We start from the raw sequence: 57671 nt of genomic DNA on the forward strand, positions 1-57671 counted from the left end.
TTCTAACTCTCTGACTACTTTTTGCTTAAAGCTAATACTATACCGGATCACCGTTTGGACATCTCTTGTCATGGTATTACAGATTTTTTTGTTCTTAAATCTGTCTACTTATGCTAGGACAAGACATGCTGTTGGGATCCAAAAAGCCTGCAACTCATAACCTGCAACCATTTATAAAAATATCCCCCGAAGCCGCAAACGCTGCTGAAAGCTGATCGCTGATAGCTAAATGCTGATACCTCAATCTATATCTCCCCTTGCCTGCACATTTGCCCCATTAAGCACTTTCACATAATACCCCTTTTGCCCCACCAGGTCGGTGTATTTTATGGGTAGATTAGAGCCACTGCTCATTACAGGACTGGTTACCAATGAGCCTGTATTACCGTTTACCAAACCTAAGTTCGAGAAAACCAACTCATTACCTGATGCATCTTCCTTATTTATTACTGCCTCAAAAGTAGCATTTGACTGCCGGAAAGGCTGGCTTATGGAAATAGTGATTTTTGCATTACCGTTTGCCAGTTGGTCTATGCGGAAACTCCCTGCGTCTACAGGGCTGCCACTGGAGGAATTATAGAGGCTATATTCTTTATAACCAATACTTGGATTCTCGTCTTTATCTTTTTTACAGGCCAAAAACACATTAACAGCTACGATAATTACAGCGCAAAGCAATGCGGTGTTAAACATTCTTTTTGTCATAGTCAAAGTCATTTGACTATACCATATAGAATATCATACCAGTATGAGATATCAGGTTTCAGGCAGGTATCAGGTTGTTATGCTGACAGCCGACTGCTGATGGCTGGCGGCTGATCGCTAATATCTAAATGCTTAATAACCAACCATGTGTATCTGCCACTTTTCTTTCTTTAATGGCATCCATATTCGCTTTTACCTTTGAGCTTAACGCCCAGTTGGCTTCATTAAATTCCATCACATAATCTTTATACTTCAATTTCTGTATCATGGCAATGGTGGCCGCAGTGCCTGTTCCAAATACTTCCTGTAATTTCCCCTCAATATGGGCATTTACCACCTCATCAATATGAATACGGCGCTCTTCCACTTTTACACCCATTTCCTGTAATATTGTTATCACGCTGTTTCTTGTAACACCATGCAGGATAGTTTCCTCTTCTAAAGAAGGTGTAAGCGCTACATTATCTATTACAAAAAACACATTCATCATACCTACTTCCTGTAGCCATTTATGTTCAAAAGCATCCGTCCATAGTACCTGGTCGTAGCCCTGCTGTTGTGCCTTTGTAGCCGCCAGCATACTTCCGCCATAATTACCCGCGTTTTTTGCAAAACCAACACCACCAGGAGCGGCGCGGGTGTATCTTTCTTCCACCAGTATATTCATTGGTTTGGGAAAATACGGCCCGGTTGGGCTTAAAATGATCAAAAACTTATACGTTTCAGAAGGGCGAACACCCAGTATCTGATCCGTTGCAAACATAAACGGACGGATGTACAGCGAGTGATCTTTTTTATTGGGTATCCAGTTTTTATCCAGGGCAATGAGCTGGCGCATCCCTTCTATAAAAATTTCTTCAGGCACTTCAGGCATATTCATTCTTTGCGCAGAAGTATTGAATCTCTTGAAATTGTCGTAAGGTCTGAAAATAAATGCTTCGCCATCAGCATCCTTATAGGCTTTAATACCTTCAAAAATAGATTGCCCGTAATGTAATGCCGCAAGTGAAGGATCAAGAACAAGTGGTTGGTAAGGCTTGATCTCCACGTTCGTCCACTTACCATTTTCATATTCTGCTTCCAGCATATGATCGGTAAAATATTTTCCAAAAGGAAGGTTTTCAAGCGACACGTCGTTCAGCTTACTCCTTTCTATCCTTGTTACTTTTATATCCATTGCGGCAACCATAAAACACTATTTTTGTTGCAAAGAAACGAAAAAACCGGCTGGCTTAAAAGCCGCTAATCAAATTAACATGAGCTTAAAACAAATTATTTTGTCTCCCGAAACGCTGGCTCAGCTATATACTTCGCCTGTTATTGATACACAATCCACCGAAAAGCCCAACCCTGTAAAAGAACAAACAGATACCATAAAATATCTTGGATCAAATAAAAAAAATATCAGCATACTTGTAAGGGCTGCTGATGCGCCGTTTCTGAACGATAAGCTATTCAATTTTCTTGCAGGTATATTAAATGCCTGTAGACTTAATATGGCAGATGTGGCATTAATTAATATTTTGTCTGCAAATAATGCCGGGTATACTGCCATCAACAATATTACCAATCCTGAAAAAACGATATTATTTGATGTTAGCGCGCAGGACATATCATTGCCCTTACAGTTCCCGCATTTCCAGGTACAGCGCTTTAATAATGTAATGTACCTTTCTGCCCCCTCACTCAATGTAATTGAGACTGATAAAGCCATAAAAGCACAGCTTTGGGCCAGTTTAAAACAGTTATTCCAATTATAATTATTAACCTATGCAGCAACTCATTTTTGCTACCAATAATCAACACAAGGTTGCCGAAATACGTGCTTTCCTGGGAAACGGCTTTGATATTGTCACCCTGAAAGAAGCAGGCATTGATACCGACATTCCCGAACCTTATAACACGCTGGAAGAGAATGCCCGGACAAAATCTGAAACCATTTATAAAATGACCGGCACTGATTGTTTTGGAGAAGATACCGGGCTGGAAGTATATACTTTAAACGGAGAGCCGGGCGTAAAAAGCGCCAGGTATGCAGGTGATGGGCGCGATTTTGCAGCCAATATTGATAAATTATTGCACAATCTTGAAGGGAAGACCGATCGTTCAGCCCGCTTCAGAACAGTTATATCTTTAATAATCAATGGAAAAGAGCATCAGTTTGAGGGTATTTGCGAAGGGCAGATCATAGGGCATTACCGTGGAACAGCCGGTTTTGGGTATGACCCCGTTTTTGTACCGGAAGGTGATACCCGTACATTTGCCGAAATGTCTCTGGAAGAAAAAAACAAATTCAGCCATAGAGGAAAGGCAATGAAAAAACTAATATCTTTCTTACTTAATAAGATAAAACACCCGCAGCAATAGCCAGGTAATTAACATGGCTCAATATTAATGCAGAAAAATGTCTATACAAAGCAACCATACGACCACCGAAGCCGACTTAATAAAAGGCTGCATTGCCGGCGAAAGACGAATGCAGGAGATTTTATATCAACGTTTCTCTCCGAAAATGTATGCCGTCTGCCTTAGATATGCCAATAAAGCTGAAGACGCGCAGGATATTCTACAGGATGGTTTTGTAAAAGTTTTTAAGAATCTTCACATGTACAGGGGCGAGGGTTCTTTTGAGGGATGGATTAGAAGGATTTTTGTAAATACCGCTATTGAACATTATCGCCGGCAGGTAAATCTTTACCCGGTTACCGAAGGGCATGAGAACGCGCTTGAAGCCAAAGATTTATCAGCACTGGATTCGCTGAATATGAAAGACCTGATGGGTATTATACAGGAACTTTCACCGGGCTATAAAACAGTATTTAACCTTTATGTGATAGAAGGTTATTCACATAAAGAAATAGCGGAAATGATAGGCATAAGTGAGGGAACAAGCAAATCGCAATTGGCAAGAGCAAAGGGCATTTTGCAAAACATTATAAGAACCAGATTAACACCATCATAAAAAAGCTACCCTGTTGACAACCATGGAATGGAACAAAAAACTATATGAACACGAAGTAATCCCACCTGAACATGTGTGGAACAAGATCGTGCATGATCTTGATAACGAGTGTATCGTTTTCAAGGATAAGTTGTTTCATGCCGAAGAAGCCCCGCCGGAGCACTTGTGGAGCAAAATAACCGGTGACCTGGATAATGAATACATCATATTTAAGGATAAATTATTTAACGCAGAGGTAACACCTCCATCCGCCGCATGGAATAATATCCAGGCAGTACTTGATGGTAATACAACCGGCAAAGTACCTGTAATCAGTCTTTCAGGAATTTTTAAAATAGCCGCGGCGGCTGCCGTAATTGGTATACTGTTTTTTACCACCAATTATTTTATTAATACCAACAAAGCTGAGGCAGACAAACCCACAGCGCAGCAAACTGTAAAGCCCCGGCAAAACAATGATGCAGGTAAAAATAATGTGCAGCAGGAGGTTGCTGCTGATCAATCTGCACCATCTGCCAAAAAGGACAAATCATTAATAGCTTCTTCTTTTGAAATAAGTAAGAACAGGAAGCAGGAAAGCATAAGGCAACATAATACAACATACAATGAAGGAGGTGTTTCCATCAGCACACCTTCTTTGGCATTTGTAGAGGCAGCGCAATCTGCTGTTACCGATAAATATGACCTTGGAAGCAGCTCCAGCAAACGGGTTCGTAATCTTAAAGGTGAAATAAAAGAAGATATCAGCCTGCTTGATCTGCCTAACAGTTATTTTTTAATGACCGGCCCCGATGGACAATCTATCCGCGTTTCTTCAAAATTCAGAAATACCATACAATACTTAAATGGCAGCGGCAATGAAGAATTGCTTGATGTAATTTTAAGAGAAAGCCGTTACTGGAAAAATATTTTCAGGGAGTGGAAGGAAAAAGTAAGCAATTCCACCTTTGTGCCTTCAGCTAATAACTTCATGGATATTGCAGAGCTCATGCAACTGCTTCATCAAAACAACGGGAAATAATTTTTAAAGAACAACCTGCTGTTTATCTTTACTTAAAACCAAAAGCATGGCAAGGGTAAAGCTGGAAGTTCCCTCAACATTTTCTTTTCAAACAACCATACCAATCCGCATTACCGATGTAAACTATGGTGGTCATGTTGGTAACGACAGTATACTATCTATTTTACATGAGATAAGAATACAGTTTCTGAAAAAGTTTGGCTGCGATGAGAAAAACTTTTTTGGGGCAGGGTTAATTATGAGCGATGTAGCGATAGAGTTTAAAAAGGAGTTATTTTATGGAGATCTTCTTTATGCATCTGTTACAATACCCGGTTTTGATAAACTAAGTTTTGATATTTTTTATAAACTGGAAGTAACTGCAGGTGAAAAAAAGACTATTGTAGCGCTCGCAAAAACAGGGATGGTATGTTTTAATTATGATACCAGGAAAATTGTCGCGGTTCCCGAAGAAGCAAAAAAAAAGGGCTTTGATGGAAATCAATGCCCGTTTTAATCCAATATCTTATGAAAAACCTGACACAAGATTAATGTCCTTTCCGCTTTGTTTTACATTACACTGAGTAAACGGCAGAAAATTTGAGTGAATGGATACAGTCCCGGAAAATATAGTGAGCGAAACTGTATTTATTTGTTTTAATATAAAATATTATGAAGAATTTTAATCGAAGGGATTTTTTAAAAAGCAGCGCGGCGCTGCTGCCTATACCGCTTATCGGGTATAGCTTTGATATGAAAGCAACCAAACCCTTATTATCATTTTCCACGTTGGGTTGCCCTGACTGGAGTTTCGATGAGATACTGAGCTTCGCTGCCCGGCATGGTTTCAGCGGTATAGAATTCCGTGGCTTACACCGTGAAATTGATCTTAGCAAAGCCCCGGATTTCAGCGCGGCAAACATCCGTACATCCCTGCAAAAATTAAAGCAACATAAATTACGCATCATCAATCTTGGCGCATCAACCGCGCTGCATTATACCAATAAGGCAGAGCGGGAAAAAAATATTGATGAAGCAAAACGCTACATAGATTTAGCGCAGCAATTGAATTGCCCATACATACGTGTATTCCCTAACAAGCTTCCGAAAGATGATACAAGAAATGCGGTAATAGAATTAATTATTGATGGTTTAAAAACATTAGGCGACTACGCAAAAAATACCAAAGTAACGGTGCTGATGGAAACACATGGCGATGTGGTATATACCGCTGACCTTGTAAGAATTATGGAATCGGTAAATCATCCCAAAGTGGCGCTGGTGTGGGATATTGCCAATATGTGGACAATAACCAAAGAACCTCCGGCAGAAGTATATCCCAAATTAAAACCATATATCCGCCATACGCATATTAAAGATGCTACCCTTGATGGAGATAAAGTTAACTATGTGCTGTTAAGCAAGGGACAGGTACCCATTTTTGAAGCCATTGATCTTTTACACAAAGATGGATATAAAGGGTTTTACAGCTTTGAATGGGAAAAGCTCTGGCATCCTGAACTAATGGAGCCGGATATTGCATTTGCGGATTATGCAAAAGTGATGAAAGAATATTTTAAGATTTGAGATTTCTGATTTGAGATTTTTGATTTGAGATGGGGATGTCGCGGGGGTGTTGGGGGATTGTTGTTTATGGTTTGTATATTTGCAGTTGGTTTGAAAAAAAATAATTGTGGTTTATTCTTCATTTTCAAATTTCCACACTTTCAAATTTTCAAATTACCTCCCGGGGCTGACCGGTTTTGACAGCAAAGTTCTTTGTACGAGTAAGCATGCGGTGCGTTGGATAATTAGCACCTTAATCTGAATATTCAACAATTTAAATGGCAATACACAGTATGCCATGGCTGCCTAATCAGTGATTAGTTAGTCATTTGGGCCGCCGTCCGGGTCTGTCTGTTACCGAGGGCCGCCGCCGACTTAAAAAGAAAACGGAATGCTGTTATGCAAGGCTGTGCGCATAACATAAGACCTATACAGCTAAGGAATACATTGGTATGTTGATGTCCGGTTTGTTCCCGACAATTAATCATCAAATAAGCATGTAGAAGGCGTATGGCGGATTTGTTTGGACCAGGGTTCGACTCCCTGCAGCTCCACAAAGAGGAGAATGACGAAACATTCTCCTCTTTTTCTTTCAAAGAACAGGCAGTTCCTGCCGCTTTTAATTTTTCTGATCATACTTAAATGCCTTATTGGGATAAGGTGGTGGCGGTGGCACAGGCACCGGTTTCGCTTTAATAAGCTCCTGCAGATGCTTTACCGCATACTCCAGTTGTGCATCTTTTCCTTTATAAGTTTCAAACGGAAGATTATCTACTTCAATATCCGGGATAACCCCTTCTCCTTCAATAAGCCACTGCCCTTCTGGTCCATATACACCAAACTCCGCGGCGGTAGCCACGCCATTATCTACCAGCCGGTTACTGCCGGTAAGCCATATTTCTCCGCCCCAGGTGCGCATGCCCACCACTTTACCTAACCCCAGTCTACGGAAGCCTTCAGTTATTGCTTCCCCGTCAGATGCAGTTTGCTGATCGCACAAAATAACCATATGCCCACGGAAAGCATATTGCATATTCCATGTAGGTTTACCGGCACGCGCCTGCCAGTACATCCATGCCTTACGCATCAGCTTCTCCAATACCCAGCTATCTATATTGCCGCCATTATTATTGCGCACATCTATTATCAAACCGCTCCTGTCAAATACAGGATAGAATTGTTTTACAAAATCATCCATATCATTACTCCCCATTGCTTTCAAATGAATATACCCGATATCATTATGGCTCATGCTATCCACCTTTCCACGGTTGGTCAATTCCCATTCATTATACCGGAGCAGGTTATCTGTATACCATGCGCAGGGCTTAATAACTTCATTATAAGTTTTACCTGCTTTATCAACCAGTGTCAGCTTTACCGGGCGGTTTACTTTGTTCAGTAGTAAGGCCTGCACAGCCGCAACTTCTTTAACCGGAATATTATCAACTATGGTAATGATATCTCCTTCACGGATCTTAGACCCACGCATGGCAAGCGGAGAACGAAAATCAGGATAGTCAGGGTCTGTATTATAAATATGTACGATCTTTTCTCCTTCTGCCGTACGCTCTGTATGTGCACCTAAAAAAGACATCGGCATCTGGTCGGGCGAATACCGTTTATCACCGCCCCCTACAAACGTATGTAATGCCGATAACTCACCGACCATCTGGCTGATCAGGTCATCCAGTTCATAGCGATCCGTGATCCTTTCTACCAAAGGCTCATATTGTTTGCGTATCGCAAGCCAGTCAACGCCATGCATTTTCCTGTCATAAAAATAATCTCGCATCAGCAGCCATGCATCATGAAATATCTGTTTCCAATCCTGCACCGGATCCAGCACATACGACCAGTTGTCTAAAGCAAGCTTTGATTTTTCGGCATCCACTTTTTGCCCGTTTGCATCCGCTATCGCCATTGAACGGTTCTGGTAAAAAAGCAATGCTTTATTTTTCTTTTGTGAAAGCACAATTGCACTTATACCTTTGGCAACCTCAACAGGCTCGTATTTTTTAGCAGCTTCAATTTTTAATGCCATTAATGCGGCTCCATCTCTTCCGCCTTCATTTCCTCTATCCAGCCAATACAAATAACCATCGGCTACCAGCAACGCATTATAGTTCCCGCTCTTAACCGGCACCTCGTACAATTCACCTGTAACACGATTCCAGTCTATTTCTGCCGGCTCTGCAGGTTTAACAGTCTTTGCTTTTTTATTTTTACCATCAGCTACTGTTTCTTTTTTTTCCATCCATAGCGAATCACTCAGCCATGAGTCTTCCACCACAAAAGGAAATTTAGCAGCACTGTCGAGCGCCATTGCATACATATTAGTCGTTTCAGTATAATAAGGTTCAGGCTGGCGTGAGCCCCAGGGGCTGAACACTTTTGTTTTCAGGTTTCTGTCAGAGAGAAAATACAGCCATTTACCATCTTTGCTCCACGAAGGGCTATAACTATCGAGCCGGGTAGTGGTAATGGGGCGCATAGATTTTTTACGAATATCATATATGCATATCTGGCTGTTCTGATTGCTGATGCTGTGCTGGAACGTAAGGTATTTGCTATCGGGCGACCATACAAGTTCCTGTATACCGCCATACGAACTATCATAGGTAAACTGAACATTGCCATTTGTCATATCTGCTATGCTCAGGGCCTCATTCTTATCTATAAAAGCTACCCATTTGGCATCCGGTGATACTGAAAAATTTTTGATCAGCGTTTTTGTATTGTGTGTTACCTGTTTTGCGCTGTCACTTCCGTCGGCAGATAATTTCCATATTTCAAATGATCCGCTTTTGTCGCTTAATACAGCAACGGTTTTGTCGTCAATAAAATGTATCTCACGGTGACGGATACCGTCTTGTTTTGGTATTTCTACCCAGCGGTCGCTTTTAGCAGGCGAAACAAATACACGGCCACGGCTTATTAATGCCGCGTAATTACCGCCTGGCGATAAATCAGCATCACTGATAGTATTTGTCGGGTTTTTTATCCAGCGTGGTTTACGCTGATCAAAATCTGATTGTAATGTTATTGACAATAATTTTTCCTGGTTGGAAGCAATATCATACAACCATATATCAGCTCCTTTTTGATATACAATACGACCATTTTGTAATGAAGGCGTTTGCAGATCCCATCCTTTGGAAAAGGTTTGCTGCTTCAGATCTTTTCCGGAAGTATTCATGCTCCATAGGTTCATAGTGCCGTCTCTGTCGCTGAGAAAATATATACGCCCGTTAAAAAACATCGGGCTCGTACTGGTACCTTTAAAATCGCCGGTAAGATTAGCCGCCTCATGCTTACCATCAAATTTCCATACCTGCTCAATGAACCCGCCCTGGTAGCGTTTTGTTTTACTGCCCTGGTTGGGATAACGGGTAAAATATAAATTACCATCGCCATCATAAACCCCCAATGATGCCTGCCATAATGGAATTGGTTCGCGCTGCAAGCTTACCGGGTCAATAGTGAACAGTTGAGGCGTTTCTATCTGCGTGTAAAGATTACTCCTGAACAATATTTTTCCATTCTGCAAAAAACCGGAAGGGTATACTGCGCTGCCATCATACGTGATGCGGCGGGGAATACCACCTTCCGCAGGCATTACATATAATTCTGATGGTCCTTCGTATTGCCCAACAAAAGCAATCTGCTTTCCATCAACAGAAAAACAAGGGACTGATTCCATACCGGCATGTGTTGTAAGCCTTGCTGTTTTGCCACTGCCGATATCATAAGTCCATAAATCACCTTCGGCAGTAAACACTACGGTATTTTGATAAATGGCAGGATAACGATAATATCCTTTTTGTTGAGCATGTGCAGCAACATTGCACAGCAATACCACGGCAAACAGGAGGTAATTACGCATAAAAACAGGTTTGTGTTTGAATAGAATAAAGTGATCATCTGGAAAAGGCTAATTCATTTTTATATGCGGCAAGGACACATTTCACTGATTGTAAATTTAATCAGTTATTTTTTATTTATACTATAAAGGGGGCTGTAGGGTGCATTCCTGTTTTTGTACATTTATTGTATATAATTAGAACCCGGAATACTCTGATTGTGCGGAACTTGCAGGATATACTCTGTGATATTCAGCCATGATCTGCGTTATCAGTTGTTATGCTTCGCCTTTTTTGTGCAGCGACAATTTGGAATGTACTCACACTCCTCTGCATGCATCTTGATAAAATATTCTATATTTAAACTACCTATCTTATCCTGCGGCAACTATTATTATTTACAGGCTCATAAAGCGAATATGAATAAGCTGTATAGCGTTTTGCTTTTTCTTCTGGTTGCATTATGTCATAATGGAAATGCACAAAAACTATATGGTTTTGTATTTGAGCAAAACAGCGGCAATAAACCGGTAACAGGAGTGATTGTAAAGTCGATGCTGGCAAACCAAACATTAACTACAGACAATGGCAGCTATACTTTAAACTTTCAAAATGGTAAACCCGGCCATAGTGCTGTGCTTATTATTGAAAAGGAAAAATGGGTTATTACTGAAAAATCGAAACTTGAGGTAAATCTTCCGCTCGATCCCTTCAATCATCCGCACAATATAATCATGTGCAGGGCAGATGTTTGGGCTAAACAAAACCAGGATAACAAAATATTGCTAAACAAATTACTTAAGGATGCTTTGCAAAAACAAAAGGCAGCATTAAATAAGCAAAGCAGCGATTATCAAAAAACGATTGACTCCCTGGAGGAACAATATGTAAGATCGCAGAGAAACCTGGGTGAAATAACAGAAGCCTTAAGCCGGGTAAACCTGGACGACGTATCGGAAACCGAGAAAGCCGCTTATGCGTATTTTACTGAAGGAAAAATAGAAGAAGCTATCCTGCTTCGTGAGACATTGCAAAGTGAAAAAAACCTGTTAATTGCCAACCAGCGATTAAAGGAATTAAAAAGCAAAACGCTTGTCAATGATTCGGCTTTGGCAAGTGTATACAATACAATCAACCTGCATCGAAGGAATCTAAAAGAGGAAATTACCCTTGCACAACTTCGTTTCGATTGGAAAACGGCTGAGAGGAAATTAAAATTCCTTGCTGAAAACGACAGCCTTAATTATGAGAACCTTTTCAGCTATGGTGATTTTTTATATAATCAAAATGATTTTGATAAAGCGGATATGATTTTCGAAAAATTAATATCCGTATTCACCACCCTTAACCAGGCAAATGCAAATGCCTTTGGACCCAACCTGGCTGACGCATTATATAAATCAGGTATCATTAAAAAAACAAAGCATCAATTCAGTAATGCTGAAAGATTAATACAGCAATCCTACAGCATCTATAATAATTTATATAAAAAGGATGTAAATACATTTATTCAGCCCTTCACTGAGATTGCTGTCGCCCTTGCAGATATTCACGGAAGATTACGCCTGTTTTCAAAAGCTGAAAATGAATACCGGCAGGCATTGGTCATTATTGATCAAATCAAATCTTCAAACAGGAATATTTATACTTTACTATTGGCAGAAATACAAAGCGGGCGGGCAGCTTTAAGCATGTATACCAATGATTATTCAGCGGCAGAAAAATTATTTAAGGAAGCATTAAGCAAACGAAGAAGTCTTGATAGCATATATCCTTTATCGCAGGAACCTGATATTGCCGCAGTTCAAACAAAGCTGGCTGCTGTATATATTCAGCAGAAAAAATTTGATGCAGCGAAAGTATTGCTTACACACTCGCTGGAGGTATACAAAAAATTTCAACAAACTTCCCCTTTGATATTTACTCCGTTGGCTGCAGAAGTACAAGCACTTTTAGGAGATGTATATACGGTAAGGGCAGACCTTGGCACTTATGCCGTAAACAAACCAGACAGTACTGCTGCCCATGATTACTTCAGTTCATCATTGCAATCATTCCGTATACTTGCCACTCAAACCCCGGAAGTATATGAACCGGCGCTTGCCAATACCTGCTACCATTTTGGTATATTCTTTAACGAGGCAGCAGAATCAGATTCTGCAGAAGCATTATACACGCAAGCCATCGGTTTATATGAAAAGCTTGCCAGTCAAACACCTGCCGCTTTTGATATACCATTGGCAAAAGCGCAGCAAAAGCTGGCGAAATTATACACGCTTCACAATAGTGAATCTGCAAAAATTTTATTAAGCAAATCACTTGCTATTTATAAAAAGTATGCCGCGGCAAAAGAAAATATGGAATTGCCAATAGCCGACATAATGTTTGATGTGGCAATTGTTAACCGCTATGCCGGCACCGCATACTCAAAACAGGAAAAAGAACATTTGCTTAAGCAAAATTTGCAGGAGTTTAAAGAACTACTGCCTGTTTATAAGCGCCTGGATGATAAGTATCCCGGTGTATACAAAGAGGATATCGAATCAATTAAAACATTTATTTCAAGCACAGATAATGAATTAAAAAGAATTCAGCAACTGGATTCTTCAGTATACACTTCGGTAAGTGATTCAGATAGAGCAGTGCAGGAGTTGTCGGGTATGATGTATGATATTCAGACGGCTACTTCTCTTAGTAATAAACTTATGCTGCAACAATCGCTGGTTGCTAAGAAAAAGGCATATATAAAAGCAGGTAATTTTAGCGATATCATATCATTAGGACATGATTTAAACAGCTTATCTTGGTATTTATTATTCAGTAAGAAATATAAAGAGGCTGAAGAGGCGGCTACAGAAGCATTAAATCCTGCATTTAAAAAACCGGAAGGTTACGACAAAGAGATTGAGTATGCAAAAGCAAACCTGGCGCACGCACTTTTGTTGCAAAACAAATTTGATGATGCAAAAAAAACATATTTATCATTAAAAGGCAGGAACTATATAGATGGAACAAGTTATGTTAGCATGTGCATAGATGATATAGACCAATTGGAAAAGGCAGGAATAACACATAAAGATTTTGAAAAAATAAAAACTTTACTGGTAGAATAAACCTGGCACAAATGGCAGAAGCGCAGGAAAAGCCGATAGATATTTTTATTTCGTTTAAAAGTGCTGATGTAGAGTTAGCAAAAACGCTGTATGCTTACCTGCGCTCAAAAGGACTATCTGTTTTTCTGTCATCGGAAACTTTACCACAGTTAGGCAGCAGCGATTATCGAAAGGCTATTGATAAAGCTTTGGATGAATGCAGGCATATGATTGTAGTAAGCAGTAAGGTTGAATACCTCAATTCATCATGGGTTGAAGCAGAATGGGGATTTTATATAGGAGAAAAAAGAGCCGGAAGAAAGAAGGGAAACATTCTTACTGTTGTAACGGATGATATTGAAATCAAAGACCTGCCTGCAAGCCTTAGGTATTACCAGGTTATTTTCTACAATAAAGAAAATTTCGATCAGATTGCCGCTTATACCGGTAAAGATTATGAAGACCCTCAGTATAAGCCTAAGCCTGTTAGCTTTTTCAAATCAAAAAAAATATTGCCGGTTGTTTTAATATTGATTGCAGGAGCGGCCATATGGTATTATATCAATGAAAAGAATAAACCTTTTGATATTACTGTTTTTGCGGAGAAAGAAAAAGCACTACAATTAAACGCTGACTACCCGGCCTTTGAAAACGGACTGTTGAATTTATATATTGGTAACAAGGAAGATAACAGAACTATTTTAGCCAACCAGCCTGTTACGTTTCAACAAGTGCCGGCATCTTTTTTAAATCAAAAAGCCGCCGTAAAAATGAATTCTCCTTATTGGAAACTTACTGCAGATTCTATTATTATCAGCAAGTTGCCAGTTCATTTATCGCTGATACCTAATGGAACATTGGCAACTATTTATGGGAATATTAAAGACGTACAGGGCCAACCTGTTGCAGATTGCTTAATAAGCGTTGATACAGACACAGTCATCAACGCCAGTGCAGCAGGACTGTTTAAAATAATATTACCTTACCACATGCAAAAGAGCCAGTACAAGATAGTTGTAGGCAAAGAAAATTACCAATCCCAGCGACTGGATTATTTTCCCGGATCAGGAAACATAGATATCATTATGAAAAAAACGAAGTGAGCTACTTTGCTATTTCCCTGCTTATCATCTTCCTTTTAGCATAGAAATAATCAATCAGCAGTACAGCAATCAAAATAGCCAATCCAAAAAACTCTCTTGTATCTTCTATCCAGGGAGTAGAAGCCTTCATGGTTCCGGCAATATTTTCTGCATTATGCTCCGTAGCCCAATCCCAAACACCATCTTTTTCAACAAACAGGTAAACAGCATATACTGCGTACAATGCTATTCCCAATAAGTATAGCCTGGGATAATAACGACCTTTTGCAGCAAACCAGCAGAGTATTGCACCGTACATGTAAATAGGAATCCATACATAAGGATCAGGATCGTTGTATTGCAATGCAGCAGAAAAAACGAAAAGCAGGCAAAAGATGATATTGAAGATTCTCATGATTGCAATTTATGTAAAGTTATGGTCGCATTTTATTTTTTCGCTGAACAAAAAAGTAAAGGATGCCACACCAAGACGCGGATAAAACTGATTTTCACAGAATATGATCCTTTAAATTCCATGCAACCCATATACTCAGTGTTCTATTCCGGATACCGAACTAAAAAAGAGAGAAGAGAAACGCAAGATCGTTAAAGCTTTAACTCACTACTCACGTTTCTATACCAATATCATCTGATTGACCTAACGCTTACCTGGTTCTGCCCCAACCGAACCAATCATTAAAATTGGCGTAAATAAGCAGGCTGAATAAAATAACCATACCTACAATTTGCGCATACTCTAAAAATTTATCGCTGGGCTTTCTGCCGGAGATCATTTCAACCAAAGTAAACAATACATGTCCTCCATCTAATGCAGGTATTGGCAGCAGGTTCATAAATGCCAACGCTAATGAAAAGAAGGCCGTGATATTCCAGAATCCTTCCCAATCCCAACCTGTATTAGGGAAAACAGAGCCCATTGCTTTAAATCCTCCCACACCTTTATATGCACCGGTTTTAGGAGATAAGATTAATTTAAACTGATCAATATAGTATTTCAGTTTTTTGCCGGCAAATTTTACACCTGCAGGAAATGACTCAAAAAATCCGTAATTAATTACGTTCAGTTTCAGTACTCCCAGGCTATCAAGATCAGTGATGGAGCCTGCCAAAACAAAACCAAGTTGCCCGTTATCATTTACCGGCGCCTGGAATCTAACAGTATCATTTCCTCTCAAAACACCCACTTCAATATTTTTTCCTTTATTATCGCCTAACATTGAGGAGAATTGATCAAAGAATTGTGCCGGGGTATTATTAACAGAAAGTATTTTATCACCTGGTTTTAATCCGGCTTTAAACGCATTACCTGTATCAGCCACAATTTTTGCTACAACAGGTATGCGCGGCTCAAGCAGGGTTATACGGCTCCTGCGCTTTTCAACCAATTGGCCTATAAGATCTACGGGCAATGTTATTGCTTCCATTTTCCCGTCTCTTTCAACTTTCACTGTTCCACCCAGTATTAATTGAGGAACAATATCAGTATAATCATCAATGGTTCTATCTCCAACAGCAAGTATCTTATCCCCGTTTTTGAATCCAAGCTCAAACATCAGACTATCAGAAAAAGCAAGCCCGTATTTCATAGAACTGACCGGCACTTTCTTTTCGCCCCATGTAAAAAGGATCATACTGTAGATTAGAAAAGCCAGCAACACATTCATGGTTACACCACCCACCATAATGATCAGCCTTTGCCATGCCGGTTTGCTTCTGAACTCCCAGGGTTTTGGTGGTTGTTTCATTTGTTCTTTGTCCATGCTTTCATCAACCATACCTGATATTTTTACATAGCCGCCCAATGGCAACCAGCCAATACCGTATACAGTTTCACCTATTTTCTTTTTAAACAAAGAAAACCAGGGATCGAAGAAAAGATAGAATTTTTCAACCCTGCATTTAAACCATTTTGCAGTAATATAATGCCCGAATTCGTGAACAATTACCAATATAGACAGTGCTAATAGTAATTGTACTGCCTGTAAGCCCACCTGTGCCCAATTGATTGCTAATAATGTCATATTAATTTAAATAGACCTGCTGTTACAGGTCGAGGTTGTAAATAAAAGTAAAAATCGATGATTAATTGTGTTAAATAGTATAAATATGCGTTTTAGAGGTTGATTAGTGAAGCCGCAAAATTACGGGCCTCCGCATCGCTCTCAAAATATTCTTCGAGCGTGGGTTGAGCAATGTGTTTGATCTTGTCCATAGCTCTTTCTACCAGTTCAGTCATATCAAGAAAACCGATACGGTTTCTTAAAAATCCATATACTGCAATTTCATTGGCGGCATTCATTATGCAGGGCATATTACCTCCTCTTTTCAATGCTTCTACGGCAAGCGCCAGGTTGCGGAATGTTTTTATATCCGGCTGTTCAAAATGCAATGAAGCAGCCCTTGAAAGATCATACCGCGGAAACTTATTGGGTATACGCTGCGGAAAAGCCAATGCATACTGTATAGGCAGCTTCATATCCGGCAATCCCATCTGCGCTTTAATGCTTCCATCCTCAAACTGCACCATAGAGTGAATAATGCTTTGTGGATGAACAACCACCTGTATCTGGTCAGGATTAAGATTAAACAGCCATTTTGCCTCAATCATTTCCAGTCCCTTGTTCATTAATGTTGCGGAATCAACAGAAATTTTAGCTCCCATATTCCAATTAGGGTGCTGCAATGCATGTTCCTTTTTTACATTCACCAAAAAATTAGGCTTCTTTCCTAAAAACGGACCGCCGGAAGCGGTGAGAATAACTTTTTCAATCTTATTTCTTGTTTCACCAACAAGGCATTGAAAAATAGCCGAATGCTCGGAATCAACAGGTATGATAGGCACACGCTTTTCAACGGCTTTCTGCATTACAATATCACCTGCAACCACCAGGGTTTCTTTATTGGCTAATGCAATTACCTTACCTGCTTCAACAGCCTTTAATGTAGATTTCAGTCCGGCAAAACCCACAATTGCCGCCAGCATCATATCATAAGTATCAAAGGTTGCTACTTCTTCCAATGCTTTTTCGCCGGCAAAAACTTTTACATCAGTTCCGGCCAAAGCCTCTTTTACCACGGGATATTTTGCTTCATTTACTATTACAACAGCATTGGGATTAAATTTTTTTGCCTGTTGTATCAGCAGGTTTTCATTGGAATATGCCGTAAGAATTTCCACTTCAAACCTATCCGGATTTTCAGCAATTACTTCCAGTGCCTGTGTACCGATTGAACCGGTTGAGCCAAATATGCCTATTCGTTTTTTCATTCCTTTTATACCTCCTGAACGTATTTTGAAAGCTCATCCGCAATTTTCCTGTCGTTACTCAGCCTGGGCACTTTATTTTGTCCGCCAAGCTTTCCAACGCTTTTCATATAATCTATAAACCCGTTTTTTCTAACAGGTCTTATTTTTAATGTTTGAAGAATATTGCCTGCAATTAAATCATCGTAGTAAATATTCTTTTGCCGGAGATTAAGATCAACCTCTGCCGTAAATTCATCCAGGTTTGCCGGGCGGTCTTCAAATTCTACGAACCACTCGTGGTAGCTTCTGCCCCTGCCCTGCTCTACCATTGGCGCTACAGTAAATTCAGTAATTTTTACGCCGCCTTTTTCCGCAGCCTTCATCAGGCTATATTCCACTTCTTCGCCAATTACATGCTCACCAAAAGCTGAAATATAATGCTTAATGCGACCGGTTACTATAATCCTGTACGGATCTAATGATACAAATTTTATAGTATCTCCAATATTATACCCCCACAAGCCGGCATTGCTGTTAATTATAAGCGCATAATTTTCTCCAACCTTTACATCTTTTAAAGTTAAACGTTTTGGATCAGGTTTGCCGATTTCCTGTACAGGCATAAATTCGAAAAAAATTCCAAAATCGGTATTCAGTAATAGGCCCTCGTGCTTTTGAGAATCCTGGAAAGCAAAAAAGCCTTCGGATGCCGGGTATGTTTCAATGGTATCAATCTTTTGACCAATGCTCTCAAACAATTTTGCTTTATAAGGGTCAAAATTTACACCACCCTGCACCAATACGCTGAAATTAGGGAATAACTCCTTTATTTTTTTGCCACTTCGTTGCTCCAGCCGGTCAAAATACATTTGCACCCATGGCGGAATACCGCTGATCACTGTCATGTTCTGATCAATGGTTTCATCCACTATTTTTTCCAGCTTGGTTTCCCAGTCTTCAATACAATTGGTTTCGTAACTGGGCAACTGGTTGGTGCGCAGGTACCTTGGTATCAGGTGATTGGAAATACCGCTTAATCTCCCGGTTGGTATCCCTCCTACCCTTTCCAGTTCGGGGCTGCCACTCAAAAAAATCATTTTTCCATCAGCGCAGGAGTAATTGCCGGTTTCTGTCATATAACAGAAAAAGGCATTCCTCGCCGTATCAAAATGGTTATCTACCGAATCTTTGGTAATAGGTATATACTTGGTTCCGCTGGTGGTGCCGGAGGTTTTGGCAAAATATATCGGAACACCCTTCCACAATATATTATGTTTGCCCTGCTTGATCAGCTCTATATAAGGCTTAAAAGCCTCATAATCCCGCAGCGGCACAGCCTGGCTGAACTCGGCATACGTATTAATATTATTGAACCCATGGTCCTTTCCGAATTGGGTTTTTCGCCCGGTTTTCAGCAGTTCCTTCAGAATACGCTCCTGGTCTTCCAGGGCCGTATGCATGGATTTTTTAATCTGTTTGTATATATAACCGGCAAATGGCTTTGCCAGAAGAGATTTGATCTTCATTTATTTATGCAAGAATAGTTGAGGTTGCAAAGATAGCTTTACACAGGTAAAGAGGCACGTTAAAGCTTGTAAGTTTTTTTCTGCTATTTATTTGACATAAACAAAATTAACCCTACCTTTGCACTCCTTAAAATTTGACTCATGTTCGCAGTAGTTAAAATCGCCGGTCAGCAATTTAAAGTTCAGCAGGGACAAAACCTGTACGTTCCGCACCTTTCAGGTAAAGCGGGAGATACTGTAGAGTTCAGTGATGTATTGCTGGCTAACAGCGGAGACGCTATTTCCGTAGGCGCTGATGTAAAAGTTAAAGTAAAAGCTGAAATCGTAAAAGAAGTTCAGGGTGATAAAGTGATCGCTTTTAAAATGAAAAGAAGAAAAGGTTTCCGCAAGAAACATGGTCACCGTACTTTATATACTCAAATCAAAGTAACTGATATTGCATAAGTTTTTGCTTACAGCATTATTGAATTTTAAATCTTTTAAACATGGCACATAAAAAAGGTGAAGGTAGTGTAAAGAATGGCCGCGATTCGCAAAGCAAACGTCTTGGCGTTAAAATCTTTGGTGGTCAGCCAGCAGTAGCCGGAAACATTATTGTTCGTCAGCGTGGTACTTCTTACCATCCTGGTAAGAATGTTGGTGTTGGAAGAGACTATACTTTGTTCGCATTAAGTGATGGTGTTGTTGAATTCAGAAAAGGAAAGAACGCCAAAACTTTTGTATCTGTAACAGCAGTAGAGGCTTCCATATAAAAAAAAATTTTGTAGTTAGAAAAATGTTTTTAATTTTATTGCGTTAATCCATTTATTATCTAACCATTAAATTCTAAAAACATGGCAACTGCAAAGAAAGCTGCAAAAAAAGCTGCTCCTAAAAAAGCTGCAAAAAAAGCTGCTCCTAAGAAAGCTGCAAAAAAAGCTGCTCCTAAAAAAGCTGCTAAGAAAGCTGCTAAGAAAAAATAAGCTAACGCTGATTTTTAATAGAGCAAAAAATATAAAGTCCCTTTCAGGGACTTTTTTTTGCTCTGCCCTGAAGGGCAGGGCAATTCAACTTTATCCGGAATTCCTGATGACTAACTCATTTTACTTTTCCTTAATATAGCCCCGGGTATGAATTGCCTTATTCTTCAGAGCGGGCATAGTTTTCTGCCACAATAATATTCAGCCTATCTTAGCAACTGAACTTCATTATTTATTATGGACAATTACCAGGTTGCCGAGTTTTTTTCCCTGCTGTCAAAACTGATGGATATCCACGGTGAAAACAGCTTTAAATCAAAATCGTATTCAATAGCCGCTTTTAATATTGATAAACTGCCCACGCCGCTGCAATCTTTGCCGCCGGAACAAATATTTTCTATAAAAGGAATTGGTGACGCCACCGGCAAAAAAATTCTGGAAATTATTAATACCGGCAAACTGCTGGCGCTTGAAGATTATATACAAAAAACACCGCCCGGTGTTATAGAAATGCTGAATATAAAAGGGCTGGGACCCAAAAAGATAGCCGTGGTTTGGAAAGAAATGGGCATAGAGTCTATCGGGGAATTATTATATGCCTGTAACGAAAACAGGTTGTTGCTATATAAAGGCTTTGGCGAAAAAACACAGCAGAACGTAAAAAGCTATATTGAATTTTACCTGCGCAGCAAGGGCAGCTATCTTTTTGCGGAAATAGAGCCTTATGCGCTCACGCTTCAGCAGCAACTTCAAAAACATTTTTCAAAAAACCGCTTTGAGCTCACCGGAGCTTTCCGCAGGCAAACGCCAACCATTGATGTTTTGGAATGGGTTACTGATGCCGATCTTGCTGTATTAGAAAAATATTTAACCGAACATTCATTTACGCTTGCAGAAAAAAATACTACGGATATTATTTTCAAATCGCCTGAAAATACAAGTCTTCGTTTTTATGCAGCCCGGCAGGATAATTTTGGCAGCATTTTGTTTCATACCACATCTTCAGCAGCATTCTTAAATGAATGGGAGAAAAAATTCCCTGCAGTTGCCACATTTACAGAAGAAGACCAGCTATTTAAAGCTGCATCCGTACCATATATACTACCCTGCCTGCGCGAAAAAGAAACAATTATCGCTAAAGCGATTGGCAATCAACTGCCTGAACTTATTCAGCCAAACGACATAAAGGGAATCATTCATAGCCACAGCAACTGGAGCGATGGAGTGAATACCATTGAAGAAATGGCTAAAGCCTGTATAGACCAGGGGTTGGAATACCTGGTGATCAGCGATCATAGTAAATCAGCGTTTTATGCCAACGGACTAAAGGAAGACAGAATAAAAGAACAACACCGGTATATTGATGAGCTCAATGAAAAATTAAAACCGTTTAAAATATTCAAAAGCATTGAAGCTGATATTCTTAATGATGGCAATCTTGATTACAGCGACGATATATTATCTACATTCGATTTAGTGATTGCTTCTGTTCACTCCAACCTCAAAATGCCTGAAGAGAAAGCAATGATGCGGCTTAGTGCCGCTATCCGGAATCCTTACACTACAATTTTAGGGCATTTAACAGGAAGGCTGCTATTAAGCCGGGAGGGCTATCCGGTGGATCATGAAAAGATTATTGAATTATGCGTGGAGAATGATGTAGTAATAGAATTAAATGCGCATCCCCGCCGCCTTGATATGGACTGGATATGGATTGACCATGCAGTTGAAAAAGGAGCGCTTATTTCCATTGACCCGGACGCACATGATATAGCCGGGTTTATTGATACCCGCTATGGTGTGCTGGCGGCACAAAAAGCAGGACTAACAAAGCAGAACAACCTGAGCAGCTTTGAGTTAACAGCGTTTGAACAGTTTCTCAGTAAAAGAAAGCAAAAAAAAGGTTTATAACTGGTTAGTCAAATACTCAATTTTTAGAACAATTACTCAACCATCGTAAAGTAAGGATCACACTTTTAATAAATTGCATCATTGCTTAAAAAAATCCATATCGCACAATACTTCTTTGCGATTGTGTTCAGCGGGATAATGCATTCTGCCGCTGCACAATTGAGTGACTATCATTTGCAGATATTTGACCATACTTCAGGAATACTTCCAGGCGGTATTTCGCAGTTGGTAAAAGACAAAAAAGGTCTTTTGTGGATTTTATACGCCAATAAAGTGCAATGCTTTGACGGACAGCTGATCCAAACTTATGACCCTACCAACGCGCTTCAAACTTTTTATTGCGATAAAAATAACAGGATATGGGTATGCGCTGACAGCGGCCCTTTTCTTTTTTCAGAGAAGAAAAATACGTTTGAAAAAATCCATGTTAAAACAAATAACCAGGATCTGTTATCCGGGTATATAATGGAATTTCCGGGTGGTGAAATTGTATTACTGACCAATAACGGATGCTTCTCCTACAATCAATCGCTAAATCAGTTTGAGCAGATCAAAGATCATCCTTTTTTATTGCGGAGGTTCACCCCCAATGCCAGCGAGATGTATCAGAACCTGCTGTTTGTTCATAATGACAAATATTTATTCAGGTACAATATTCAAACAAAAGAAGTTGACAGCCTGCCTGCTATTGAAACATACGGTATTTATCCTATTTCCAGGGATAGCCTCCTGATCAATACAAGAGGGGATGTTGTGCGCTGGTATGATTTCAATACCCAAAAAATAACTACAGCTTACTTTGACCAAAAGGCAAAAACCTCTTTTAATTTAAGAAATACAGTATCTATCGCACCTTCCCGGTTTTTATTAGCGTCCTCGGTGGGACTTATTGAATATGACGCTTCAAGCAAGGTTTTTCTAAAAAGAAACTTTTTTCTTGATGGCATGCGGGTGGCAACAAATGAATATGCCACCTATATTTATTATGATACAACAGAAGGGAATGCATGGATGGCAACTAACGAAGGCGTTGCAAAATTCGCTGTGCGTGATGAGCCAATCGGCTTTGTGAAGATTAAGCAAATGGATGATGAAATTTCTGCAGGTATTGATGATATAAGAAGAATTATTGAAGATAAGGACGGCAATATCTGGACAGCAACCGGGTATGGCTTTGCACGTTTTGGTAAAACAAGTGGCAACTGGAAGGTATTTTCTCCCACCGGAGATGGCAAAAAAACACTGAATCACGAATCCATAAGAGGTTTGCAATATGATGGCAAATACCTGATACTTGGTCCAACCAGTACCGGAGTATGGTTGTTTGATCCGACAACAGAAACCTATACACATCCCCGCTATACAACCGATGCTGTAAAACAAAGAGCAGAAAAAGACTTTATCAGCGACATTATAAAAATGAACAACGGAGATTTTTTAATCTCGGCCCGCAGTGCATTTTATATACTAAAAGCAAAAACATACGAAATACATTCGGTTATACCGATTGATTATGTTCCGGAGTTTAAAACTGTTACTGCTAATGGCTCGGATGGTATAACCTGGATAGGCTCCGCTACCGGCTTATACTATATGGATTCTACATTTAAAAAATTGAATACAGTAAATTTTCCAGCCGGTTTTTTACCTGTTAGTAGTGGACTGCTATTACGCGATAACCGTTTTATGTTTTCGTGCAACGGAGGTTTATTTACGGCTAAACATGATGAGCACACCGGAACAGTATCAATAACAAAAATGACCGATGTTTTTGATGGAATGCCATTGGCAATAACCTATCTTGACAACAATGGCGTTATCTGGGGAGCATCAGACAAAGGTATTGTACGCTTTAACCCTGTTAAGTCTACATTCCGCAAATATGACTATTCAGACAATATACAGGGCTACACTTTTAATGGCAGCGCATGGTATAAGGACAGTGATGGCAGAATTTATTTCGGCGGAACCAATGGGCTCAATTACTGGCATCCTGAAAGTTTTTCCGTAACGCCGGAGCCCTATGATATTTATGTTAGAAAAATAAGGATAGGCAATAAAGCATATTCGCCTATTTCATTTGACAGTATAGCACCGGTCAAATATGATGAACAATCTATTGATGTTGAATTTGGTGCAGCTTATTTTAATAACCCGGAAAAGGTAAAATACCGTTACAAACTTGAAGGTGTTGATAAAGAATGGAAAGATGCAGGAGCAGGTAACCTGATCAGGTTTACTTCATTGTCGCCAGGTCATTATACATTCAAAATACAGGGCAGCTTAAACCAGGTAGACTGGAAAGACGCCAAAGCAAAAATTTCTTTTGAAATACTACCTCCGTTTTGGTTAACATGGTGGTTTCTTTCTTTATGCGGTGTATCAATTATCGGCATTGTGCTGCTGATCATGCGCAATCATCGCATAAAAATCCGGGAAAAACAGGAGGAACTGGAGGCAGAACAATCCATTAATCATTTTTCCTCAAGCATTCATGCCGGACAGTCTGTAGATGATATTTTGTGGGATGTTGCAAGAAATTGTATCAGCCAGCTATCCTTTGAAGATTGTGTTATTTACCTGGTAGATGAAGACAGGCAGGTATTGGTACAAAAAGCTGCATTCGGACCTAAGAGCCCAAAAAATTATGTAATAACCAACCCTATTGAAATCCCTATAGGCAAAGGCATTACAGGCAATGTAGCCTTAACAGGCAAACCAGAAATTGTAAATGATACCTCTATTGATCCAAGATATATAGTGGATGATGCGATGCGCTATTCCGAAATAGCTATTCCTATCAAAGCCGGGGAACAGGTATTGGGAGTTATTGACTGTGAGCATTCGAAAAAAAGGTTTTTTACACAGCGGCATTTATTTATTCTTACAACAATAGCCTCTCTTTGTGCAAGCAAAATAGTAAGATCAAGAATTGAAGGACAAAAGCAGGAAGCAGAACGCGTTTTGCGTGATACCCAGCAAAAAATGGCAGAAATTGAAATGCAGGCCCTGCGTGCGCAAATGAACCCGCATTTTATTTTTAATTGTCTTAATTCTATCAACAGGTATATCGTAAAGAGTGACCAGGCCACAGCTTCATTATATCTTACCCGTTTTGCCAAGCTGATAAGACTGATACTGGATAATTCAAACAATAAATCCGTTTCGCTGGCCAGTGAATTAGAAGCTCTTCGGCTTTATATAGAAATGGAAAGCATCAGGTTTGAAAAGCAGTTTACGTATTCCATTTCCGTTGATAAAGATGTTCAACAGGATCATATATATGTACCGCCACTGATCATTCAGCCTTTTGTTGAAAATGCTATCTGGCATGGTTTATTGCATAAGGAGACCGCCGGTCATCTTTACATTACTTTCAGCAGGAAAATTCAGAACATTCTGCAATGTACTATTGAAGACGATGGTGTAGGCCGCGAAAAAGCAAAGGAGCTTAAAAGCAAATCAACCTCAACCAAAAGATCGCTGGGAATGAAATTAACAGAAGACAGGCTTTCTTTGTTAAACAGGCAAACATTACTGGATGCCACAGTGGAAGTGCTTGACCTGAAAGACAGATCGGGTGAAGCTACCGGTACCAAGGTAATATTAAAAATTCCCGTTGATGCCTATTAAAAATGATATTATGATTACGTGTATAATAATTGATGATGAAAAGAACGCTCTTGAAATGATGGAGTGGTTATTGAAAACGTATTGCCCGCAGGTTAAAATACTTGACATGTGCAATTCCGCGGAAGCAGGAATTGAAGCCATCAACAAATACCATCCTGAAGTGGTTTTTCTTGATATTGAAATGCCAAAGATGAATGGCTTTGATATGCTGGAGCAGTTAGACAAAATTGCATTCGATATTGTTTTCTGTACGGCATATGATCAGTTTGCCATAAAAGCTTTCCATTACAGTGCATTGAACTACCTGTTAAAACCTGTTGACCCGGATGATCTGCAGGCTACCGTTAAACGTATTGAAGAAAAAAAGAGCATCCCCACCAAGGAACAGTTTCAGCTTTTATTGCAAAATATACAACAGCCTCAAAAACAAACACCGCCACGCATTGCGCTTTCTTCAGGCGATGGTTTGATTTTTATTGCCACAAGAGATATTATATACTGCGAAGCAGAAAGTAATTATACTTCGGTTGTGCTGGCAGATGGCAAAAAGATCATTGTTTCAAAAGTGCTTAAAGAAATTGATGAAGCGCTCAGCGGCCCTGATTTTTTCAGGGTGCATAGCTCTTTTCTCATTAACCTTAATCACATCAAAAAATTTGTAAGAAGCGATGGTGGATATATCATTATGGACAATGATGCATCTATCAGTATATCAAGAAGCAAGCGCCAGGAGTTTATGGAGATGTTCTCTAAATTCTGAGCATTGTGCTTTAATAAACATTAAGGCATTAAGGGCATTAAGCTTTTTTATCGCAAAGCTCGCTGTGGAGCGACACTTTTTCCCTTGCGAACTTTGTTCCGCTGCGTCCATTGTGTAGGACATACTTTTAAATTAGATTATAACACCAAAACCCAGGTTTCCTTTATGTCACCTACACTTTCTCTGCTTCTATAGCTTTTTTTACACTTCCGTATTTCAGCAAAAGCACTTTGGCTTTTTCATAATCCGTAATGCCTGAGCGCTCCATCAGCATTTTAGTGCCGCGGTCAACCAGCTTGGTATTGCTCAGCAGCATATTCACCATCCTGTTATCCTCCACCCTTCCCAATTGTATCATTATAGAAGTGGAGATCATATTCAACACCAGTTTTTGGGAAGTTCCGCTTTTCATTCTTGTACTGCCTGTTATAAACTCAGGACCTACAGCTACTTCTATAGGATAATCTGCCGCTTCAGTTAAAGGCGAACCAGGATTATTGGTAATGCAACCGGTAATAATGCCCTGTTCCCTGCATTTTTTTAAGGCAGCAATCACATAAGGTGTAGTACCGCTGGCAGCAATGCCTATCACCACATCTTTATCATTTATATGATGTCCAGACAGGTCATCCCATCCCTGTGTTAAACTGTCTTCCGCAAATTCAACAGGCTGGGTCATAGCTTTTTTACCGCCGGCAATAATACCTACCACCAGTTCAGGCGGTACACCGTAAGTAGGCGGGCATTCGCTGGCGTCTACTATAGCAAGCCGCCCGCTTGTACCGGCGCCGATATAAAACAACCTGCCGCCCGCAAGCATCTTATCAACTGCCGCATTAACCAGCCTTTCTATTTGAGGGATAGCACGCTCGATAGCATCCGGCACTGTTTTATCTTCTTTATTGATGTTAGCTAAAATTTCGGCAACAGGCATTTTCTCCAGGTGACGATAAGGAGAAGACTGTTCAGTTATCTTGATAAAATCATTCATGGTATTTAATCAGCAGAATTTGGTTATTTATGATATTCGGATAATCCTTCCATAGGATTCTTCAGTACCCTTCCCATGGTAAATTCATATGCATTACAAAGATCCTGTAAAACATCTTTAAAATAATAGGATATACCGCCTACAAAACTAACAGGTTGCGTCCAGCTTTCGCGAAACTTGCAGATATGCTGAAAGAAAAAATCGTTCAGGGCATCTTCAATAATATTCTCAACCATATAATGTCCGCGGTTTTCTGACAAAAACGGAGCAAACGATGCAAGATAGCGGTTTGCCATCGGCTTTTTGTAAACATTATCAAGTATAATATCCTTATTAATATTAAACTTAAGGTCAAACCGCCCCTGCAGTTCTTCATCAAAAGTTCCGTACAGGTAATATTGAAGCACTTTTTTTCCGAGACAGGCGCCGCTTCCTTCATCCCCCAGCACATAACCCAGCCCGGGTTTATTATTAGTTATTTTTTTGCCATTGTAATAACAGGCGCTTGAACCAGTTCCCAAAATACAGGCTACGCCCTTATCATCTCCATATAATCCTCTTGCAGCAGCCATTACATCGTGTGTTACTTCAATTTTAACGGCAGCTTTAAAAACGCTTTTCAGTGCTTTTTTAACAATATTGGCATTAGCAGTATTAATACAACCTGTGCCATAATAATAAATTTCGGCTATTTCGGCTTTCCCCGTAAAAGGCGCTAATTCATTGCGTAGTATAGTACTTATCTGTTCAGTATTAAGAAAATAGGGACTGATGCCCTGTGTAAAAATACTTTTCTTCGTTTTGCCATTAATCAGGCACCATTCCGCCTTTGTTGCTCCGCTATCTGCTATCAATTTTATAACCGGCATTATTAATTTGAACTTATTTTATGAAATTCGTGCTCTCAAAGATAATATACAAACGCAGACGAATGAGTAATAACAGGTTCAGATTGTGGTTACCCCTGATTTTCTCCCTGGTGATGATCTTAGGCATGTTTTTCGGCTATAAAATGAGGGAAAAGATGCCGGTTGGCGCGAAATTCTTTTCAACTGAAAAAAAGGGTACTGTGCAGGAAGTACTGGATCTTATCTCCAACCGCTATGTAGATCCTATAAAAACAGACACCCTGGCAGATGCGGCAATACAGGAAATGCTCACCCATCTTGACCCGCATTCCATATTTATTCCGGCAGAAGACCTGCAGCAGGTAAATGAAGACCTGGCGGGTAAGTTTGAAGGTATTGGTATTGAATTCAATATTTTTAATGATACCATCAATGTATTAAGCGTATTGAAAGGAGGGCCCTCGGAACAGGCTGGCTTACAGGTAGGAGATAAATTTTTGAAAATAGGTGACTCTGCGGTGGTTGGTAAAAAAATAGATGGCGATATGGTGCGCCAGTTATTGAGAGGGTTACGAGGCTCTAAAATCAAAGTAATTGTACTCCGCGCCAATGAGAAAAAAGAATACAGCATTACAAGAGGTATTATTCCATTGTTTTCTCTTGATGCCGCTTATATGATCGCTCCTTCTACAGGATATATCCGTTTGAACAAATTTTCTGAAACTACATACGAAGAATTTATGGAAGCCATGCAAAAGCTAAAAGAGCAGGACGTACAAAAAATGATCCTTGATTTGCGGGGCAACGGAGGAGGCATTTTGCAGGAAGCCGTGGAAATTGCTGATGAGTTTTTAGATGACAACAAGCTTATTGTATACACCCAGGGCGACCATGTAAACAAGCAGGAATTCAGGGCGAAAAGGGAAGGTATTTTTGAAAAAGGGAAGTTAGTGGTGCTTATTGATGAAGGTTCTGCATCAGCCAGCGAAGTATTAACCGGCGCGTTGCAGGATTGGGACAGAGCAGAGGTAGTTGGGCGCCGCAGCTTCGGCAAAGGATTGGTACAGGAACAATATAATTTAACCGATGGGTCAGCGCTGAGGTTAACTATTGCGAGATATTATACGCCGCTGGGAAGATCTATTCAGAAACCTTATGACCAGGGGCTGGAAAATTATAATGATGAATTACTGGATCGTTACCACAAAGGCGGGTTGATGAATGCAGACAGCAACAGGAATGATAAAGGTCAGGCATACCAAACGCCGGATGGTAAAAAGGTATATGGCGGCGGTGGAATAACGCCTGATGTTTTTGTTGCCATTGATACCGCAGGTATTACCGATAAAATTGCAAGGTTATATACCAAAAACACAATCGGTAATTTTGTATACAACTATTATGTTGACAATATCAGCCAGTTTAAATTATTTACAGATCCTGCATCGTTTGAAAAGGGCTTTGATGTAGACGATAAAGTATGGAATGCCCTTACTGATTTTGCCAAAAAGGATAGCATTCCACTTAACGAGCTCTCTCCGTCTGATAAATCGTTTTTGCGCCAGCGTTTAAAAAGCTTGTTTGCAAGGCAGCAATGGCGCAATGAAGGATTTTACGAAGTAAATAATGTTAAAGATCCTATAGTTAAAAAAGCTTTGGAAGAATTAAATAAATAACGATTGCAGTTTTATTGCCGCTGATTCCATCGCCCTGTATCGCATGATGGAATCAGGGTTACAACAATTTCTTTTTCATAGAATAGCATACGGAATACACGGATGATATTGATTACCGAGGATACATTTCGTAATTATCCGCCACAGGCATGCATTCCATGTTGCATTCGTTGCCAGGAATGTCCTTATCATAAGGTATATTGGTATTCAATTCGTCCAACCAGCTTTTTTTGCTTGTTATAACCGCGCTCTTCCGTTCGTAAGCCTTGCTCATTGTAAAGGTATTTCCAGATAATATAATTACTGGCATCCTGTTGCATATTAATCATTTGTACCAGCCGGTTGTTTTCATCATACTCAAAAATATAATCCGGTACAAGCTTTTGTAATCTCTCATTATATCTTACTATGTCGGTTAAGCGGTTAAGCGAATCATAATAATAGTACGTCTTGCCTTTTGAAACATTTCTCCACCAGCTTTCTTCTTCAAGAATATTCCCTTTTTCATCCGTTAAGAATTTTACAGTGGTGGTGTCTGTATTATTTTTTATGTATAGCATATATTCCGGCAGGCCCTGCGCATTGTAGAACCATACATGTTTTTCTGTTTGCTTTCTCTTATCCATAAGCCCGGTTACGGTATTAACTGCGGCTGATAGTTTACCTGTTGAATCAAAACTATATTCATAAACGGTAAGCACTTCATTAGTGCTGTCAACAGACTTATATAACTGTGCCTTGAAATTATAGAAAGCAGTAAGGGATGAGTTACCGGCTACCCCAGATCTTGTTACGGTCCTGATCTGTGTATACCCACTGTTCGGTTTTATATTACAGCTGAAATCTTCAGATGGTATACCATCTGCTTCAAAACTGAGCAGGGAAACCTGCCGCACTTTATTCTTTTTATAAGCTTGTTGCACAGCAGCGTTCTGACCGGTAAGTATTATATCCCGGTAATAATATTGCGAAAAGGAGAACCGGGCAAACAAAAAGGTTAAACAAATGAGGATAAGTTTTTTCATAATAGAATACTGAGGATGCTTCATAGAAAGCAAAAGTATTATTTTTAATAAAATTTACAGCGTGTCGCACTTTAAGGAAAGAAAGGAAAAAAACTGCTTAAACTGTAATGCAGAAGTGATTGGCAGGTTTTGCCATGTTTGCGGACAGGAAAATATAGAGCCCAAAGAATCAGTATGGCATCTTATCACTCATTTTTTTTATGATATCACCCATTTTGATGGCAAGTTTTTCAATACTGTAAAATACCTGCTGCTACGGCCGGGGTTTCTTACTGCTGAATATGTAAGAGGAAAGCGAATGACATACCTGCACCCGATACGAATGTATGTTTTTACCTCAGCCTTTTTCTTTCTTATATTTTTCTCATTCATCAGCCCGCATAGCGAGCCTGAAAAAGAAGGCATTGAAGGATTAAAAGAGGCATTAATCCTTAAACAGAACGAGCTTAAGAATTTAAAAGAAATGCAGGAGGGCACTAAAGACAGCCTTATAAGAGCTGCAGTTACCAAAGCAATGCATAAATATGACATAGAAATTGCAACATTAACTGACAGCATCAGCAAAATGGAAAGCAGCGAAGGTGCAAAAGATAAACAAGCGGAAGATCTTCCTGTGTTCATCCGTAAAAAAATACCGGAGATAAAGGGAACGATTGATTCTGTGACCCGGGAAGTGCAAAAAGAGATTGATAAAGAGAAAAGCGGTGCTATTGATTCTCCTGAACATAACACGGATACCGGCTACAGGTACAAACAACCTGTTTCACTCAAAAAAGATACCATAAGCGCAAAAAACACAATAGGTAAAAAAGATACCGCAGCTAAAAGTGATACCCCTACTGTAAAAAGAAACCGGAACGTCAGCACGGATGTTCTTGACTTTGAATTTTATAAAGATGAAGCCACATATCTCGCCGTACAAAAAGAACTTCCCCCCGAAAAACAGGATGGCTCTATTAAGCGCTCTCTTATACTGAAGCTGTTACACTGGCATGAGCAACAAAGCAAAGACGGAGGAAAAGCTTTTGAAACATTGAAAGAGAAATTCAAGCATTCATTTCCTACATTGCTCTTCGTATCACTCCCCATTTTTGCATTCCTGCTAAAATTACTTTACGTAAGGCGTACAAAATTTTATTATGCCGACCATGGCATATTTGCCATACATACCTATTGCGCAACTTTTATTTTGCTGCTGCTGTATTATATGTTCGATGCAATAGGCGATAACGCAGGATGGTGGATTTTCTATCTCATTAAAGCGGCATTAGTCATATATATCATGTACTATACCTATAAAGCCATGCGGAATTTTTATGAGCAGGGACGTTTTAAAACATTTATTAAATACCTGTTCCTGGGCTTTATGACATCCATAGTAATGACATTCCTTATTCTTGTGTTTTTTGTTATATCAGCATATAATGTATAATAGTATTTATGGAAACTACTGAAACTGCTTTTTTAAGATTAGTAAATATCATGAATGACCTCAGGGAAAAATGCCCCTGGGATAAGAAACAAACCATCCAGACATTACGCGCTCTTACCATAGAAGAAACATACGAACTTGCAGACGCGATTACTGAAAACAACTGGAAGGATATAAAAGAAGAGTTAGGCGATGTGCTGCTCCATATTGTTTTCTATGCAAAGATCGGCGCAGAACAGCAACAGTTTACGATTGATGATGTTATCAATGGCATATGCGGGAAACTGATAGCCCGCCACCCGCATATATATGGAGATGTAAAGGTTGAGAATGATGAGGACGTGAAAAGAAACTGGGAAAAATTAAAGCTGAAAGAAGGAAAAAAATCTGTACTGAGTGGCGTGCCTACATCGCTGCCGGCAACGGTAAAGGCTATGCGCCTGCAGGAAAAAGCAAAGCAGGTTGGTTTTGAATGGGACAACCGCGCACAGGTATGGCAAAAGGTTGAAGAAGAGATGCAGGAGTTGCAGGAGGCAATAAAAGCAAACAACCAGGATGCTGTTGAGGAAGAATATGGCGATCTTATATTTTCTTTAATTAACTATGCACGATTTTTGCATATTGACGCGGAAAACGCACTGGAACGTACCAATAAAAAATTTATACAACGGTTTACTCAAATGGAAGAAGCCGCGACAGGAACAGGTAAAAGCCTGGCAAACATGACGCTGGAAGAGATGGATGCGATATGGAACCGTATTAAAATACAAAACAAAGCAATTTGAAAAAATTCTGGGGCGATCTGTTTTATAATAATGGATACCTGCTTATTGGGGCAGCCTGGCTTTTTACGCTCTCATTTATCTTTAGTAACTACTGGTCTTATACTTCATCTCCCAGAGGAGTAAAAAAATCCCTGGAAAAATATGTGTGGCGTAATGAAGAAGATTTTGATAGTTTTTTAAGAGATACCTCTTTAATAAGAAAGTTTACTTACAACGAAGAAAAAGAAGAAGATGTAATACAGATAAGAGAGAAAGATTATAGTTTTTTTCTTTACAACCAGATAGACACGGCAAACTATGAACTGATCTTCTGGAATACCCAATCTATATTGCCTGAGGAAACGTTATTAATGAATGATAGTACCAACTTTATCAAATCATTAACCAACGGACAGTACCAGGTAATAAAAAAAAGGTTGAATACCGGCAGTAAAAATTCACTTGCCCTCTACCTGCTGCCGATACGCCGGCAATATGTGCTCGAGAGCGAATATCTCCGGAATGGTTTTGTAAATCAAAGTAATCTTGAGGATAGTTATTCCCTTTCATTTGCTCCAACTGATTTTCCTATACGAAGCAAAACAGGTGAAACATTGTTTTACCTGCAGCCTAAACCATTCAGCGATGCCGAAGGATATGACTGGGTAACGCTCCTTTTCAGAGTGGCAGGCTCTCTGCTTATTCTTTTTTTCCTGCATAATATCGGTATTGCTATTTCAAAATCCATAAGCCCGGTTGCAGGAGTTGCGTTTATGGTGATTTTATTAACAGGGCTAAGATTTTTAAGTTATATTTTTCATATACCTGCTAATTTCCGCCAGTTTGAGTTGTTTAATCCCCGTGTATACGGTTCAAGCTTTATTTCACCCTCGCTGGGGGATTTACTCATAAACTCTCTGATATTTTTCTGGCTCGTAATTTTTGCACGTGTTCAGTTTTATGGCCGGGGATTAAGGCTTGATACACTCAGCCCGGCATGGAAAAGAGCAATATTGATTCTATTATCTACCATTCTTCTGGTAACCACTTTAATATGCGGTCATGTTATACGAAGCCTCGTTGCCGATTCGCAGATATCACTTGATGTAACCAATTTCTTTACACTTAATATTTACAGTGTATTTGGCTTTGCGGTATTATGCTGTGTATCCATAAGCTATTTTATATTCTCCCAGGCCATCCTCAACATGATGGAAAGAATGATCCGGAAAGCCTACTATGTGCAGATTGTACTTGTTGCCTTTATAGGCCTTTTAATTTTAAGTGTAAGAGTTAACAGTCCTTATATACTTTTTGAGTTACTCATCCTGGTTTGGGTATTATTTTATGTATACCTGATGAACAAAATTCCGCTCAATTTTGTACGGAGTAATTTTGTTGCCGGGAACGCGATGTTCTGGCTATTTATTTTCTCTGCGTCTATTGCAGCCATAATCATATCACAAAACCGCACCCGTGAGCTTGAGCTAAGAAAAAGAACTGCGGAAAAACTGGTTATACAAACAGATCCGTCAAGTGAGCGGTTGTTAAACATAGTAACCCAAAGTTTTACTAATATATTTTTTCTCAGCAATCTTGATAAAATTACTAATCCTGCAAAAAATGCGAGATTTAAAGACAGTATACTGAATGCGTATTTTGAACCTTTTACCAGCAAATATGAGACTGAGCTTTTCTTTTTTAACGCTGAGGAACAACCACTGGGCAATGGAGGGAGGCTTACATATGATGAGATCAACAGCATATACTCCGTGCAGGGCAAGGCTACTAAAATTCCTGAGCTGCGATATTATGAAACCGCTTTCGACAAGTTCAGTTATGTATATTCAAGGGAAATAAGAGATAGTTCTAAAAACATCAGGGCATATTTTTTTATGCTTGCTAATCCCAAGCGATACAGGAGTGATGCCTTGTATCCCGAATTATTTAAGCAGGCGGAAGATTTTTCTTTTGAGAACACACCTGACTATGCATACGCCATTTATGTTGACAGAAATTTACAGGCTTACGTTAATGATTATAGCTTTCCAACTGTTCTGAATGATGAAAACATTCCTAAACAGGATTTTTACGACAGGTATGTAAATGGCTACAGCGAACTGTGGTATAAATCGGGCAACAAGGTTGTTGTGATAACACGCCGCAGCAGTTTTATTATGGAAGCTATCGCTCTTTTCTCATACCTGTTTGTTGGCTTTTTGATATTGGTTGTAATTTTCCAGGTTGCCAGCATTATCATTCTCTCAGGATTCAGGATAAGAGCATTACGAACGCTCACAGATTTCAATATCAGGTCGCAGATTTATGCAACCGTAATTTTTGTGAGTGTGTTTGCCCTGGTAATCGTAGGCGGAACCACCATCGTATTCTTTACATCTTCGTATAATAAAAATAATAAAGACAGGTTAAGCAAATCCATCCAGGACATTTCTAAAGAATTAAAAAGCAAAATAAGCGATCACCGTATGAAGGACGAAGTGATGCAGGTATATGATTCTGCATACAGCAGGGAATTGAGGCAACAAATAGCAAACCTTGCCCAATCACATGACGTTGATGTGAACCTCTATAATTCAGACGGATCACTTCAGATTTCTTCTCAGCCATTTGTATATAACAAGGGGGTATTGAGCAGAATGATGGAACCGCTGGCGCTATACAATCTTCAAAAGCTCAAAAAAATACAATATATACAGGAAGAAAGCTATGGAAAGATGAAATACCTGAGCATTTATGTACCTGTATTAGGCGACAACCGCAATGCTGTTGCTTATCTCAATATTCCATATTTTAATTCGCAGAACAGGCTGAAGCAACAGATCGCCAGCTTTCTTGTAACCATTATTACTATAAATGCATTTATATTTTTGTTAGCCGGCATCATTGCATTGTTCCTTACCAACAGGATTACCGGATCATTTACACTTATCGGCGCCATGATGCGTGATGTAAATCTTGGTAAACACAATGCTGAGATAGTATGGACTAAAAAAGATGAGATAGGTGTGCTGGTAAAAGAATATAATAAAATGGTGCAAAAACTGGAAGACAGCGCCGCTGCTCTTGCAAAAACAGAAAGAGAAGGTGCATGGCGCGAAATGGCAAGACAGGTGGCGCACGAAATCAAGAATCCGCTTACACCGATGAAGCTGAGTATTCAATATCTTCAAAAAGCCATAAGCAATAATGCGCCAAATGTAAAGGAACTATCATCTAATGTAGCACAAACCCTGGTTGAGCAAATAGACCACCTCTCACGCATAGCTGCGGAGTTTTCACAGTTTGCTAATATCGGCAATTCAAAAAACGAGGTGTTTGATCTGAATGTATTATTAAATTCACTCGTGTACCTGCATGATGTGCAGGAAAGAGTGAGCGTAAAGCTACATACCGGCGATGACCCAATTATAATCAGCGCCGACAAAACACAGATCAACAGGCTTTTTACCAACCTGCTGCAAAATGCAATTGAGGCGATCCCTGAGGATGAAACCGGCTATGTTTCCGTACTCAAGGATGAGAACAATGATGCTGTTACTATCAGCATAAAGGATACCGGCGCAGGTATTTCTAAAACCGCCCGTGTCAATATTTTTACACCCAACTTTACTACAAAAACATCCGGCACCGGTTTAGGATTAGCCATATGCAAAGGCATAGTTGAGCAGGCACGAGGCAACATCTGGTTTGATACGGTTGAGGGAAAGGGCACTACATTTTTTGTAGAGCTGCCGTTATATAAAAATGGTGAGGATAGTAATGTTGCTTTGAATTAGAAATATTATAGTACGAGCTACAAACCAGCAAACTTAGCTCCGGATCATCAGAAGCTCAGCCCATTGCATTCCCTGAGGTAATGCTTTATCAGCAAACTCAATGTGTATAACTCTTCTTCTTTTGAAATTTGTTGTTCTGCCTGAACTGTGCAGCAATAGAGGTTTCATGATCATAATTCCTCCTGCAGGCACTTCACACACCTTTTCAGATGCTTTTCTCCAGTCAATTGTTTCCGGCCGGTATATTCCCCTCACATGCGAACCAGGTACAACTTTTAAAGCGCCGTTATTTACATTAGTATCATCAAGATGAATACGAATAGTAAATATATTTTCAAGATATTCTACGGCAGGCTTAACTGCAAATTGATTATACTTAGTCGTCCATCGTGTAAAGCCTTTGTATGCTACTTTGTGATCAACCGAAATCGTTAAATCCTGGTGATAAGATACATACCAGTTAGAACTTTCAGGTTTATCAAAATATATACTCTTAACCACAAAATACTTGCTTCCAAACAAACCTGTAATTACACGTTTTAGTTTATGGCTAAAAATTAATTCACCTGCATCAGGAATTTCTTTTAAAAATTGGCGGATAGCAAAAATATCATTTGATTTACGAAAAGTATCCTTTGTTTTGTCTGCTTCATCAATAATAGAAATTATTTGCTGAACTTCCTGCATGGAATATATATCCGCTATAGTTGTAAAGCCATTTTCATTTAATTCAGGCCTGTATGTATTCATATTACCGTACTAAAATTATCATAACAATGCCTCATACAATACCTCCACAGGGTGCAATGCTTTTTTAGAAGCCCCGTCTTTTATCTGGTGCCTGCAACTGGTGCCGGGTGCAGCAATAATATCATCTCCTTCTGCTTTTCTTACTGCCGGCAACAATACAAGCTCAGCAACCTTCATAGAAAGCTCATAATGTTCTTTTTCATAGCCGAAAGAGCCGGCCATGCCGCAGCACCCGGAAGGAATGGTTTGTACTTTATAACCTTTAGGAATAGAAAGTATCTTAACTGTTGGCATTACAGATGATAATGCCTTTTGCTGGCAATGTCCGTGCAGCATTACTTTTTTTGATGCTGACGTAAATAAGGTCGTATCAATCCTGCCACGATCCAGCTCCATAGAAAGAAATTCATCTATCGTCCATACATTTTTAGAAAGGTTTTTTGCCGCTTCAAATATATCATCATCAGCCAGGTCAATATACTCGTCTCTGAAAGTGAGTATAGCAGAAGGTTCTACCCCTATCAAAGGTGTTTCTTCTGTAATGAATGGTGCAAGATTTCTTATATTTTGTGCTGCAATAACTTTTGCTTTACGCAGTAATCCTTTACTTAACCATGAGCGCCCGCTCTCTGTATGCTGCGGTATCTCCACTTCATACCCTAACCGCTCTAAAAGCAATATCGCCTTAATCCCTATTTCGGTATCATTATAATTGGTAAACTCATCGCAAAAGAAATATACTTTTTTCTTTGCAGGAGCAGGGGCTGTATTGTTTCTTTTGTGTATTTTATACCAACTCAGCAAAGTGGTTTTATATAATTGCGGCATAGAACGATCAGCCGCGAAGCCCGTAAACTTTTTTATTAACCCGCTGGCAAAACCATTGGTCATAAAAAAATTATATACACCCGGTACTATTGCGCCCAGTTTTGAAAAGTTACCAAAGTTGGCTATCATTCTGCTGCGCAGCGGTATACCATTCGCATCATAATACTGCTGTAAAAACTCAGCCTTCAGTTTTGCCATATCCACGTTGGAAGGACATTCAGACTTACAGGCCTTACAACTCAGGCACAAGTCCATCACTTCCTTGATCTCTTTATGATCAAAACGATTCGCTTTTGTGGAATGTGTTAAAAACTCACGCAGTATATTCGCCCTTGCCCTGGTAGTATCTTTTTCATTTCGGGTAGCCATATACGATGGGCACATGGTTCCACCGGATAAATGTGTTTTACGGCAATCACCGGAGCCGTTACATTGCTCCGCATGCTGCAATACATCCTGGTTGTGATAACGAAAAACTGTTTTAAACGCCGGCGTTCGCTGTCCCGGCGTATAGCGCAGCATCGTATTCATGGATGGCGTATCAACGATCTTGTTAGGATTGAAAATATTATGCGGGTCCCAGGCCTTTTTAATTTCTTTCAGCAACGCGTAATTTTTTTCGCCTACCATCTGCTTAATAAATTCTCCGCGTAATCTGCCATCACCATGCTCACCACTTAATGAGCCATTATATTTTTTTACCAGCGTTGCTATCTCTTCCGCTATAATGCGGAATAATTTATTTCCCTCTGCTGTTTTTAAATTAATGATAGGACGCAGATGTATTTCTCCACTACCAGCATGCGCATAGTGCACAGAATACAAACCATATTTAGCAAGAATAACATTAAAGTCCCGGATAAAATCAGGCAGGTCATTCACATCCACTGCTGTATCTTCTATAACAGGCACCGCTTTTTCATCGCCCGGCAAATTACTCAGCAGGCCAAGCCCTGCTTTACGCAATGTCCATATCTTTTTAGTATCATCGCCCATCAACAACGGGAAATGATACCCTAAACCTGCGGTACGCATTTCAGCTTCTGCTGCTGCAGCGGCGGCTTCTACGGCTTCCTTTGTATCCCTGCTGAATTCAATCACCAGTATAGCACCCGGATCGCCCTGTACAAAAAACCTGTTCTTGCGCTGCTCAATATTGTCTTTAGTACACTCAAGAATAAAATGGTCAATCAGCTCGCTGGCAGATACATTGTATTTTAAACCAATAAGATTGGCACGCAATGCTTCATCAATTGAATTAAAATGCACACATAACAAACCGGAAACTTTTGGAGGCAGCGGTACTACATTCAGCTTTATTTCTGTAATAAAAGCAAGCGTACCTTCAGATCCTGCTATCAGTTTACAAAAATTAAAATCAGGTTCGCCTGCTGTAAATGGCGCCGTATCAAGCAATACATCTGCGGCATACCCGGTATTTCTTCTTTCTATTGTTTTTTTGGGAAACTCTTTTCGGATTTCCTGCTGGTTATCGTAGTTGCTCAGCAGTTTCCTTATATCCTTATATATTCTTCCCTCAAGCGTATCAGTTTCACATTTGGCATGAAAGCTGTCAATATCCATCGCACAAAACTCCGCTTCAGAGCCATCACTCAGTAACGCTTTTACTGCCAGTAAATGTTCACGTGTGCTCCTGTACACTACAGAATTTGATCCGCAGGAATTATTACCCACCATACCGCCGATCATCGCTCGGTTAGCCGTTGACGTTTCAGGACCAAAAAACAATCCATACGGTTTTAAAAACATATTCAGCTCGTCACGAATTACACCCGGTTGAACCCTTACCCAGCGTTCTTCCTTATTCAGCTCCAATATTTTAGTAAAGTATTTCGACACATCTACAATAATACCATTGCCTACTACCTGCCCTGCAAGTGAAGTACCTGCTGTACGGGGAATAAGCGATGTATGTTCCTTATTCGCAAAAGCGATCAGTTTTTTTATATCATCAATAGATTTTGGAATAGCCACTGCCTGTGGCATTTCCCGGTATGCAGACGCATCGGTAGCATACAATGTTCTGATAACATCATCATCATAAAACTCGCCTTCCAGTTCTGCAGCCAGTTGCTTAAAATTATTCGTCATATGTATTAGGCCCGTAAGCGGAAAAGTATACTGCCTTTTTGCAGCGCAAATTTACGGGTAATTTCTATGCTCCCTATGAAAAATCGCAGGCTTCTTTCGCAAATGGAATGGAGGAATATTTGATTTTGCGAAAATGCAAATATGGAGTTTCAACCTCTGGGAAATAAAATTTTAATCCCAACTACGACTTTTCACTTTCCCGGTTGTCTTCTTATAAGGTGTATGAAGTTCATTCAGCATTGGTGCTTGGTAAACCATAAAATGTTAGTGAACTGAAAAAAATATTTTATATTTTTAATTGAGGGTTAATAGAAAACAGCCTGTTATCTTTCAAAACCTGCTTAATGATAACGAATGCTTAGCGCTTCTGAAGATAGAGAAAGATGTCTTTTAGATGAGGTAGCCAATGGTGATGAAAAGGCTTATGCTGTGTTATTCCACACTTACCGACCCAAAATTTACTCTTTTATCTTTCGTATATCCGGCTCAGTCCAATCAGCCGAAGATGTTACCCAGGATGTATTCGCTAAAATATGGCAACGCAGGGCAGATATGGTCAGCATTAAAAACTTTAATGCCTATATTTTCCGTGTAGCCCACAATCACTTTCTGAATGCCATGAAAAAAATGGCCAAAGAGACACTTGTGCTACAAAAAATTGAAAAACAATCAGCTTCAGTGCAAGAAGTGTGTGAAGGGCTGGAAAGAAAAGAACTTCGCCGCTTATTTCATTTTGTGGTGGATGAACTGCCGCAAAAGCAGAAGATGGTATTCCTGCTAAGCAAGGAAAAAGGAATGAAACAGGAAGAAATTTCTGAGCAGCTTAATATTTCTGTAGTAACGGTTAAAAGCCATATGACGCAGGCATTCCGGAACATACGGAAGAAATTAAAAGCCGTTTATTACTTTATTACTATACCTTTTGTAATTATGCTCACCTCTTTTTTTATGTGTTAATTTTTTTTGACGCCATACGACTTTCTCTTTTCTCCGTTGTCATATATCTTACCTATATAACATTATTGGGTTTTTGTGCCGCTTTTGAATGTTCAATTCAGAATTAAAAAACAGAGAAGATGGAAGAATTAGATGAAAGACTCTACTATCTGATGGATCGCCTTTTCAACAATAGCTGCACACAGGCAGAAAAAGAAGAGCTGGCTTATTGGATAGAAAAAGCACAGGATGATACAAAGCTAAAGCACTATTTGTCGGATATGTGGAACCGGTTTGAACCTTTGGAAGACATGGCTGAAGAAAAAGCAAACCACCTGTTTAGTTCTGTTACCGGGACCAATACACCTGCTGTTCTTCAGTCAAAATCAAAAAGCAGGTATTTGTTGTTTTCAGGCATTGCTGCTGCCTGCATCCTGGTCATAGCCAGCGGAGCTTATATCTTTTTTTCCGGACAATCGAAAATCAATACGACCCACGCAATTGCTGATAAAAAACAAAGTACTGTAAATGACGTTGCGCCGGGGCAATTTAAAGCAAAGCTCACATTATCAGATGGATCACAGGTTGTGTTGGATACGGTTCGGGGACAGATCATTACCGGAGAAGGAGCTGCACAGATAAATACTTCTAACGGTCACCTTTACTACAACATCTCTACGGAAAAACAAAAAGAAACAGTATACAATACACTTGCCACCAACAGGGGAGAACAATATTCCATGACTTTATCGGATGGTACAAAACTCTGGCTGAACGCGGCTTCTTCTGTACGGTTTCCTGTAGCTTTTACCGGCAATTACCGCGATGTGGAAATTACAGGAGAAGTGTATTTTGAAGTAGCCCGCAATAAAGAACAGCCGTTCAGGGTAAAAGCAGGAGAAGAGCAAATTGAAGTACTGGGAACGCATTTTAATATTAATGCCTACAGCGACGAACCTTTTATACGTACTACTTTGATTGAAGGATCGGTGAAAGTGAATCTCGGCACCTCAAGCACTTTACTTAAACCCAATGAGCAGGCCCTTGTAAAAAATGGAGACACTAAAATAAACGTTTCCCCCGCAGACGGGCAGGCTGCTATTGCATGGAAGAGCGGTTATTTTAAACTGACTAATAGCGAAGTATCCGACATTATGCGGCAAATAGCACGCTGGTATGATATTGAAGTAGTCTACAAAGGAAATGTTCCATCCGGTACCATTTCCGGCGAAGTGCCGAGAAGCCTGAACTTATCGGAAGTATTAAAAGTGCTGGTACTAAGCGATGTGCGTTGCCAACTGGAGGGAAAAACACTGATTATTACTAATTGATCATCAGTCTGAATATAAAAACCGTCCTGCGGACAGGCAGGACGGTAAATCGTTCAGGCGACCCACGCTGCATAAGCTGCGTTGGAAAACAACATACCAATTGCCATTGATTGTTTAACCCAAACATTACAAAGTTATGTATTTAACGGCTCTTTGTCACTATCAGTGCATTAATATAAGTGCATTGACCAAAACGGTGCGTATCATGAAATTGACTGCAATTTTATTATTGATTGGTTGTCTTCAGGTATCGGCCAACAGCCATTCACAAACCATTACTCTTTCGGAAAAAAATGCTCCTTTAAAAAAAATTTTCATGGAGATAAAGGCGCAGAGCGGGTACACTTTTGTGTACCGGGACGAATGGCTAAAGCTTGCTAAAAATGTTGATTTAAATCTCCGGAATGTGAATATCAGACAGGCGCTGGACGCATGCTTCAAAGGACAGCCTTTAACCTATACAATTATTAAAACAGCCGTGGTCATACGTCTTCTTGAAAAAAAGGAGGTGCTGGACCAGACGGGTGATTCCTTAGATGCCCCGCCTCCTATTGACATAAAGGGCAGGGTAACGGATGCTGAAGGAAAGCCTTTGGAAGGAGTTTCGGTAACAGTTAAGGGTTCTGCATGGGGGACAAAGACAGATGCGTCAGGATATTTTGTTTTAAATGGGATAGAGGAGAAAAACGTATTGATCTTTTCAATTGTAGGCTATCAAAGCCAGGAAACTATAGTTGGCAAACAGGAGGAACTGAATATAAAACTTATTGTGGTGCAGGAAGTGCTGGATGATGTTGTTGTTATTGGATACGGCTCTGTAAGGAAAGCTGATTTGACCGGTGCTGTATCATCAGTTAAACAGAGTGATATAGGTAATGTGGTTACTTCGGATGTTGGCAGCATGATACAGGGACGTGTTGCAGGTGTAAATGTTGTAAATGCAAACGGAGTTCCGGGAGCAGGAAGTAAAATACTGGTTCGCGGAACCGGAACTTTATATAATGCCGATCCTCTCTATATTATTGATGGTATGCCGGGCAGCTTCTCAGCCATCAATACTTATGATATAGAATCAATTGAAGTGTTAAAAGATGCCGCATCTACAGCTATTTATGGTGCCAGGGCCGCCAATGGGGTAGTATTAGTTACGACTAAAAAAGGGAAAACAGGCCCCTTAAGAGTTACTTTAAATGCATATGCAGGCATAGCACAAACACCCAGAAAACTGCCAATGTTAAACGCAAGTCAATATATTGATTTGGCTGTAGAAACTGATCCTGCTTTCTGGTCAAAAGCAAAACGATTTATGCCTGTTAGTGATGGAGGATTGGGTTACACGGAAGAATGGGCACGTACTTCACGAAATGATATACAGAATGTTTTATTTAAGAATGCACCTCAGCAGGAGTATCATATAAACTTAAGCGGTGGTTCGCCCAATATCAACTACAGTTTTTCCTTAAACTACAGAAACCAGGATGCTATTATTAAAGGCTTCAACCATCAAAGATTAAACATACTCTCTAACATCGAGTATAAATACCGGAGCATCTTCAAAATCGGAAATAATATGAGCTATGCCCGAATTGAAGATAATGGTATTCCTTTTACAGGATATGCTGCTTCTTTAATGTCTGCTTTGAACTATGCGCCCTATATGGATTTATATGATGCGGATAATTCATGGGGGTATTCACAAATGTCCAATGCCCTTGATGCCGGAAGCAGTTTTAACCCTTTACCCGAAATTTTTACCCGGCAACGAATAAGTAAAACAGGGGTATTGCAGAACCAGGTGTATGGAGAAGTGAATATTTATGATGGACTACGATTCAGAAGCCAGTTGATTTACACACAAAGCTCTCCATTTTACCAGGAGTGGTACCCAACCTATGCCCAGGGCGGGTTACAATATCCCGCACAGATAACAAAAAATATAAGCTGGTCACAATCCTCCACATGGGAAAATTATTTTTCCTATGACAAGTCTTTAGGAAAGCATCACATTTCGGCAATGGCAGGGATGTCAGGCTCTAAAGCAACATTCAATAACTCCTATGGAATGGGAGGAATAGGAACCAGTTCTCCCGATCTTCCATGGGAAAACTATAATGTGTTAATGATATCTCAAACACCCACTTCCAGCGTAACAGGAGAAGCAGTAAGCCATTATGCTTATCTGTCTTATTTCGGTCGTATTAACTATTCCTTTTTGAACAGATACCTGCTAACGCTGAATTACAGGCAGGATGCTTCTCCTAATTTTGCACCAGAGAATCGTTGGGGACGTTTTCCTTCAGCAGCATTTGCCTGGAAAGTTAATGAAGAAGCTTTTTTCAGCAATATTCAACAAGTTAATCAGTTAAAACTAAGATTGAGCTGGGGACTCTCAGGCAATGACCGTATTCCCAATTATGGATATTTATCAACATTATTTAAAGGGTATAATTCGGCAGGATTTCCCAACGGAGTTGGCGCGGCTTTCGGGCTTCCTGGAACATGGATACAGGGAACTACTTCTAATGCTTTAGCTTCCGTAGGAATCAAATGGGAAGATTCTGAAGCATATAATATTGGCATTGACCTCGGCATGTGGCAAAATAAGTTTACTGCATCTCTGGATCTTTATATTCGCAACACCAACAATATTCTTGTACAGGTGCCTATTAACCCCTCTGCAGGTATTGATGTTGCTCCTTTTTCCAATGCAGCTTCTGTACGTAACAGAGGATTTGATTTATCTCTGGGATATAATGAGCATATCGGGAAAAATTTCAGGTTCAGCCTTTCCGGCGTAATTGGATATGTTACAAACAAGGTAACATCTCTTGGTACCGGTGAACCAATCTGGAATGCACCACTTGAATCAAGTGAATTCATTACACTCACTACTATTGACAATCCTATTGGCTCATTTTATGGATATAAAATGGATAAAGTGCTTTCTACTACCGCTGAGGCAGAAGTCTATAATACTAAATATGGATTAAGTGCAGCCGCAGGTGATATTGCTTTTAAGGATATTGCAGGACCCAAAGATGCAGATGGTAAGCCTACAGGACCTGATGGAAAAATTGATGATAATGACAGAACGTTCATAGGAAGCCCGATTCCTAAATTTAACTATGGCTTTAATATTAGTGCCTATTATAAAAAGTTTGACCTGAATATAGGAGGAACCGGTATTGCCGGGGTTCAGATATATGATTTCTTTTCTCACACCATTCGCACAACAGAACGATTAAAAAGATGGAGGCAGGAAGGAGATATTACTGATGTGCCAAGAGCCGTAAGTGGTGATAATAACAGGAATGGAAGGGTGTCGGACAGATTTGTAACAGATGGGAGCTTTTTGAAAATAAGAAATATCACATTGGGATATACAATAATTCCCAAAGATTTCAGTGACTACATAGATAATTGCAGGATATATATTACGGTTCAAAACGCATTGTGTTTTACAGGGTATAAAAGCTTCGACCCTGAGTTAGGATCAATGAATGCTAATGGAGGAGGGAACGAGGCTAATTATAATCTTCAGAGAGGCATTGCTGGTCAGTATAACAATTTTCCTAATCCCAGAATTTTTATGCTGGGTGTTAGCCTGTCATTTAAATAGCATATTTCAGAAACTGCTTACAAATAGCCAATTCATCAACTGAATCAAAATTATTTATATGTATTTCTCAAGATTAATCAAAGTAAGAAACATACAGATAAAAAAAGTGTTGTTTGTTATTCTTGTATCTGTATTTTTTTCATGCTCAAAAGACATGGTAAACCTGAATGATCCGCAGAATTTTAATGAAGGCAATTATTTCTCAAATATGAACGAATGCCTTGAGTCGGTAGCGGCAGTTTATTCAAATCTTGTTGATCCAGGACTTGATAAATATTTCTACCATGCTATTGATGCGCTGGGACAGGAAATGGCACTGCTCACCGGAACAGAACCTACTCAGCCTCAGTTCAACAATTATAATGTTGACGCTAATAACCCGATTAATGCATGGATATGGAAGTCACTTTTTCGCCAGGTGTGGCGTGCTTCATTTGCTTTGGAAAAGATCGAAACATGGCAGCCTGTTATCGAATCAGAACAGCAGCAAAAGGAGTATATGATCGGAGAATGCAAATTTTTCAGAGCATGGAGTTATTATTATCTCACACAACTTTATGGCGATGTTCCTATGCATCTTACAGCCAGTGATATTAAAACAAATCCGGCAAAAGCATTAACGCCTGTTGCTCAAATTGGTTCCACTATTATAGAACCCGAATTACTGAGTGCTATACAAATGCTGCCGTCTAAATGGGAGAGTAAATATCTCGGGCGCATAACAAAAGGTGCTGCACAAACTTATCTTGCCAAATATTATATCGGTGCTGCTAAGTTTAATGAAGCTATTACCCAGTTAAATAATGTAATAGATGATGTAACTGCAGGATATACTTATTCTCCTGATTTTTATGGTATGTTTTCTAACGATGACAACCGCATTAATCCGGAGATTATAATGCAAACTATTCATGATGCCAGCGATGCGGCAAGTCTTTGGTTTTATTTTTTGATTGACCTGCATGAGAAGTCCGGAAAGAATTCATACAACAACAAAATGAACTATTATTCACGAAATGACATGTGTGATTTTCCCCTCACTGATGCGGCTGTTTCAAATGCAAATGCCAATCAGTTTGTATATACACTTAATGGAAGTGATTATATTGATCCGCGTGCTGCTATGACTTTTTATGGAGGAACAAATCCCGATGGAACAACGCTTGGCGCTACAACATATATTGGAGGCAATTGGCCTTATGCTCCCCACGAGGAAGGAAAATCAAATACCGGCTACATGCTTAAAAAGTATATGCCTTTTGAAAACGTGAGTGTAATTTCAAGCTTTGGGGGAAATGCCGGAGAAAATTCAACAGTCTGGACACGCTTAACTGATGTTAAATTGTTGCTTGCAGAAGCCAAACTGTTCAGCAATGATATTCCGGGTAGCTTTAACCTCATTAATGAAGTAAGAACACGCCCTGCTGTTGCAGCTGAACCTTATACAAGCCAATTTACAAATGCCGATGATGCCTTTAAAGCATTGATGAAAGAGCGGTATGTAGAACTTTCCTGCGAACAGCATCACTGGTTTGACCTTCGTCGTTGGGATATGCTTGGCAAGATTGATATGACCGCGCAAATTGCTGCGGAGTCTGGTAAAACAATGCCCGCCGCAGCAAAAACACTTCCCCTGCCACAAGGTGAAAAAGATACCAACCCATTTATTGATTAAAAAATCTCTTAGAAAAAATAATTCAGTGCAAGCTAAAAATACATTCAACAAAAATCTCTTTGCAGGGATGATCAAGCCTGTATGTATTTATTTGATGAGTATGTTTCTTATCCTTGAGATTGCGTGTGAGAATAAGCGACATATATACATATACAACCTTATCCGGAAAGAAAACATTGAGAGGTATGATGAGGCTATGCTTGTAGCCTGTTTACAGGGTATTGCCAACAGGCAAAAGCCTGTTGTATACGTAATCTCTGAAAATAATACCCAGCCGGAGTACTGGCTAAAAAAATTCAGTGCTGGAACTGGCTGGCTCCGTGATACAAAAGCAGATACCCTTAAAAGTATGGATGCATTGTTTGAACTTGTCAGGAGCAGGATTAATGGCGCTGTTATATGGGATCCCCATGTGCCCGCTACCATAAATGTAGCCACCACCATTGCCGGTGTAGAAAATGCGGTGGTATTAAGCCCTGAGTTTGCGGAAAAATACCTGGAAAAATGGGGTATTCCTGTTGTCAGGGACCTCAGGGGAATGTTTACCGGAAAGGAATCGGGCAGCGCAAAAAACGATGCCTACAGGTGGGCAATCAAAAACTACCTGAGCAAAGGACGTTGTTATATGCATCGTGTATTTCTTTCGGAGGATGCTTATTCCACAAGAGCCAAAGGCGATATAGGCTATGTAGTTACAAGGGATTGGGCTGTACACAAAGGTTCATTTGTGTTTGATCTTTCTCCCTGGGGGGATGAACAGCCCCAGGACGACCCGGAGCAGCCATTGGGTACGGACCTGGAAACGTATAAAATGATGCTGGGCGAGATATTACGACAAACCGATGGTAAAGAGATGACGGAAATAGCAGGTTTTTTCCCGTTTTCCAAATACAGCAATATGCCCGATCACCCGAGCAGGCATGAAGCTGTTCCAACAGAGTGGGAGTCTGTTTTTTTAATGTCGCCTTATAACTGCTATCAGAATACGGCAGCAAGTTATTGCTTCAATCAGTCATTCCACAGCCAGGCACCGGTAAAAAAGCTGAAACAACATCGCCCATCTGTTGAAAAAAAATTAGAGAACAAAACCTATATATGCATCCTGATGGCAGATTATGATTCCGCTACACCTTTGTACGAATTTTTATATAAGCACTGGGAGGATAAGCAAAGAGGGAAAATACCCTTCATCTGGGGGATAAATCCAAATTTGATTGAAACATATCCTGATATAATAGAATACTTCTACAATACAGTCTCTGAAAATGATTATTTCGGTGCAGATGCCAGCGCCGCGGGATATATCAACCCCAACAGGATTTTACCGCAATACCTCCCATTGTTCATCAGGCACAATCAAAAGTTCTTTAATCAGCTCGATCTGACCATAGCGCCGATGGTTTTAGACTGGGATGAGCCTGCCGACCAGGTAAAAGACGCCTATGCACAGTTTTCGCCCGATGGGTTTGCTACGATCATTTACGACTTTCATACGGAAACCGTAAAACATCCAAAGCCGGAAGTATGGAAGGGTATGCCGGTTATGGACCTGCATAACCATGCCAATGAATTCAAAAGCGTGGGAGAAGCCGCAAAAGCAATGTCAGGCGCCATTCCAACGGGTGAGGCAACGCCGGCATTTCATTTCTTCAGGATCGTATGGACTTCGCCTTCAAATGTAATTGCCGGTATAGAGGAGTTAAAGCGTATACGTCCCGACCTGGATATTGAAGTAACAGACCCTTATAATTTTTTTAACCTCTTTAAGGAATATTACAGCAATAAGTGATCAAACAGAAAACCTTATGCAAACCGCCAAATGAATGTTCAAACACAATATTATTTACTGTTATGGAAATGCCTCTCACTCCGTTAGAATTTTCAAGACGCGCCCGGAAGCTGTATGCCGGCAGGGTAGCGGTGATTGATGGTGAGCTGAAGTATACCTACAGCCAGTTTTTTGATCGTTGCGATCGCTGGTCGTATGCATTGCAACAAATGGGTATTGTGCGGGGAGACCGTGTAGCGTATATAGCTACCAATACACATGCCCAGTTGGAAGCATTTTATAGTGTTCCACAAACCGGGGCGATCCTGGTTCCTGTAAACTACAGGCTCTCCGCCGAAGAGTTTGCTTACATCATCAACCACAGCGGAGCGGTAGCTGTATGTGTACATAGCGATTACCTGACGGCAGTAGAAAACATAAAAGACCAGTTACCGGGTGTAAAGCATTTTATTGCACTGGAAGGAGAAAGAGAAGGATGGGTAAGCTATGAAAAACGCATAAAGCTATCGCGGGTAAAATATGCACCCGTAGACATTCAGGAGCAGGACCTGATTACCATCAACTATACCAGCGGCACAACAGCCCGACCCAAAGGCGTGATGATCACGCACCGGAACGCCTATATGAATTCAATCGGCTCTCTTGTTCATTTTGATCTTTCTGTAAAAGAGCGCTACCTCTGGACCCTCCCTATGTTTCATGCCAACGGGTGGACTTTTGTGTGGACCATCACGGCCTGTGGTGGCACGCATGTCTGCCTGAGAAAGACCGACGCCCAAAGCATTTTCCATTTCATTAACCGGGAAAGCATAACCTTGTTTTGCGCAGCTCCCACGGTATTGATCAGTATTGTTAACGCGCCGGAAGGTTTGCGTAAGCAAGCTCCTGCAGGCATTCGTGTGATTACAGCGGGCGCCCCGCCTGCAGCGGCAACTATTGAGCGCATTGAAAATGAGCTGGGGTGGAATCTTATACAGGTATACGGGCTGACAGAAACGGCGCCTTTTATTTCTATTTGCGAACCACTTCCTGAACACTGCCATCTCACCCCATCTCAACTGGCTGTTATTAAAGCAAGGCAGGGGGTAGAGCTGATCACTTCCGGGGAACTGATGGTAATAGATGGAGAAGACAACGAAGTGCCGCACGATGGTAATACAATGGGAGAAATAGTAGCCAGGGGAAATGTAGTTATGAAAGGCTATTACAACGACCCGGAGGCTACCAACAAAGTGTTGGTAAATGGTTGGTTCCATACCGGGGATATGGCTGTAATACACCCTGATGGCTATATAGAGATACGGGACAGGGCAAAAGATATTATCATCAGCGGCGGTGAGAACATCTCTTCCGTAGAAGTAGAATCGGTTTTATTGCGCCATCCGTCTGTTAAAGAAGTGGCTATTGTAGGGATGCCGCATGAAAAGTGGGGACAGTCACCCCACGCTTTTGTGGTGCTGCACCAGGGATATTCCGTTACGGAAGACAATCTCAGGTCGTTTGTAGGGCAACACCTTGCATCTTTTAAAAAACCGCAGTGGGTAACTTTCGTTAAAGAGCTTCCTAAAACAGCTACCGGGAAGATACAGAAATATGTATTGCGGGGCGGACGATCTAATATTTAATCACAACAACAGGAATGATATGGGTGTATTTAAAATAATGCTGAAAACCACGTACCTGAGCTTGTTGCTATTTTTTGAGGCGTATGGAAACGGGTTACCGATCGACGGGAAAGCCACCAGGGAAACAGTTTATCTATATAAAAACCTTGTGGAACTGTCAAAAAGCGGGCAGTTCCTTTTCGGCCACCAGGATGCATTAGCCTACGGCGTTGGCTGGAAGTCCATACCCGGTAAAAGTGATATAAAAGAGGTGACCGGAGATCACCCTGCCTTGTGCGGCTGGGACCTGGCAGGCATTGAAACAGGAAGCCCGGTAAATATAACCGGTGTTCCTTTTACAGAAATAAAGCAGCATACGGTAGAAGGATATGAACGTGGAGAAATAATTACCTATAGCTGGCACATGATGAACCCGCTGACCGGGGGAGCTGCCTGGGATGCGAAAAAAGGAACGGTTTCTTCTGTTTTGCCCGGTCATGAAAAACATGAAATATACAGGCACTGGCTGGATGCAGTTGCCGGGTTTATGCTTAGCCTGAAAGATAAAGACGGCGTATCAATACCTGTTATCCTCCGCCCTTTTCACGAGCTTAACGGCAACTGGTTCTGGTGGGGAGGAAAGAATACCACGCCAGGTGAATATAAGCAGCTCTGGCAGTTTACCGTAAGTTACTTGCGGGATGAAAAGAACGTTCACAATGTTTTGTATGCCTTCAATACGGATGTATTCAAATCTGAAAATGAATTTTTACAAAGATATCCCGGCAATGAATGGGTGGATATCGTAGGCTTTGATATTTACCAGCAAAAACATCACTCCAACCAATCTTTTGCCCGCAAGCTGGGAAAAGGCCTGGCAATGCTGAATGCTATCGCCTTACAACAAAATAAGATACCTGCGCTAACGGAATTCGGATATAATAAACTGCCCGATGATAAATGGTGGACACAGGTTTTTTCAGAAACGGTAAAAAAGCACAGGCTGGCATATGCGATGTCCTGGCGTAACTCCGGAACAACCGAATACTATGCGCCCTATGCGGGACAGCAGTCTGCTGAAGATTTCAGGTCATTCTACCATTCAGGCATTGCTTTGTTCAGCAAAGAAGCCCGGCGCAGAAAAATGTATCAATCAACGGATTCTTCCACGGTTAAAGTTTTTGAAACCAATATTACTATGGATGACGGGATTGCGCTGAGTACTCGTATTTTTCTGCCAGACACCAATAAAGCCTTTGCCGCGGTATTGATCCGCACTCCTTACAATAAAGAGCTTGAGATGTGGATAGATAAAAGATTTCTTTCCAACAATATCGCGATCATTATACAGGATGTAAGAGGAAAATATAAATCCGGGGGTGCATTTTATCCATTCGCAAATGAAAGAGCAGACGGATTATCTACATTGAGGTGGATAAGAAAACAACCCTGGTCAAATGGCATAGTAGGCGGCTGGGGAGTAAGCTATATGGGCTATACCCAATGGGTGATAGCAGATTCGCTGGATGCGGCCGCGCCACTGCTTACGAGCGACGATATGTATAGCTTCATATACCCGGACGGTGTTCTTTCCTTGCAATCTGCCTTTTTATGGGGGTATGCCAATGCTGCAAAAAGCGGGGAAGACATGTCGGCGGAAAGAGTCCGTCAACGGTTAAGCCGTTTGCCGCTCTCCGTAGCAGCCGACTCTATCGCATTCCTGCTGGACTGGCTGAAGCATGAAAAAAGAGACGGGTATTGGGACAAACTGCAATTTCACGGACCCATTACCTCTCCTGTCATTTCCATAGCAGGCTGGTACGATATTTTTTTGAAAGGCCAGCTAAACGGCATGCAGCAATTAGCGAAGGAGGGAAACCCGCAAAACAAATATATAATCGGACCCTGGGCACATGGACTAACAGGCTATAAAAACGATTACGGAGGAGAAAAGCGAACCGGATCTTACGGGCAAATGAGTTTTGAGTATATGCTGAGCGCTTTGAAAGGCAGGAGCGTCCATCTTCCACCTCCGCTTAAGGAAAGCAGGTTTAATTTATTCATAATGGAAAGAAATGAATATGCAGGTTCAGATGTGTGGCCCCCTGAAGAAACTACCAGCGTTCCTTATTACCTGCAGGCAGATCATTCATTAAGCATTCAGCCTCCGGCAAAAAGCAAAATATATGCTTATACATATGACCCCTCCGATCCTTATCCCAATTATGGCGGGACCTTTTTGGGCGATAGCGTAGGACCGGCTTTGCAAAACAGGAATATCAGCAGGACCGACCAGGTAAATTTTGAAACGCCTGCTTTTGAAGAACCGCTTATATTGTTAGGTCCCATATCAGCTTCTCTTTGGCTGTCAGGCAATACAGACTGTAGTGATATAATCGTATGCCTAGAAGATGTATTTCCCAATGGAAAGATCATTAACATACAGGAAGGCGCTTCAAAAGTTTTTTTTAAAGGCAAAGAAGCGCAAAAACAAGACATTTCCGTATGGGCTACAGGTTACCAGTTAAACCCGGGGCACAAATTGCGGGTAACTATATGCCCGAGTCGTTTTCCCAGGTTTAACAGAAGCCTTAATACCTGCGAGCCCATATACGAAGCAAAACAGGTACATAAGGCAACCCAAAAAATTCATGTTGGACCTGGAACGCCTTCCGGTATTTACCTGCCTGTATATACATTCAATAAACCAAAATAGTTTAAACGAAAATCTTATGACCGTCAATAAACTTTTGTATGTATTTGTATTGATGTGCAGCAACACGTTTGCACAAACCAAGGCGTTTAAAAGTATACGGGATTTTAATGTAACGCCCTCTAATACTGCGGCCGTAAATAAGATCAACCTGCAAAAAGCAATTGACTGGGCTTCCCGGAAAGGCGCTGCCTTATTTGTAGAGCCCGGTGAGGAACCCTATGCCGTTGATGGCGGAATTATCCTTAAACCCAATGTATCGCTGATTGGCGCCAATGGACCCGTTCCAGGGGGAACTTCTCATCCTTCAAAAAAGCAACCTGTGGGCAGTGTATTTAAGATCACAGATAAAACAAATTCCTTCATTACCGTAGAATCTGCCACACAAATCAAGGGTATACAATTTTGGTATCCTGACCAAACGCTTACCGATGCAAAAGTAATCATTCCTTATCCCGCCACTATTCAAAATGCAAAAAACAAGCTGGTGGAAGGTGTATACCTCTCCTGCCTGACTTTTTATGGAGAATACCTCGCTATGGACTTTACTGCAAGCCTGCGGCACCCGGTGGCGCTGGTAATATCTGAGCATTGCTACGGGTATCCTTTAAGCGGTGAATTTATCCGCATCAGCCATTGTTATGATATACCACGCATATTGCATTGCCATGTGAACCCTGCACTTCAACGGTTGTTTAAAGGAGATTACTCCCCTGCGGTTATCGACGCGGTGGTGGCACAAAAAACCTATGCCTATGCTATTGACTATACAGACAATGCCCAGTTGATGGACCTCTTCACGTTTGGAACCTACGGCGGTATTATGCTCGGCGGCGATACCTACGGACAACTGACCAACTTTAATTTTGATTGTGTAGCCACCGGCATTTATAAAAAGGGAAGCCAGGCAGTGAACAGGAACTGGCAGATATCACAGGGTTCCATCATTTCAAACACCGGGGAAAAAGTAAATGACCTGCATCCTGTTATTATAGAAGGAGAAGGGCACACTTCTTTAAGCAATGTTGAGATCTTTTCCGGCCCAAACCTGGCCCTGACCACTGTACCCGAACATCAATCCTGGGATTATTTACTGGTAAGAGGAAACAAAAAACTCACTGTAACCCTTACGGGGTGCAGAATGGTAAAATACATGGCTGATAATCCCATAAGTGTAGAAAATAAAGCTGCTGTTATACAGGTAATAGGTTGTGTAGACAAAAACCAGGCGCCGTTAAATTGTATAATCAATGAGCAGCCATGATACTGTTTATTAACTATACTGACGTACCTGGCGCTTCTTTGCGGCTTTGCGTAGAAGATAAGTAGCCATTCACGCAAGGACACAAAGTTTGCCGCAGAGAGCGCAAAGTGCCATCAGTTTTTTTTGTGTACTTATTTGGCTTGTTGCCGGACATTTAATTATTTAAAAATGAAAAAGTATATTTTTCTTTTATTGACATTTACGATCGTTGCACTCAACAATACTATTGCACAACAGAAGGTTACGCGCCTATCAGATGTTGTTTATGACCACAGGGATGGAATGGCTTTTGTTTTTGACGTGATCCGCCCTGTAAAACAAAATGGAGCGGCTATTTTATACATCTTAAGCGGAGGATGGGTATCAAGAGATGCCACGAGTATATCCACCGGTTCCTACAGATCGTATACTGATAAAGGGTATACTGTTTTTATTATCAGCCATGGGTCTCAGCCGAGATATAATATCCCGGAGATATTCAGCCAGGTGCAACGTGCCATAAAATTTATCCGGTACTATGCAGGCAAATATGGCATTGATCCGGAAAAGCTGGGCGTAATGGGGCATAGTGCCGGCGGTCATTTGTCTGTTTCATCAGCCGTTTTTGGAAAGGAGGCCATGACAGAAGAAGCATACAGAAAGGAATATAATGTTCCCAAAGAAGATAAGGTTGATGCTGTTAACCTTGTTTCCAGTAAGATCCGCGCAGTGGCCTGTTTTTATCCTCCTACCAACTTCATTCAATATGCCGACGCCGATTCCAACTGGTTTGATTTTCCTAAAGTAAGGAATGTTTCTGCTAATGGTTCCTTTATTGCCACGCCGGATAGTTGCAGGGATTTCCAAAACAAAATACTCAGATCAATTTCCCCATACTATTTCATTACAAAAAACACGCCTCCTGTTTTAGTCATCCACGGAACCGATGATGGTCTGGTGCCGTATAGCCAGTCTGTTTCATTGATTGCTGAACTGAAAATGCATGATGTTCCCTGCAGGTTGATCTCCAAGCAGGGAAAGGATCATGGTTGGCCTTATGAAAAGCAGGATGAGGATGCCTGTATTGCCTGGCTTGACAAATATTTATCGGGAAAATGATGAAACAGAATATATAAAGCTCTTTCTATACGAAGTTTCCAACTTCGTATTCCCTATGTTCTTCCGGAACTTAGTCCCGAACCTTACTTATTACTATGATAATACATCAAATCAATGATGCTGGCAGGAAGCTCCTTAGTATTCCAATGTTCGTGGATTGACAAAGCGGTACCCATAGATGTAGCCTGGGCTACAGATGCTGCGTATACTTCAATATTAGGAAATGCATCTGCAAGCAAGTGCATATACACAGGGTTCTTACCAAAACCTCCATCTACAAAAATGCGTTTTACTTCACGGCTTCCTTCAAGTACTAATTTTGTAGAAATAACCTGCTTGTAAATAATATCTGCAATAAGTTGATGATAGGCATGTTCATAATTTGAAAACAAATTAATATCCCTGGAAGGAAAAGCTGTGATTTGCCCATCAGAGAGATTAAAGCCTGATTGATCATTAGTTAAGCGGTCAATAATACTGTTATCGAATTTTACTGTAGTATAATAATTAGCGGGCTTATTAAAATGTGTTGCCAATAATTTAACCTGCTGCTCATGTTCATAGCCTGCAAATAATCGAGAAGCTTTAACCGGTTGCTTTTTGTAAGTAAGATAACATAAGCAATCTTGTTTCAGTTGCTCTTCGGTTAAAGGAGTATCATTAAAAGGATTCAGGCTTATTGCCCATGTACCTGTAGATAATAAAATGAATGGCTCTTTAAAATTCAGCAAATAAGGAATCAGTGCTGCTGAGCTATCATGTAGTCCGATACCCATTTTTACTGTTCCTTTTTGTATTGCAATATCTATAGCATCGTCAGCAGATTGTATAGGTGCTAACTTATCTGCAATTCCTTCTTTCGTCACCCATTCATGATATTGCATGGTAGTAAAATCCCACAGCATGGTATGACAACCAATACTGGTAATATCAGATGAAAACATTCCGTTAAGCAGCGAACTGATATATTGAGGTAAATGCAGGGAGTATTTTATTTTCTTAAAAACCTCTGGCTTGCTTTTACTGATATTATACAATAACATACCTGAATTTAAACTACCTAATACCGGAGACGCTGTATGCTGCGACACC

At 40.4% G+C, this 57671-nt stretch carries 40 protein-coding genes and 1 other RNA gene (1 of these 41 running past the window's edge); 28 read left to right on the top strand and 13 right to left on the bottom strand.

From position 1 onward, the window contains the following. Positions 1-240: 240 nt before the first annotated feature. Both DC498_RS22560 and DC498_RS22565 read right to left on the bottom strand, forming a co-directional pair. Entirely contained in the window at positions 241-705 is a 465-nt protein-coding gene (locus tag DC498_RS22560; protein WP_133176951.1) for a hypothetical protein, read from the bottom strand. Positions 706-829: 124 nt separating this feature from the next. After that, the gene (locus DC498_RS22565; RefSeq protein ID WP_116876420.1) at positions 830-1894 is read right to left on the bottom strand and encodes a branched-chain amino acid aminotransferase; all 1065 of its coding nucleotides are present in this window, start codon (positions 1892-1894) and stop codon (positions 830-832) included. 67 nt (positions 1895-1961) lie between these two features. Between DC498_RS22565 and DC498_RS22570 the strand changes: the two genes are divergently transcribed. The 7 genes from DC498_RS22570 (at position 1962) to ssrA (ending at position 6790) form a co-directional block, all read left to right on the top strand. Further along, on the top strand, positions 1962-2465 hold the full coding sequence (locus DC498_RS22570; RefSeq protein WP_116876421.1) for a hypothetical protein: 504 nt from the start codon (positions 1962-1964) through the stop codon (positions 2463-2465). 10 nt (positions 2466-2475) lie between these two features. Beyond that, entirely contained in the window at positions 2476-3072 is a 597-nt protein-coding gene (gene rdgB, locus DC498_RS22575; protein ID WP_116876422.1) for an RdgB/HAM1 family non-canonical purine NTP pyrophosphatase, read from the top strand. A gap of 37 nt (positions 3073-3109) precedes the next feature. Continuing rightward, a complete protein-coding gene (locus DC498_RS22580; RefSeq protein ID WP_116876423.1) occupies positions 3110-3667 on the top strand; it encodes an RNA polymerase sigma factor in 558 nt (185 codons plus the stop codon). Positions 3668-3689: 22 nt separating this feature from the next. Further along, positions 3690-4688, top strand: a complete 999-nt coding sequence (locus DC498_RS22585; protein WP_116876424.1) for a hypothetical protein — start codon at positions 3690-3692, stop codon at positions 4686-4688. Between the two features lie 46 nt (positions 4689-4734). After that, the gene (locus DC498_RS22590; RefSeq protein WP_116876425.1) at positions 4735-5184 is read left to right on the top strand and encodes an acyl-CoA thioesterase; all 450 of its coding nucleotides are present in this window, start codon (positions 4735-4737) and stop codon (positions 5182-5184) included. A gap of 155 nt (positions 5185-5339) precedes the next feature. Beyond that, positions 5340-6254, top strand: coding sequence for a sugar phosphate isomerase/epimerase family protein (locus tag DC498_RS22595; protein ID WP_116876426.1), 915 nt, complete (start codon positions 5340-5342; stop codon positions 6252-6254). Between the two features lie 162 nt (positions 6255-6416). Then, positions 6417-6790: a transfer-messenger RNA gene (gene ssrA, locus DC498_RS22600) on the top strand. Between the two features lie 62 nt (positions 6791-6852). On the opposite strand, the gene DC498_RS22605 is transcribed toward ssrA, so the two are convergent. Beyond that, a complete protein-coding gene (locus tag DC498_RS22605) occupies positions 6853-10119 on the bottom strand; it encodes a S41 family peptidase (RefSeq protein ID WP_116876427.1) in 3267 nt (1088 codons plus the stop codon). A gap of 396 nt (positions 10120-10515) precedes the next feature. Here DC498_RS22605 and DC498_RS22610 point away from each other — a divergent pair, with 396 nt between their 5' ends. Together DC498_RS22610 and DC498_RS22615 are read left to right on the top strand one after the other, a co-directional pair. Then, positions 10516-13209, top strand: a complete 2694-nt coding sequence (locus DC498_RS22610; protein ID WP_116876428.1) for a tetratricopeptide repeat protein — start codon at positions 10516-10518, stop codon at positions 13207-13209. Between the two features lie 11 nt (positions 13210-13220). Then, the gene (locus DC498_RS22615; protein ID WP_116876429.1) at positions 13221-14291 is read left to right on the top strand and encodes a toll/interleukin-1 receptor domain-containing protein; all 1071 of its coding nucleotides are present in this window, start codon (positions 13221-13223) and stop codon (positions 14289-14291) included. Between the two features lies 1 nt (position 14292). Here the strand turns inward: DC498_RS22615 and DC498_RS22620 are convergent, their stop codons facing one another. From DC498_RS22620 to DC498_RS22635, 4 genes are all read right to left on the bottom strand, one after another. Further along, a complete protein-coding gene (locus DC498_RS22620) occupies positions 14293-14685 on the bottom strand; it encodes a transmembrane 220 family protein (RefSeq protein ID WP_116876430.1) in 393 nt (130 codons plus the stop codon). Between the two features lie 250 nt (positions 14686-14935). Next, positions 14936-16312: an RIP metalloprotease RseP gene (gene rseP, locus DC498_RS22625; protein ID WP_116876431.1), complete on the bottom strand. Its 1377-nt coding sequence runs from the start codon at positions 16310-16312 to the stop codon at positions 14936-14938. A gap of 92 nt (positions 16313-16404) precedes the next feature. Continuing rightward, positions 16405-17559, bottom strand: coding sequence for a 1-deoxy-D-xylulose-5-phosphate reductoisomerase (locus DC498_RS22630; RefSeq protein ID WP_116876432.1), 1155 nt, complete (start codon positions 17557-17559; stop codon positions 16405-16407). A gap of 5 nt (positions 17560-17564) precedes the next feature. After that, entirely contained in the window at positions 17565-19064 is a 1500-nt protein-coding gene (locus DC498_RS22635) for a GH3 auxin-responsive promoter family protein (RefSeq protein ID WP_116876433.1), read from the bottom strand. A gap of 141 nt (positions 19065-19205) precedes the next feature. Here DC498_RS22635 and rplU point away from each other — a divergent pair, with 141 nt between their 5' ends. The 6 genes from rplU (at position 19206) to DC498_RS22660 (ending at position 26327) form a co-directional block, all read left to right on the top strand. Beyond that, positions 19206-19508: a 50S ribosomal protein L21 gene (rplU, locus tag DC498_RS22640; RefSeq protein WP_116876434.1), complete on the top strand. Its 303-nt coding sequence runs from the start codon at positions 19206-19208 to the stop codon at positions 19506-19508. 41 nt (positions 19509-19549) lie between these two features. After that, on the top strand, positions 19550-19816 hold the full coding sequence (rpmA, locus tag DC498_RS22645; protein WP_116876435.1) for a 50S ribosomal protein L27: 267 nt from the start codon (positions 19550-19552) through the stop codon (positions 19814-19816). Between the two features lie 81 nt (positions 19817-19897). Next, positions 19898-20026 (top strand): hypothetical protein, encoded by a 129-nt coding sequence (locus DC498_RS26670; RefSeq protein WP_255415860.1) that lies wholly within the window; start codon positions 19898-19900, stop codon positions 20024-20026. Between the two features lie 234 nt (positions 20027-20260). Next, a complete protein-coding gene (locus tag DC498_RS22650; RefSeq protein ID WP_116876436.1) occupies positions 20261-21934 on the top strand; it encodes a DNA polymerase/3'-5' exonuclease PolX in 1674 nt (557 codons plus the stop codon). Between the two features lie 81 nt (positions 21935-22015). Continuing rightward, positions 22016-25567, top strand: a complete 3552-nt coding sequence (locus DC498_RS22655; RefSeq protein ID WP_133176952.1) for a histidine kinase — start codon at positions 22016-22018, stop codon at positions 25565-25567. Between the two features lie 10 nt (positions 25568-25577). Continuing rightward, positions 25578-26327: a LytR/AlgR family response regulator transcription factor gene (locus DC498_RS22660; RefSeq protein ID WP_116876459.1), complete on the top strand. Its 750-nt coding sequence runs from the start codon at positions 25578-25580 to the stop codon at positions 26325-26327. Positions 26328-26499: 172 nt separating this feature from the next. Here the strand turns inward: DC498_RS22660 and murQ are convergent, their stop codons facing one another. Together murQ and DC498_RS22670 are read right to left on the bottom strand one after the other, a co-directional pair. Continuing rightward, on the bottom strand, positions 26500-27318 hold the full coding sequence (gene murQ / locus DC498_RS22665; protein WP_116876438.1) for an N-acetylmuramic acid 6-phosphate etherase: 819 nt from the start codon (positions 27316-27318) through the stop codon (positions 26500-26502). A 23-nt stretch (positions 27319-27341) separates the two neighbouring features. Further along, complete coding sequence (locus DC498_RS22670) at positions 27342-28187, bottom strand: N-acetylglucosamine kinase (RefSeq protein ID WP_116876439.1); 846 nt, start codon at positions 28185-28187, stop codon at positions 27342-27344. 62 nt (positions 28188-28249) lie between these two features. On the opposite strand from DC498_RS22670, the gene DC498_RS22675 reads away from it, so the two are divergent. Next, positions 28250-29842 (top strand): S41 family peptidase, encoded by a 1593-nt coding sequence (locus DC498_RS22675; RefSeq protein ID WP_116876440.1) that lies wholly within the window; start codon positions 28250-28252, stop codon positions 29840-29842. A 188-nt stretch (positions 29843-30030) separates the two neighbouring features. Here the strand turns inward: DC498_RS22675 and DC498_RS22680 are convergent, their stop codons facing one another. Next, the gene (locus DC498_RS22680; RefSeq protein WP_116876441.1) at positions 30031-30867 is read right to left on the bottom strand and encodes a hypothetical protein; all 837 of its coding nucleotides are present in this window, start codon (positions 30865-30867) and stop codon (positions 30031-30033) included. Positions 30868-30928: 61 nt separating this feature from the next. On the opposite strand from DC498_RS22680, the gene DC498_RS22685 reads away from it, so the two are divergent. Genes DC498_RS22685 through DC498_RS22695 form a run of 3 tightly spaced genes read left to right on the top strand, consistent with a single transcriptional unit; the run spans position 30929 to position 36860 of the window. Beyond that, on the top strand, positions 30929-32299 hold the full coding sequence (locus DC498_RS22685; protein ID WP_165813937.1) for a DUF3667 domain-containing protein: 1371 nt from the start codon (positions 30929-30931) through the stop codon (positions 32297-32299). Positions 32300-32307: 8 nt separating this feature from the next. Further along, positions 32308-33084: a nucleoside triphosphate pyrophosphohydrolase gene (mazG, locus tag DC498_RS22690; RefSeq protein ID WP_116876443.1), complete on the top strand. Its 777-nt coding sequence runs from the start codon at positions 32308-32310 to the stop codon at positions 33082-33084. After that, positions 33081-36860 (top strand): sensor histidine kinase, encoded by a 3780-nt coding sequence (locus DC498_RS22695; protein WP_116876444.1) that lies wholly within the window; start codon positions 33081-33083, stop codon positions 36858-36860. The genes mazG and DC498_RS22695 overlap by 4 nt, the downstream gene beginning before the upstream one ends. Before the next feature lie 33 nt (positions 36861-36893). On the opposite strand, the gene DC498_RS22700 is transcribed toward DC498_RS22695, so the two are convergent. Both DC498_RS22700 and DC498_RS22705 read right to left on the bottom strand, forming a co-directional pair. Next, positions 36894-37610, bottom strand: coding sequence for a phytanoyl-CoA dioxygenase family protein (locus tag DC498_RS22700; RefSeq protein WP_116876445.1), 717 nt, complete (start codon positions 37608-37610; stop codon positions 36894-36896). An 18-nt stretch (positions 37611-37628) separates the two neighbouring features. Further along, a complete protein-coding gene (locus DC498_RS22705) occupies positions 37629-40550 on the bottom strand; it encodes an FAD-binding and (Fe-S)-binding domain-containing protein (protein ID WP_116876446.1) in 2922 nt (973 codons plus the stop codon). Between the two features lie 354 nt (positions 40551-40904). Here DC498_RS22705 and DC498_RS22710 point away from each other — a divergent pair, with 354 nt between their 5' ends. The 9 genes from DC498_RS22710 to DC498_RS22750 all read left to right on the top strand — a co-directional run bounded on the left by DC498_RS22710 (position 40905) and on the right by DC498_RS22750 (position 56579). Beyond that, positions 40905-41507 (top strand): RNA polymerase sigma factor, encoded by a 603-nt coding sequence (locus DC498_RS22710; protein WP_116876447.1) that lies wholly within the window; start codon positions 40905-40907, stop codon positions 41505-41507. Between the two features lie 119 nt (positions 41508-41626). Beyond that, positions 41627-42817, top strand: a complete 1191-nt coding sequence (locus DC498_RS22715; RefSeq protein WP_116876448.1) for a FecR family protein — start codon at positions 41627-41629, stop codon at positions 42815-42817. Positions 42818-43022: 205 nt separating this feature from the next. Continuing rightward, the gene (locus tag DC498_RS22720; protein ID WP_165813938.1) at positions 43023-46436 is read left to right on the top strand and encodes a TonB-dependent receptor; all 3414 of its coding nucleotides are present in this window, start codon (positions 43023-43025) and stop codon (positions 46434-46436) included. A gap of 58 nt (positions 46437-46494) precedes the next feature. Then, positions 46495-48111, top strand: a complete 1617-nt coding sequence (locus DC498_RS22725; RefSeq protein ID WP_116876450.1) for a RagB/SusD family nutrient uptake outer membrane protein — start codon at positions 46495-46497, stop codon at positions 48109-48111. A 100-nt stretch (positions 48112-48211) separates the two neighbouring features. After that, a complete protein-coding gene (locus tag DC498_RS22730; RefSeq protein ID WP_165813939.1) occupies positions 48212-49900 on the top strand; it encodes a GxGYxYP domain-containing protein in 1689 nt (562 codons plus the stop codon). A gap of 62 nt (positions 49901-49962) precedes the next feature. Beyond that, a complete protein-coding gene (locus DC498_RS22735) occupies positions 49963-51525 on the top strand; it encodes a long-chain-fatty-acid--CoA ligase (RefSeq protein ID WP_116876460.1) in 1563 nt (520 codons plus the stop codon). A gap of 19 nt (positions 51526-51544) precedes the next feature. Further along, positions 51545-54220: a CocE/NonD family hydrolase gene (locus DC498_RS22740; protein ID WP_165813940.1), complete on the top strand. Its 2676-nt coding sequence runs from the start codon at positions 51545-51547 to the stop codon at positions 54218-54220. Positions 54221-54236: 16 nt separating this feature from the next. Beyond that, positions 54237-55481, top strand: coding sequence for a hypothetical protein (locus DC498_RS22745; RefSeq protein WP_133176954.1), 1245 nt, complete (start codon positions 54237-54239; stop codon positions 55479-55481). Between the two features lie 168 nt (positions 55482-55649). Then, entirely contained in the window at positions 55650-56579 is a 930-nt protein-coding gene (locus DC498_RS22750; RefSeq protein WP_116876454.1) for an alpha/beta hydrolase, read from the top strand. A gap of 83 nt (positions 56580-56662) precedes the next feature. Here DC498_RS22750 and DC498_RS22755 read toward each other — a convergent pair whose 3' ends face one another. Then, positions 56663-57671 carry the 3' portion of an FGGY-family carbohydrate kinase gene (locus tag DC498_RS22755; RefSeq protein ID WP_116876455.1) on the bottom strand. Its footprint extends 356 nt past the window's final position, so only the last 1009 of its 1365 coding nucleotides appear in the window; its start codon lies beyond the right edge, outside the window; its stop codon occupies positions 56663-56665.

The sequence above is a fragment of the Terrimonas sp. genome, assembly GCF_003075435.1.
GTDB lineage: Bacteria > Bacteroidota > Bacteroidia > Chitinophagales > Chitinophagaceae > Agriterribacter.

Coding starts and splice junctions, on each gene's coding strand:
- DC498_RS22560 (WP_133176951.1), bottom strand. CDS start 705: ATGACAAAAAGAATGTTTAACACCGCATTGCTTTGCGCTGTAATTATC.
- DC498_RS22565 (WP_116876420.1), bottom strand. CDS start 1,894: ATGGTTGCCGCAATGGATATAAAAGTAACAAGGATAGAAAGGAGTAAG.
- DC498_RS22570 (WP_116876421.1), top strand. CDS start 1,962: ATGAGCTTAAAACAAATTATTTTGTCTCCCGAAACGCTGGCTCAGCTA.
- rdgB (WP_116876422.1), top strand. CDS start 2,476: ATGCAGCAACTCATTTTTGCTACCAATAATCAACACAAGGTTGCCGAA.
- DC498_RS22580 (WP_116876423.1), top strand. CDS start 3,110: ATGTCTATACAAAGCAACCATACGACCACCGAAGCCGACTTAATAAAA.
- DC498_RS22585 (WP_116876424.1), top strand. CDS start 3,690: ATGGAATGGAACAAAAAACTATATGAACACGAAGTAATCCCACCTGAA.
- DC498_RS22590 (WP_116876425.1), top strand. CDS start 4,735: ATGGCAAGGGTAAAGCTGGAAGTTCCCTCAACATTTTCTTTTCAAACA.
- DC498_RS22595 (WP_116876426.1), top strand. CDS start 5,340: ATGAAGAATTTTAATCGAAGGGATTTTTTAAAAAGCAGCGCGGCGCTG.
- DC498_RS22605 (WP_116876427.1), bottom strand. CDS start 10,119: ATGCGTAATTACCTCCTGTTTGCCGTGGTATTGCTGTGCAATGTTGCT.
- DC498_RS22610 (WP_116876428.1), top strand. CDS start 10,516: ATGAATAAGCTGTATAGCGTTTTGCTTTTTCTTCTGGTTGCATTATGT.
- DC498_RS22615 (WP_116876429.1), top strand. CDS start 13,221: ATGGCAGAAGCGCAGGAAAAGCCGATAGATATTTTTATTTCGTTTAAA.
- DC498_RS22620 (WP_116876430.1), bottom strand. CDS start 14,685: ATGAGAATCTTCAATATCATCTTTTGCCTGCTTTTCGTTTTTTCTGCT.
- rseP (WP_116876431.1), bottom strand. CDS start 16,312: ATGACATTATTAGCAATCAATTGGGCACAGGTGGGCTTACAGGCAGTA.
- DC498_RS22630 (WP_116876432.1), bottom strand. CDS start 17,559: ATGAAAAAACGAATAGGCATATTTGGCTCAACCGGTTCAATCGGTACA.
- DC498_RS22635 (WP_116876433.1), bottom strand. CDS start 19,064: ATGAAGATCAAATCTCTTCTGGCAAAGCCATTTGCCGGTTATATATAC.
- rplU (WP_116876434.1), top strand. CDS start 19,206: ATGTTCGCAGTAGTTAAAATCGCCGGTCAGCAATTTAAAGTTCAGCAG.
- rpmA (WP_116876435.1), top strand. CDS start 19,550: ATGGCACATAAAAAAGGTGAAGGTAGTGTAAAGAATGGCCGCGATTCG.
- DC498_RS26670 (WP_255415860.1), top strand. CDS start 19,898: ATGGCAACTGCAAAGAAAGCTGCAAAAAAAGCTGCTCCTAAAAAAGCT.
- DC498_RS22650 (WP_116876436.1), top strand. CDS start 20,261: ATGGACAATTACCAGGTTGCCGAGTTTTTTTCCCTGCTGTCAAAACTG.
- DC498_RS22660 (WP_116876459.1), top strand. CDS start 25,578: ATGATTACGTGTATAATAATTGATGATGAAAAGAACGCTCTTGAAATG.
- murQ (WP_116876438.1), bottom strand. CDS start 27,318: ATGAATGATTTTATCAAGATAACTGAACAGTCTTCTCCTTATCGTCAC.
- DC498_RS22670 (WP_116876439.1), bottom strand. CDS start 28,187: ATGCCGGTTATAAAATTGATAGCAGATAGCGGAGCAACAAAGGCGGAA.
- DC498_RS22675 (WP_116876440.1), top strand. CDS start 28,250: ATGAGTAATAACAGGTTCAGATTGTGGTTACCCCTGATTTTCTCCCTG.
- DC498_RS22680 (WP_116876441.1), bottom strand. CDS start 30,867: ATGAAAAAACTTATCCTCATTTGTTTAACCTTTTTGTTTGCCCGGTTC.
- mazG (WP_116876443.1), top strand. CDS start 32,308: ATGGAAACTACTGAAACTGCTTTTTTAAGATTAGTAAATATCATGAAT.
- DC498_RS22700 (WP_116876445.1), bottom strand. CDS start 37,610: ATGAATACATACAGGCCTGAATTAAATGAAAATGGCTTTACAACTATA.
- DC498_RS22705 (WP_116876446.1), bottom strand. CDS start 40,550: ATGACGAATAATTTTAAGCAACTGGCTGCAGAACTGGAAGGCGAGTTT.
- DC498_RS22710 (WP_116876447.1), top strand. CDS start 40,905: ATGCTTAGCGCTTCTGAAGATAGAGAAAGATGTCTTTTAGATGAGGTA.
- DC498_RS22715 (WP_116876448.1), top strand. CDS start 41,627: ATGGAAGAATTAGATGAAAGACTCTACTATCTGATGGATCGCCTTTTC.
- DC498_RS22720 (WP_165813938.1), top strand. CDS start 43,023: ATGAAATTGACTGCAATTTTATTATTGATTGGTTGTCTTCAGGTATCG.
- DC498_RS22725 (WP_116876450.1), top strand. CDS start 46,495: ATGTATTTCTCAAGATTAATCAAAGTAAGAAACATACAGATAAAAAAA.
- DC498_RS22730 (WP_165813939.1), top strand. CDS start 48,212: ATGTTTCTTATCCTTGAGATTGCGTGTGAGAATAAGCGACATATATAC.
- DC498_RS22735 (WP_116876460.1), top strand. CDS start 49,963: ATGGAAATGCCTCTCACTCCGTTAGAATTTTCAAGACGCGCCCGGAAG.
- DC498_RS22740 (WP_165813940.1), top strand. CDS start 51,545: ATGGGTGTATTTAAAATAATGCTGAAAACCACGTACCTGAGCTTGTTG.
- DC498_RS22745 (WP_133176954.1), top strand. CDS start 54,237: ATGACCGTCAATAAACTTTTGTATGTATTTGTATTGATGTGCAGCAAC.
- DC498_RS22750 (WP_116876454.1), top strand. CDS start 55,650: ATGAAAAAGTATATTTTTCTTTTATTGACATTTACGATCGTTGCACTC.